This is a genomic window from Marilutibacter spongiae, from assembly GCF_014145325.1.
Lineage (GTDB): Bacteria > Pseudomonadota > Gammaproteobacteria > Xanthomonadales > Xanthomonadaceae > Marilutibacter > Marilutibacter spongiae.
In genome coordinates, this window is the sequence record NZ_JACHTF010000021.1 from 1 (window position 1) to 56,617 (window position 56,617).

Below are 56,617 nucleotides of genomic sequence, written 5' to 3' on the forward strand. Positions count from 1 at the left end.
GATTGGTTGATTGGTTGATTGGTTGATTGGTTGATTGGTTGATTGGTTGATTGGTTGATTGGTTGATTGGTTGATTGGTTGATTGGTTGATTGGTTGATTGGTTGATTGGTTGATTGGTTGATTGGTGATTGGTTGATTGGTTGATTGGTGATTGGTTGATTGGTTGATTGGTGATTGGTGATTGGTGATTGGTGATTGGTGATTGGTGATTGGTGATTGGTTGATTGGTGATTGGTGATTGGCCGATTGCCGGTTGCCAACATCGCCTCCAAGCCCCTACCCGCCCGTAGCCCGGGTAAGCGCACCGCGCGCACCCGGGACCACGCCACCCGCCAGACCGTCATCCCAGCGAACGCTGGGATCCAGCCTTCGGCTTTTGTCCGGTGCGCACGGCAACACACCGCCCCTCACACACGGTGCAATGCGCTTCGCTTATTGCACCCAACAGGTCCGACCGCCTGATCGTATGATGGGTAGCGCGAAGCAAAACCCATCACCGGCCGGAAGCGTCATGGATCCAGTTGCCGGCAGACCCGTAGTAGGGCGCAATAACCAACGGGCATTGCGCCGAATGAAGTCCAAGCGCAATGCGCATGGTCGCCCGAGCCCTGCCGCCTACGTAGACCGCGCACGCGCCTGGCGCACGCCGGGAAAGTCACCCCCAACAAGCCGCCATCTCCCCAGCCGTCATCCCAGCGAACGCTGGGATCCAGCCTTCGGCTTTTTTCTCCATCTCCCCACGACGACCCGACCCGCCATTTGACCGCCGCCCGCCCCCCCGTGCGAGGATGCCGGTTCGATCATTCCGGCCCCGGCCCGCACGACATGGACGACCCGAACGCCAGCCCCGATTTCATCGAAGTCTTCCCCGACGCCCTGTCCGCCGAGCAATGCGCCGCCGTCGTGGCGCGCTTCCAGGACAGCGGCGCCGACGGCCCGGGCCTGGTCGGCGGCGGGCACCGCCCGGAGCTCAAGGACAGCCGCGATATCACCCTGGCCGGCAAGCCTGAATGGCAGGACGTCGAAGGCCTGCTCAACACCGCCGTGTTCAAGGGCCTGATGGCCTACCTGCGCCGCCATCCCTACACCCTGATCGCCCCATTGATGCTCGAGGTCGGCGGCGAGGACGGCGCCCGCCATCGCCTGACCGCCGAACGCCTGCGCGCGATGCCGGACGAAGGCCTCGCCGGCGTGGTGCAGACCGTCATGCGCCCCGGTGCGATCAACCTGCAGCGCTACACCGGCGGCCGCGGCGGCTACCCCTACTGGCATTGCGAACTCTTCCCCCGCGACGCCCGCGGCGAGACCCTGCATCGCCACCTGCTGTGGACGATCTACCTCAACGACGGCTTCGAGGAAGGCGAGACCGAGTTCCTGCACCAGCAGCGCAAGATCGCCCCGCGCACCGGCAGCCTCCTGATCGCCCCGGCCGCCTTCACCCACACCCACCGCGGCAACCGCCCCCTGGGCGGCGACAAGTTCATCGCCACCAGCTGGGTCCTGTTCCAGCGCGCCGAAACCCTCTACGGCGGCGGCGCCGGCCGTACCGACTGACGCCACCCCGGACCGGGACCACGCCTGTTCGCGAAGCACGAACCCGGATGCGCTGCGCTTATCCGGGCTACACAACGGCCGTCGCCCCACGTAGCCCGGATAATGCCAACGGCCGCATCCGGGGCCCTCATCGCTTCCCGTGAGCGCCTGACCGGCCAAGCGTGCCCGCCCAATCCGGCGGAAGCCACCCCTTCGCGACATATCGATGAAAGGTCGAATGCGGCCAATCCGAAACCCGCGCGACCAGGCCATGCTTCAACGGATTCACGTGCACGTAGTCCACATGCGCCTGCAGGTCGTCCCCGTCACGAATGCAATGCTCCCAGAAGCGCGCCTGCCAGGGCGACCGCCCGAGCGGACATACCCGGCGCGTAAATCCACTCTTGATCCCCTGCCAGAGCCGTGAGTAGTCGCCCGCGCCATCCCGCATGGCAATTACCGCATGCATGTGATCGGGAAGGACCACGGCCGCGACGATGTCGTGCGGTACCCGTACTTTCGCGGCGCGCCACGCCTCGCGAAGCAGGTCCACATGGCGCACCAGCGCATCGCCGCGCCGATCACGAAGATTCACAGTGAAGAAGAACGTCCCGTCAGGGACGCGACTGCGTCGATACCGCACCATCCATGGCGCTCCGATTCCCGCAAGCACCCATCGTACCGGGACGCCGTCGGCACGAGAAACACGAACCCGGATGCGCTGCGCTTATCCGGGCTACACACCGACCTTCGCCCCATTCCGTAGCCCGGATAAGGCCAACGGCCGCATCCGGGAGGACCTCACGGGGGACCATCTGGCACAGGAACCTGCACTTGGACATCCGAGATTCCAGCGCATGGTCGCTGAGGCCCTTAACAGACCGGTTACCTGTCGGCCTCGTGGACGACCGAGAACGGCAGGTGAGGAGACTTAATTACCTCCGTCCCCTTTGATCCGCTGAAGCCTACAGCAGACCGGTTACCTGCCGAGCTCGTGGACGGCCAAGAGCAGGAGGTGAGGATATTTAACTGCCTGTGTCCCCTTTGACTTCAATCGACTGAATGGCAGTGAAAAAATCATTGCAATGAAAATCAACAAGCCGAAGTCCTTCCACCTTGGCTCTCTTGGCTAACACTTCCCGCAGAAATCGTCTTTGAATTTTTTCCGCATCTATTGATTCGTCATCATTTGCAGCCAACGAGACATTCAATACAAGCATTCTTTTCACTTGTTCATGCTCGCCATACACCTCTATGGAAACCTCTTCGTGGAACTCGACCTCCTCATCGCGGATCGAGTCCATCGAGCTGATGACCTCAACGCCCAACACAACTTCCTCAACGCCTTTCCCGAAATCCCGACCTTCAATACTGGCTTTCAAACGATCCTCAAGATCCACGAGAATCGGAACAACCCATTCCAGTCCTCTTGAAACGCTTATACCTAATCCGATCCTCATGAGTCACCTGTCAACGGACAACAAAGGGGACGGAGTAATTAAGCGACAAATCTTACCTCCCAGTGCGCTCCACTCCCAAAGACGTCAAGGGGTTGACCCTGCAGTCTTGAACCTTCCGAACACGAGCCCCTCCTGACATGCCTCGACGCGCTCGGCTGGAACTGCTCGCCATACCGATGCGCATCACCCAGCGTGGCGTGAATCGCTGCGCGATCTTCATCGACGACGAGGATCGCCACCACTTCCGCAGGCTACTACGGGACGCAGCCCAGGCGCACCACGTTGCCGTGCATGCCTTCGTCCTGATGGACAACCACGTCCACCTGCTGCTGACGGGAGCACGGGCAGGCGATGTCTCTCTTGTCATGCGACGGGTCGGGCAGTCGTACGTGCAGGCGTTCAATGCCAGGCACGGTCGCAGTGGCACGCTTTGGCAAGGACGCTTCAAGTCCTGTCTCGTCGACAGCGATCGTTACCTGTTGACGGTCATCCGCTACATCGAGCTCAATCCCGTCCGCGCGGCGATGGTCGAGTCACCCGACGCCTACCGCTGGTCCAGCGTGCACACGCATCTGGGACGAGCCCGGGATCCGCTGATCACGTTGCCTGCGAGCTATCAGGCCCTGGCCGACACCCCGGAAGGCCGCGCCTCCGCCTACCGGGTGTGGTTGCAGGAAGGCATTGATCCCGACGACCTTGCGTCGATCCGACAACATCTGGCACAGGAACGTGCACTTGGATATCCGAGATTCCAGCGCATGGTCGCTGAAGCTCTTAACAGACCAGTTACCTGCCGGCCTCGTGGACGACCAACTACAGGACGTGAGGAGACTTAATTACCTCCGTCCCCTTTGATCGATTCGACAACATCTGGCACAGGAACGCGCACTTGGATATCCGAGATTCCAGCGCATGGTCGCTGAAGCTCTTAACAGACCAGTTACCTGTCGGCCTCGTGGACGACCAAGAACAGGACGTGAGGAGTCTTAACTACCTCCGTCCCCTTTGATCGGGATACCTCAGCTTCCGCTCCCTTTGATCGGCCCCGCTTAATCGACTACGAGTTCAACCTGGTCCATTCGTGAGAAAAATCGTTGAACTCAATATGCAGTTCGCCGTCGTGATCTAGAACTATGTGGTGCTTATAGACACTGGGTCGGACAATTGAAAATTCATGAAGGAGAACGTCTGCATGGCCATTTCCTTCCAAGCTTGGCTCATTGAAGTGAAAGCTTGCAACACCTCCATAGCTTAGAGTTGTTTTTCCTTCAAAGAGCTGATCGATAAGGCATATTTCTATGGATGTCTTCCCGTCAGAAAATTTGCCATCATACTTTTTAGACACGAGAAACGACAGGATTCTCGCATCGTGCAACGTCCTATTTCCACTAAGGCTATAGCTTTCAGTAGCGCCCGCGAAAGCTCTCAAGGAAGGCGGCATTCCATGCGCAACTTCCTTGAGGTAGTCGAAATAGTCAGAGAAGTTCCAAGAAACTCCATCGTGATAGATACGTTCCAACTTAGTCACATTTCCTCGCAACCGGGATAGTCTGGATTGGCGGCGCATATTCTCTCAGGACTTGGCGTAGTCATTTCTATGAGAGGGCCAAACGGGCAACAAAGGGGACGAACGGGCAACAAAGGGGACGGAGGTAATTAAGCGAGAAGTCCTACCCCCCGGCGCGCTCCAATCCTAAAGACGTCAACGGATTGATCCGGCAGTCTTGGGCCTTCTGAACACGAGCCCCTCCTGACATGCCCCGACGCGCTCGGCTGGAACTGCCCGGCATACCGATGCACATCACCCAGCGTGGCGTGAATCGCTGCGCGATCTTCGTCGACGACGAGGATCGCCACCACTTCCGCAGGCTACTACGGGACGCAGCCCAGGCGCAGCAGGTGGCCGTGCATGCGTTCGTCCTGATGGACAATCATGTCCACCTGCTGCTGACAGGAAAACGTGCAGGCGATGTCTCCCTCGTCATGAGGCACGTCGGGCAGTCGTACGTGCAGGCGTTCAATGCCAGGCACGGTCGCAGCGGCACGCTTTGGCAAGGACGTTTCAAATCCTGCCTCGTCGATAGCGATCGTTACCTGTTGACGGTCAGCCGATACATCGAGCTCAATCCCGTCCGCGCGGCGATGGTCGAGTCACCCGACGCCTACCTCTGGTCCCGTGTGCCCACGCACCTGGGACGAACCAAGGATCCACTGATCACGCTGCATGCGAGCTATCGGGCCCTGGCCGACACCCCGGAAGGTCGCGCCTCCGCCTACCGGGCGTGGTTGCAGGAGGGTGTTGATCCAGACGACCTTGCGTCGATCCGACAACATCTGGCACAGGAACGTGCGCTTGGAGATCCGAGATTCCAGCGCATGGTCGCTGAAGCCCTTAACAGACCGGTTACCTGTCGGCCTCGTGGACGACCAAGAACAGGACGTGAGGAGACTTAATTAGCTCCGTCCCCTTTGATCAGGTGGGCAGGTCAAGGCGACTGCATCAGCCCGGACCCGGGAGGATCTTTTTCGTACTTCTTGACCACGGCGGCGAAATGGTGACCCCATTGATGGGATCAGTCCCCTTTGACTTTTCGCCTTTCATCTTGGTTTAGCATCAGGGACCGAAGTCTTCGATCCGCCTGATATGCCTGGACGCATCGATCGAGCGATCCGGTATCCCGGTCAAAACAAACGTCCCAGAAACGTAGATCGGTACGGCTCTGCCATCGACATTCCCGCTTGCCAGGAACCGTTCGATAGAGCCAATCTGCGGATCGTCCTCTATCACAATTGATGCAACATCTTCACCACTTTCCACAGATCCTTTGGAGGGAAAGAGTACGACCCTGCCCCTCCCGCCCGGCTGCGCCCAAGCCAGAACCCTTATCCGCTTTCCATCATAACGCTCAGGGTGGGCAAGCAGCTGCACGTAGGTAACCGCGCACAGATGCGCACCCGGCACGTTCCCAACTTCTCTGCAATCATACTGACCTTCCTGCTCCCTTGACGCTTCACCCTTGTGTTCGTCGTTGGGAACCTGTGTGCAACCGACAGCCACGAGTAATACGGGTACGAAAGCAAACAAGCTTTTCATGGCAACTCCGATACGTAGTCAGAGGCGTAGAAGGTTCCTTCGGGATTGGCCCTTATATCTCCATGCATAGCGGGGAAATTGAACCCTGAGACCCGACCATCTGGAGTCGCCACATAGATCGGAACACCGGTCCTTCTCGCGTTGTACGCGTCGCTCTCGTATGTCCCGGACATCTCACTGCTCCAGCTTCGATTGCTGTATCTACCGGCAATACCTGAAATCGAAGAAACCACGGGGTGGGTGTGGATTGTAGCAACGCGATAACCCGGTCCACTGTAGCTTCCCACGAACAAAGGGGACGGAGGTAATTAAGCGAGAAGTCCTACCTCCCGGCGCGCTCCAATCCTAAAGACGTCAAGGGATTGACCCGTCAGTCTTGGGCCTTCTGAACACGAGTCGCCCTGACATGCCCCGACGCGCTCGGCTGGAACTGCCCGGCATACCGATGCACATCACCCAGCGTGGCGTGAATCGCTGCGCGATCTTCATCGACGACGAGGATCGCCACCACTTCCGCAGGCTACTACGGGACGCAGCCCAGGCGCACCACGTTGCCGTGCATGCCTTCGTCCTGATGGACAACCACGTCCACCTGCTGCTGACGGGAGCACGGGCAGGCGATGTCTCTCTTGTCATGCGACGGGTCGGGCAGTCGTACGTGCAGGCGTTCAATGCCAGGCACGGTCGCAGTGGCACGCTTTGGCAAGGACGCTTCAAGTCCTGTCTCGTCGACAGCGATCGTTACCTGTTGACGGTCATCCGCTACATCGAGCTCAATCCCGTCCGCGCGGCGATGGTCGAGTCACCCGACGCCTACCGCTGGTCCAGCGTGCACACGCATCTGGGACGAGCCCGGGATCCGCTGATCACGCTGCATGCGAGCTATCGGGCCCTGGCCGACACCCGGGAAGGCCGCGCCTCCGCCTACCGGGTGTGGTTGCAGGAGGGTGTTGATCCAGACGACCTTGCGTCGATCCGACAACATCTGGCACAGGAACGCGCACTTGGATATCCGAGATTCCAGCGCATGGTCGCTGAAGCTCTTAACAGACCAGTTACCTGCCGGCCTCGTGGACGACCAACTACAGGACGTGAGGAGACTTAATTACCTCCGTCCCCTTTGACCGACCGGTCCCCTTTGACCGACCGGACACCCCGAAAGGTCGAGCCTCCGCCTACCAAGCGTGGTTGCAGGAAGGCATTGATCCCGACGACCTTGCGTCGATCCGACAACATCTGGCACAGGAACGTGCACTTGGACATCCGAGATTCCAGCGCATGGTCGCTGAAGCCCTTAACAGACCGGTCACCTGTCGGCCTCGTGGCCACCCTAGAACGGCAGGTGAGGAGACTTAATTACCTCCGTCCCCTTTGATCGCGCACCGGCAGCCTCCTGATCGCCCCGGCCGCCTTCACCCACACCCACCGCGGCAACCGCCCCTTGGGCGGCGACAAGTTCATCGCCACCAGCTGGGTCCTGTTCCAGCGCGCCGAAACCCTCTACGGCGGCGGCGCCGGCCGCACCGACTGAGCTTCCGTAGCCCGGATAAGGCCAACGGCCGCATCTGGGGCCGCGTCTGCTCACGAAACACCAACCTCGGATGCGCTGCGCTTATCCGGGCTACGCAGGCTGATCACGCTGCGTGCGAGCTATCAGGACGTGGCCGACACCCCGGAAGCTCGCGCCTGCGCCTACCAAGCGTGGTTGCAGGAAGGCATTGATCCCGACGACATTGCGTCGATCCGACAACACCTGGCACAGGAACGTGCACTTGGGCATCCGAGATTCCAGTCTATGAAACCCTCAACAGACCGGTTACCTGTCGGCCTCGAGGACGCCCGAGAACGGAAGGTATGGAGACTTAATCACCTCCGTCCCCTTTGATCTTAAAGTCCTTGCTCCAAAATGGCGCGCTCCCATTCCGTATTTAACCCTTGAAACACAATTGATGAACGGTCGTTGCGCGCTACTTGCGATGAAAAGTCCCTTATCCATTGATTGCTCGGGATTACACGCTCTAGGACGGATAGCACTTCCGATGGGGAGAAAAGATTGCTTGAATAATAAATGAATGCTTTCGCCTTCAATACTTCTCGATCTCCCTCCGAAACCTGATCCGCAAGATCAATCAGCCTTATCGCCTCGTCATCATCTCCAAGATTGAAATTTCGAATTGCAACGCTCGCAAGAAACTGTCCATCTGCCCAGTCAATGCTGTCACCGACTGCGTAAAGATGCTCCAGTGGTTCCGAGCGAGAACCTGGACCCTTCCACTTGAGCAAACTGATCATTTCACCCTTGCTGTACATTTGTCTTCATGGCTTTGGAGTGGTTATGTTTCTCGGTGATGATTTGCCGAACTGCCCCTCTACGACGCTACCCACCTTCACCCTGCCTTCCTTATAGCCGAAAGCACGAAATTCATATTGTCGGCCTCCGACAATAATTTTCTCCTGCATGCCCTGGCCAAGCCCCAATCCTCTTTCAGAAATTCTCGCGCTAATGGCCTCCTTCAGGGCTTTGGACTCCGCTTGAGCGAATCTACGTAAACCATGCTCGCCAAACTCAAGAACGACCTGCTTACCTGCCATTCTAAATGCAAACAAGCTAGTTCCGAGTTTAACCCCTAAGCCTGAACCTCCTCCCACAAACGTAAACAGGAAAGATACAAATTCCCCATTACTCATATCAGGAGGTGGCGCATACCCCCAGCACCCCATTGATGAAGTGCAATTGGCAGGAAGACCAGATGCACCACTCTGAGAAGAGCCGCTTTCAGTTCTAGTATCATTTGGAACTATAGCACTATCGTTTAAGTTCGAAACATGATACCTAACCGATCTTCTATCATCTGATTTATCTTCAATATCCTCCTTTTCCTCTACCTCAGACTCCTCTCGTCCATCTGGGTCCGTATATCTGTATGGATTGTTCCCGGCATATTTATACCGGTTAAACATTATCCCCGCATCCGCGCTCACCGGATCCACACTCAAAAACCGCCCGACCACCGGATCATAATAGCGCTGCTGCATATACGTCAGCCCGGTCGCCGCGTCCATCACGTGCCCGGTGTGGCCGGGGCCGTCGTTGGCGGGGCCGCTGATCTGTTCGCCGTAGGGGGCGTAGAAATCGCGCTCGATGACGTTGCGGTTGGCGTCGGTGACCGCCACCGGGCTACCGAGGCCGTCGGTGTGCTGGTAGAGGTTGCGGATGGTGTCGTCCAAGACGTTGCGCTCGCGGATGGCCACCAGGCTGCTTCCCAGGTAGACGTACCATTGCTGGACGTCCTTGCGCATGTCATTGGTGAAGGCGAGCTTGCCGTCCTGGCCGTAGAAGCTGTACTTGGAGCCGCCGGTGAAGTCGCGCACGCGCCGGCCCAGGCCGTCGTAGACGTAGCTGGTGCTGCCATGGGCGCGCAGGCGGTTGCCGTAGTCGAAGTCGAGCGCGCTGCCGTTTCGATTGTCGACGTTGCCCTGCGCGTCATAGCCGAGCCCAACGACGGTGGCGCCGGCGCCATTGCGCATGTTGGTCAGCCGGTTGTTCGTGTCGTAGGTATAACTGACCGCGCCGGCGTCTTTGGTCCAGCCGGTGAGCAGGTTGTCCAGGGCGTTGTAGCTGAAGCTGGCGCTACCGTTGCCGCCCAGCATGGGGGCGTCGTGGACCTGGACGAGCCGGTTGAGGCCGTCGTACTGCATGCTGCGGTTGCCCTGCGCCCCCGGCAGGCCATCGCTGATGGCCATGAGGTTGGCATTGGCATCGTAGTCGTAGCTGTCGTCGTGGACGGCCGTGCTGCCATAGGCATCGCGGCTGCGTTCGGCCAGGCCCCGGGCGTTCTGGGTCAGGGTATGGACGATACCGTTCCCATAGGTGAACTGTTTGAGCGCCCCATTGGGGAAGTAGCGGACGTTGGTGGCGTAGGTGCCCGCTTGCGTGGGTTGACCGAGCGCATTCGGGGCGTAGGCGACGTTCCAGTTGCCCGGCATGGTTTCGCTGGCGAGATGACCGTTGCCGTCGTACGCGGAGGTCAACGTCCAATCGACACTGTTCCATTGCATGCGCTCGCTGGTCAGCAAGCGGCGCTTGTTGTAGGCGTACGTCGTGGTGACGACATTGCCGCCACCGTTGTCGACCATGATGCTTGCCGGAAGCCCATCCGGTGTGTAGGTATGGGTGGTGTTGCCGCGGCTGTCGGGGAAGCTCATGGCGGTGACGCGGTTGCGCAGGTCGTAAGCGCGGTCGACGCGGCGTGCGGCCACCGACGACGCGGTGAGGCAGCCGGCGCCCGAGGGCGTGAAGCCCATAACGGACCAGGCAACGTTGCCGGCCGCGTCGTATCCCATGGCGCTGGTGCCCGACTCGGGTTCGTCCACCCGGCACAGTTGCTGGTAGCCGTTATAGGTGTAGTCGCGGTTGACCGCCAGCGAGCCACCCGTGGCACTGCTGCTGTTGCTGCGCCGCAGCCGCGTCGTCTTGCCGAAGACATCCCGGGTGATGTGGGTGTAGGCGGACTCGGGGTGCCAGATGGTGGTGGGCGTGTCGTAGCTTGGGGTGTCGAAGGACTGGAACCAGGTGCGTGTCTGCTCGTCGCGGGGGTCGGTGACAAGGGTGTAGGGGCCGTTAGCGCCGGCTAGGTACGTGGTGGTGGTCGACAGTTCGCCCAATTCGGAATCCTGCAGCACCTCGCGCACTCGCCCCAACACGTCGTAGGTGGTGATGACCCCCTCGGTGAAGGTGCCGACATTGCTCCAGGTGGCGAGCGGGTACGAGGCGAACACCTCGCGGCCTTCATGGTCGTACTGCTTGACCGTTCCGGTGCGCGTCGCAACCACATCGGTGTTGTCGAACTGCTGGGTCAGGACCGGGCGCCACAGCGCATCGAAGTAGGTATAGCTGCGGAAGTTCCCCTGGGACACGATCTGACGCCAGTGCCCGGCGGGGATGCCCCATTCGGAAGCGGCCACCTGATCGAAGGTCTGGGTGATGGGGGCCCACGCGGTTGTGTCGCCGGTGGGGAACGTCGTCTTGGTGACGCGCCCCATCTCGTCGTATTCGTAGCTGGTCGTGAAGCCGTTGGCATCGGTGATCGAGCTGACCGTGCCGTCGTTGGCGACCACCGCACTCTGGCTGGTGCCGTCGGCATAGGCGATCGATTGCGGGATGCCGCGCTTCCAGCTGCCGACGCTGGTGGTATGGCCTGCGCCGTCCTTGACATAGGCGACGGTGCCATCGGCGCTGTTGTAGCCGATCTCCAATGCCAGGCGTCCGAAGCCATACTTCTTCCGCGGGACGTGCTTCCAGCCGTATTCGGTCCGGGTCATCTCCAGGGGATAGGCGAACGCCGGATCCAGTATCGGCGTCGAGGCCACCAGTTCGACTTTCTCGACCTGGCCGAGCACCCAGCCCGCCGTGTCGTCATGGTAGGTGATCCCCTCGGTGCGGCTGTAGTCGGCGGCCAGGCCCACGGCCGGCAGCAGCACGATTCCGGCGATGGTGCCCTTCAGTACGTCCTTGCGCAGCTTCATTCGCCTTCTCCTTCGGCCGGCACGGGCTCCAGGCCGCTACCCGGCAACTCGACGCGGAAAGGCTCGGGGCAAGGTTGTCCGCCGCAGTTCCCCCCGCCCCCGCCACCGACGACCTGTACGCGCCGGGTCGCCGAGTACGGGCCGCAGCCGCCGACGTTGCACGCGCGCACGCGATAGTCGTACGCCCCGTCGAAACCCTGGTTCTGGATCCGCGAAAGCGCACTGCCCGAATAGATGTTCGACCAGCTGCCGCCACCGCCCAGGTCGAGCTGGTAGCTCGTCGCCGTGTCGACCGCACTCCAGGAGACGGTGTAGTTCTGGTTGGTGTTGGCGCTCACCGGTGCCGTCAGGCTGGGTGCGGTACTCGGTGGGAACGTGACGAGCGTCGTGCGGATGGCCGAGTAGCCGCTGCAGCCACTCGAATTGCAGGCACGCGCGCGATAATCGTAGCTGCCGTTGGTCAGGCCCGACACCGACTTGCTGGTCGCTGCGCCCGCATGGATCTGGGACCAGCTGCTCCCGTCCTTGCGTTGCTCGAGGTGATACTCGGTGGCGGTCGCGACGCTCGACCAGGTGAGGGTGTACGCCCCGTTGTTGTCCGCGCTGGGCGTCGTGACCGCCGGCGCGCTCGCGGGTGCGAGCAGGACCACGGTCGAGTCGGTCGCCGAATAGACACCACAGCCGCCGGCGTTGCAGGCACGGGCGCGATAGTCGTAAGTGCCGTTGCCCAGGCCCGAGACGGCCTTGCTGGTACCGCTGCCGCTGTAGACCTGGGTCCAGCTTCCGCCGTCCTTGCGTTGTTCGAGGCGGTACTCGGTGGTCGAGGCCACCGACGTCCAGGCGATGGTGAAGGCCCCGTCCGTGTCGCTGGACGGTGCGCTCACGGTCGGCGCGCTTGCGGGGGAATGCGTGACGACGGTGGTGTCGATCGTGGAGTACGCGGAGCAACCGCCCGCGTTGCAGGCGCGTGCACGGTATCCGTAGCTGCCATCGGCAAGCCCGGAGACCGTCTTGCTGGTCGCCGTGCCGGCGTGGACCTGGGCCCAGGCGCCGCTGTCCTTGCGTTGCTCCAGCCGGTACTCGGTGGCCGACGTAACGCTGGTCCAGCTGACGGTGAATCCGCCGTCGCCATCCGTCGCCGGCGCGGTGACGACCGGCGCCGAGGCGGGCGGGAATGTCACCACCGTGGTGTCGATGCCGGAGTACGCGCTGCATCCGGCGACATTGCAGGCACGGGCGCGATAGTCGTAGTTGCCGTCCGTCAGGCCAGAGAGCGCCTTGCTGGTAGCGGTGCCACTGTAGACCTCGCTCCAGCTGCCGCCGTTCTTGCGTTGATGGAGCTGATAGTCCGTGGTGGCGGCGACGCTGCCCCAGCTGACGGTGTAAGCGCCGTTGTTGTCCGTGGCTGGCGCGGTTACGGTCGGGGCCGATGCCGGAGGCAGCGCGACCACGGTCGTTTCGGTACCGCTGTATGCGGTGCAACCGGCGGTATTGCAGGCGCGGATGCGGTAGTCGTACGTACCGGCTGCCTGGCCGCTTGCGTTCCAGCTCAGCGCGGAAGTGTCCTGGACGGTCGCCCAGCTACCGCCGTTGATGCGTCGCTCGAGCGGGTACCGCGTGGCGTCCTGCGAGCTTGTCCAGCTGAGCGCATAGGTGCCGGAATAGCTGCTGGCGGGTGCGCTCAGCGCGGGGAACACGCTGGGCGGATCGCTATGGAAGCCGCCGGTGCCGGTGCTGCCCTTGCGAACCCGGATGGGCCTGGCGAACGCGTCGAATGCCTCGACCTCGTTCACGAAGAGGGCGCCGTCCTGCACGATCTCGCGCAGGCGCTGCGGGCGGACACTTTCGCTGGTGAACCCGTTGCCGCGTTCCTGCGGGCTGTGGCCGATGGGGGTGACGAAAGGCTGGCCGGTCGGGTCCAGGACGTATGCGAGGCGCTCGGTATAGAGGGGTGTGGAACTGGTGCCACGCTGCGTGCGCAGGAGCTTGCCCTCGTTGTAGCGATAGCTGTTGCCGAAGGTGTAGCGCGTCCAGCTGCCGTCTGGCGCGGTGACCGTGGTGACTGCGGAACCCGCGCAGCTGTCGTCGGTACACACCGGCGCTCCGCAGCCGTTGACGTTGTCCTGGCAGACCGGCTTGCCCGCGCCGCTGGGATGCAGGAACCAGGACACCGCGCTTTCATAACCGTAGTTCCACGTGTCAACAGGCACGCCCGGACCGCTGACCTGCTTGGTCGTCAGCGTGAAAGCATCCCAGTTGATCGGGTAGTAGGCGAAGTCGTCGTTGGGATTGTTGCCTGGCGTGGTGTAGCCACGACAAACCGCCGGCACATTGGATCGGCCGTGACCTTTGATCATGACAGTGAAAGTGCCGACAGCCCCTGCAGGATGCGTGATCGTTCCGCTGACCGGCATGTTGTCGATCAGGTCGCCGGCAAAAAAACAGCTCCGACTCGGCTCGTCGGGCAGCTTGTTGGGGTTGTAAAGCATCTCCAGGTTCGAGAACGCAGCGAAGGAAATGGACCACTTGCTCCCATCGGGCTGATTGACGCGGATCAGCGTTGCCCTTCCGTCCGCCGGATAGCTGTAGTCGTAGGTCCAGGTGTGCATTCCATCGCTAACGGCGTTCACGTGGCCATGGGCGTCGTAGCCCAGGGTGACAACGCGTCCGTCATTGGACTTCACTTCCGTCAGCGCAGCGGGATTGCCCTTGCTGTTGGTGTAGGTGTAAGTGACCCAATTGCCGAAGCGGTCCTCGACGCGCGTCGCATAGAGGACGTTCTTGCGTCGTCCAAGCGTCAGGGTGCCGCCGGAGGGCTTGGGTTTCTCGATCGGTGGTTCGCTGTACTGCGCCATCCAGTCGAACCAGTATTTGGTGCCGTCGGCTGTGATTGCGAGGAAGCCCTGTCCGCTGCCATCCGGGTTCTTGATCGAGGACAGGCAACTGAAATGCGTACGACTGGCCGTGGTCCACGGATACGGCCCACCCGTGCCGGGCTTGGGCACGCCCGCGAGCGTACTCAGCATCTCGCCGCCGCCGGGCATCTCGGCCTGGAGGCCGTTCCAGTACTCGTCGGTGCCGAATATCACGTTGGACTGGACGACGTCGGGCGGTCGAGCCACCGTGCAGCGGTTGTCGTGCCAGGTGCCGATGAAGGTGCCGCTGATGCGCGGGACGTCGAGGTCCCAGTCGGCAAAGGGCAGGTCGCGCAGCCAGTAGCCCTTGCGGTCGGTGACCGTATAGCTGCGACCGACCGCCACCGCCAGCCCACTGTTGCCCGGGATGCTGACGTCCGTCGCGGAGAACGACAGGCTGCCGGTGTACAAATCGACGGCATCGCCGAACAGGTCCGGGCCCATCGAGGCAAGCGACGAGCGCTTGTTGATCAGCTTGTCGTATTCCTCCCAGGGCAACTTGCCCTCGTCCTGGGCGAATGCCGGCAGTGCAAGCCCCCAAGCCAGCAGCAAGGCCAGCAGCGTGAATCCCTTCATCGATTTCCCCTGAATCCCGGAACGTCCACCCAGTCGGGTGGAGCGAAGCGCGTACGACACGCGAGGGAAGCTAGATACCGGAATTCACGGGGAACACAAGCCGATGCCGGAGCGCTTGCCGCGACTCCCGGTAGCAGCCTTTGTCGATGCTGCCTTTGTTTTCAGCAGTATAAGAAAAAGCTGCTACCGGAATTGGCCAATAGCAGCTAGTAACGGTGGCTTAGCTACCAATGGTAGCAATGGCGGATCCATGGGCGAGAGGAACACGAACCCGGATGCGCTTCGCTTATCCGGGCTACGCGCTGGTGGAAGACGCCTTCAGGCGCTGCGCGCCTGGTTCAAAACCAGCCAGTAGAGGCCGACCTGCTTGACCGCCCAGACGAACTGTTCGAAGTCGACGGGTTTCTGGATGTAGCTGTTGGCGCCGAGGGAATAGCAGCCTTCGATGTCCATCGGTTCGGCGCTGGTGGTCATCACCACGACGGGAATGGTGCGGGTGTGGGGATCCTCGCGGATGGCCTGCAGCACTTCGCGGCCGTCGACCTTGGGCAGGTTGAGGTCGAGCAGGATGATCGAGGGGAGGTCGCGCGGGTCGCGGCCTTCGTGGGCCTCGCGGGCGAACAGGTAGTCCAGGGCTTCGGCGCCGTCGCCGACGACGACGAGGCGGTTGGCGATCTTGGCCTCGTCGAAGGCGAGGCGGGTGAGTTCGACGTCGTCCGGGTTGTCTTCGACCAGCAGTATCACTTTATCCATGGCATGGCTCCCCCTTCAGGATGGACCGGCCGGCAGCTCTATGGACAGCGTGGTGCCGTGACCGGGTCGGGATTCGGCCTGCAGGCGCCCGCCGTGGCGCATGGCCACGCGCTGGGCGATCGTCAGGCCGAGCCCGTGTCCGCCCCCATCGTCCTGGCTGTGCAGGCGCTGGAACGGTTCGAACAGTTTATGCACGTATCGCATGTCGAAGCCCGTGCCGTTGTCACGGACGTACAGCTTCAGCACGCCCTCGCGGGGCTCGCCGCCGAACTCGATGCGGGCCGCCTCGCAGCCGCGGGTGAACTTCCAGGCATTGCCCAGCAGCTCGTCGAGCAGGACCTTGAGCAGGCGCTCGTCTCCCTGCACGGTGAGACCGGACTGGATGTCGACGCTCACCTCGCGTCCGGGCTCGGCATCCAGCAGTTCGGCGTGGACCCAGTCCGCCAGCAGGCTCAGGTCGACGGGTTGCGGGTTGAGCTCGGCGCGGGTGGCGCGCGACAGGCGGCCCAGCGCGGCGAGCAGCTCGGACATGCGGCGCGCGGAGGCGCTGATGCGCTGCAGGTAGTCCTGGGCATCGGCGTCGATGTCCTCGCCCAGCGCCTGGCCCAGGCGCTCTGAGAAGCTGAGGATCGAGCGCAGCGGCGCGCGCAGGTCGTGGGCGACGGCGTCGGCGAACAGCTGCAACTGGTGGTTGGAGGCTTCGAGCTCGGCGCTGCGGTGCACGGCGCTGGCCTGCATTTCGTTCTCGTGCGCGAGCTGTGCGCCGATGTCGCGGATCTGCACGAGGATGCAGATCGGCTCGCCGCCGGCACCACGCAGCATGGCGATGTTGACCTGGGCCCAGAGCACGGAGCCGTCGCGGCGCAGGTAACGCTTGCGGGCTTCGAGCAGCAGGCCGGGCTCGTCGGTGATGCGCCGGATCAGGTCGCGGCTGGACTCGATGTCCTCGGGGTGGGTGACCTCGCGGGCCGAGCGACCAAGCAGCGCCCCCGCCTCGTAACCGAGCATGGTGCACAGCGCCGGATTGACTTCCTTCCAGTGGCCCTCGATGTCGCAGATCGCCATGCCGATACCCGACGCGGCCATCACCAGGCGGAGTGCATCATCGCCTGGCAGGCGCGAAAGCGTTGCGATTGGAGACATCAGGACCACTCGTGTTGCGATGGCTTTAGTGTAACGAGCGCCGTCGTGATGGGACGGTGCAGGCAATCGCCCCGGTATGCCTCACAATGCGCCCCATGGATGTCACCGCGCCCGCCTTCCTGCAGACTTTGCTGACCCAGGTGTCCTGGCACCAGGTGGCGTTCCTGCTGATCCTGGCCGGCACCCTGTACCTGTTCGTCAGCGAGCGCCTGCGGGTGGACGTCACCGCGATGCTGAGCCTGCTGGCCCTCGTGCTGACCGGCATCCTCGATGCGAAGCAGGCCTTGTCGGGCTTCGCCAGCGAGCCGGCGATCATCGTCGCGGCGGTGTTCATCATCTCCGGCGGCCTGGCGGCGACCGGCATCACCGAGCGCATCGGCCAGTGGATCGGCCGGATCGGCGGCCATGGCGAAACCCGCGCGATCTCCGTGGTCATGCCGGTGGTGGCGGCGCTGTCGTCTTTCACGCACCACGTGATGGTCACGGCGATGATGCTGCCGATCCTGAGCCGGTTCGCGCGGCAGCGGAAGCTGTCGGTCTCGCGCCTGCTGATGCCGATGTCCTTCGCCGCTTCGCTGGGCACCACGCTGACCCTGGTCAGCGCGCCGGCCTTCCTGCTGGCCAACAACCTGATCCAGCGCACCGGCGCGGAAAGCCTGGGCATCTTCTCGATCACGCCCATCGGCATCGCGCTGGTGCTGATCGGCCTGGTCTACATGCTGCTGACCCACTGGCTGCTGCCCAAGCGCGGCGGCGACAGCGGCGACGACGAATACCTGCGGCTGGACCGCTACCGCACCGAGCTGCTGGTGGTGGAAGGCTCGCGCTGGAGCACGCGGCCCCTGTCGGAACTGCGCCGGGCCCTGGGCGACAAGTTCGGCCTCGTCGGCTGGATGCGCGACGGCAAGTTGCGCAAGGACCTCAGCGAGAGCAGCCCGATGATCAGCGGCGACGTACTGCTGGTGGAGGCGTCGGCCGATACCCTGGCCTCCCTGCACGACGATCCCGGCCTGGACCTCAATGCGGTTGCGCGTTTTGGCGACACCGTGACCGGCGACGGCGACGCCCAGCTGGTGCAGGCGGTGGTCGCGCCCGGCTCGGAGTTCATCGGCCACTCGATCCGCGAACTCGACTTCTCGCGCCGCTTCCACGCGGTGATCGCCGGCCTGTGGCGGCGCGACGCCACGATCGCCCCGCGCATCGCCGACGCGCGCCTGCGCGAAGGCGACCTGCTGGTGCTGTGGGGGAAGCCGGCGCGGTTCGCCGAGCTGGCCGCGCACCACGGCTTCCTGATGCTGGTCCCCTTCGCCGGCGAGGCCAAGCGCCGCGTGCGGGCGCCCATCGCCCTGATGGTAATGGGCGCGACCATCCTCGCCGCGGCGACGGAGTGGCTGCCGGTGCCGTTGGCCTTCCTGCTCGGTGCGGTGGCCATGGTCGCCACCCGCTGCGTGGACATCGAGCAGGCGTACCGCGAGGTCGACGTGCGCATCTTCGTGATGATCGCCGGCGTCATTCCGCTGGGCATCGCGATGGAGCAGACGGGCACCGCCGCCCTCCTCGCCCAGGGCCTGCTGCAGGTGGTCGCGACGTGGTCGCCGCTGATGATCCTGCTGGTGATGTTCTCCGCCGCGGGCCTGCTGTCGCAGATCCTGTCGGATGCGGCGACCACGGTGCTGCTGGGGCCGATCGCGATCTCGCTCGCGCAGTCCCTGGGCCTGCCGCCCACGCCGTTCGTGGTCTGCACCGCGCTGGGCGCCGTGGTCACCTTCCTGTTGCCGATCGGCCACCACGGCAACCTGCTGATCCTGGGTCCCGGCCAGTACCGCTTCAGCGACTTCATCCGCATCGGCCTGCCGCTGTCGATCCTGCTGGCCATCACCAGCGCATGGATCGCCCGCTGGCTGTGGCTGGGCGGCCCGCTCATGCCGGGGGGCTTCGGCGGGATCTGAGGGTGGGAATGGGGAATTGGGAGTGGGGAATGGGGAATGGGGAATGGGGAATCGGTACATTCGCCGCCATCCCGGTCATCCCTGAGGTCCAGCCCTGGCCTTGACCCGATTCACGCGTCCCCGAGGTAACGCAGACCGGCGCGACACCGCACCCACTGACGCCACCCCCTGCCCATCATCCCAGCGAACGCTGGGATCCAGCCTTTGGCTTTTTCATCGATCCAATGCATCGCGCACCGCACCGCACCGCACCGCAAGGAGAGTGCAATGCGCTTGGCTGATTGCACCCTACGGGAGCTACGGCGCGAGTCGCCTTTGCGCTTGCCTCGAGTTCCCACGCCCCTCGTAGGATGGGTAGCGCGAAGCAAAACCCATCGCGCGTCGCGCGTGCAGCTTCGCGACGGTGGGTTTCGCCTTCGGCTCTACCCACCCTACGTGTAGCGCTCATTCGCGCCGACAAGGGCTGCCGCGAGGTGCGATGCCGTCCGTCGCCCCGTGCGCGCATGTCCACAAGGGCCCCTCAAGGGGGGACCGCCTCGACGTGCGTCCTGACGAAGGGACCTGATCGTGCGGCCGACGCGCACCGGGCGCCGACGGGTTTCAGAACAGCTCGCCCTGGGGGGTCACCGGTCGCGGCGGGACGAAGTGGCTGCAGTCCAGTGGCGGCAAACGGGCATAGCCCAGCCGGCGGTACGCCTTGGCGAAGCGCTGGGCGATGAGTTCGGCGAAGGGGCCCTCGCCGCGCAGGCGGGTGCCGAAGCGGCTGTCGTAGTCCTTGCCGCCGCGCATCTGCTGGACGAGGCTCATCACGTGCGCAGCGCGCTCGGGGTAGTGGAGCTCGAGCCATTCGCGCCAGACCTGCTTGAGCTCGTGGGGCAGCCGCAGCAGTACATGGCCGGCCGCGGCGGCGCCGGCCTCGCGGGCCGCTTCCAGGATCGCCTCGAGTTCGGCATCGGTGATCATGGGGATGACCGGGGCCACGAGCACCCCGACCGGCACGCCCGCCTCCGTCAGCCGGCGGATGGCCTTCAGGCGGCTGTGGGGCGCCGAGGCGCGCGGCTCCATGCGCGCGGCCAGGCGGTTGTCGAGGGTGGTGACCGAGACGTAGACCGTGACCAGTTGCTTGCCGGCCAGTTCGGACAGCAGGTCGATGTCGCGCAGGATCGAGGCGCTCTTGGTGACGAAGCTGACCGGATGCCCGCAGTCGGCCAGCACCTGAAGGCAATCGCGGGTGATGCCGTAGCGGCGTTCGCTGGGCTGGTAGGCGTCGGTGTTGATGCCCAGGGCGATCGGCGCGCAGCGATAGCCCGGGCGCGACAGCTCATGGCGCAGGCGCTCGGCGGCATTGGTCTTGGCGAACAGGCGGGTCTCGAAGTCCAGGCCCGGCGAGAGGTCCAGGTAGGCGTGCGAGGGCCGTGCGAAGCAGTAGACGCAGCCGTGCTCGCAGCCGCGATAGGGATTGACCGACTGGCTGAACCCGATGTCGGGCGAGTCGTTGCGGCTGATGATGCTGCGTGCGCGCTCTTCCTGCACGCGAGTGGCCGGATTGGGCTGGTCGGCCAGGACCTCGCCCAGCGAGCCCCAGCCGTCGTCCTCGGGCTCGGCCGTGGTCACCGCGAAGCGGCCGCTCACGTACGAGCCCGCTCCGCGCCCCTTCACGCGGCGTGGATCCGGCGACAGCGCTTTCCGGGCATCATCCATGCCTCAAGCCTACGCCGGTCGCGTCGCAGCCGCCGCGACGACCGTCCGTGCCACCGTCCAACGGAGTCCCTCCCGTCCATGCCGTCATTCGCCTCGATCGGGTCGTTGCTGTTCGACCCCGACAACCTGCGCCTTTACCTGATCGCCGGATGGGCGATCTACCTGGTCTGGATCGGCGGCTGGATCATCCTGCAGAAGCGCGAGCCGGTGGCGACCCTGAGCTGGTTGATCAGCCTGGCCGCCCTGCCCTACCTGGGCTTCCTGGTCTATTACTTCTTCGGGCCGCAGAGGATCCGCCGCAAGTCCATGGCGCGTCGGCAGACCCGCGCCAGCCTGCCCAGCCCACCGGCGGGCCTGACCCCCGATCCGGACGCCATCGAACTGGCGCGCCTCGGCCAGTCGATCACCGGCCTGCCGCCGACCACCGCCTCGAAAGTCGAGCTGCTGATCGATGGCGGGGCCAAGTACGCGTCCCTGCTCGAGGCCGTGGCGCAGGCGCGCGAGCACATCCACCTGGAGTACTACATCTTCCAGCCCGACCACATCGGCACGGCCCTGCGCGATGCCCTGATCGAGCGAGCGCGGGCGGGCGTCAAGGTGCGCCTGCTGATCGACGCCGTCGGCTCGGGCAAGTGCCGGCACGCATTCATCGCGCCGCTGCTGGCCGCGGGCGCGGAAATGGCCTGGTTCCACCCGATGAAGCTGCGCTTCTTCTGGAAACGCCCCTGGTTGAACCTGCGCAGCCATCGCAAGATCGTCGTGATCGACAGCCGGGTCGCCTTCACCGGTGGCATCAACATCACCGACGAGGAAGACGAACGCCGGCGCGAGGACGCCTACCGCGACCTGCACGTGCGCCTGGAAGGCAACGTGGTGCTGGAACTGCAACTGGTCTTCATCGAGGACTGGGCATACGCGACCGGCGAGCCGCCCCTGAGCCTCAGCCACCCGAACCGGGTCGTCGGCGCCGTGCCCGCGCAGGTGATCCCCTCGGGACCGGACTCGCCCTGGGAGGCGATCCATCGCCTCAACGTCTCCGCGATCCAGGACGCGCGCAAGCGGGTATGGCTGGTCACGCCCTATTTCGTGCCCGGCGAGGCCGCGCGCATGGCGCTGACCTCGGCGGCCCTGGGCGGGCTGGATGTCCGCCTGCTGGTGCCCAAGCGGAGCGACAGCCTCCTGGTCACCTATGCCGCCCGCTCCTACTTCGACGAGCTGTTGCAGGCCGGTGTCAGGATCTACGAGTACGGTCCGCGGATGCTGCATACCAAGGCCCTGCTGTGCGACGAGGACCTGGTGCTGCTGGGCAGTGCGAACTTCGACAATCGCAGCTTCCGCTTGAACTTCGAGGTCTCGGTGCTGTTCAGGGACGAGGCCCTGTGCGGGCAGATGGCGGCGCTGATCGAGGGCGAGTGCGCGACGGCCGTGCCGGTGCAGGCCGAACGCAACCGCGCGCTCTGGCGCGTGCGCCTGCCCGAAGCCCTGGCGCGGCTGGTCTCACCGCTGCTCTAGGCCGGCCGGGCGCCGACGGATGGCCATCGCGGTGGGGACGATCGGGCTTGAGGCGCGCGCCGTCGCGGTTACACTCTTTGCACCTCTCTACTGCATGGATTGCCGCCATGATGCCCTGGCTGTTCCTGCTGCTCGCGCTGGCTTCGCTGGCCGCGGCGTTCAAGTCTTCGTCTCCGGCCCTGGTGGCGGTCTGGCTGCTGGTGTCCCTGGTGCTGTTCGTCGCCTGGGTGATGGGATTGCTGTCCCAGCGCGTGGGCAACAGCAGCCGCGATATCAGCCACGTCCTCGATCCGGAGGAGATGCGACGCCTGCGCGAGCAGGCGGAGGCCCGCAAGAACGCCCTGGGCAACCCCGAAGGACCGCGTTGAACGCGGTCAGGCTCGCCTTGACGGCATGACCCTCCTCAGCGTCAACGTCAACAAGATCGCCGTCCTGCGCAATTCCCGCGGCGGCGCGGTACCGGACGTGGTGCAGGCCGCACGTACCTGCCTGGATGCCGGCGCGCACGGCATCACGGTGCATCCGCGACCGGACGCGCGCCATATCCGCGCCGATGATGTCCGCGCACTTTCCACGCTGGCGCGCGAGCGCGACGTCGAGTTCAACCTCGAGGGCAATCCCTTCGCCACGCCCCGGGCGGGCTATCCGGGGTTCATCGCGCTCTGCCGGGAGGTGCGTCCCGCGCAGGCGACCCTGGTGCCCGACGGCGATGGCCAGCTCACCTCCGACCACGGCTTCGACTTCGTCCGCGATGGCGATGCCCTGCGTCCCCTGGTGGCCGAGCTGAAAGCGCTGGGTTGCCGTGTCAGCCTGTTCGCCGATGCCCATGCCGACGCCGGTGACTGCAGCATCGCGCGGGCGGCCGACTGCGGCGCCGACCGGGTCGAACTCTATACCGGGCCCTACGCCAAAGCCCACGGTACAGGCGGCTCCGAGGCGATGCTGGCGCGCTTTGCCGGCGCCGCGCGACGGGCGCAGGCCGCCGGTCTCGCGGTCAACGCCGGCCACGACCTCGACCAGGCGAACCTGGGCGCCTTCCTCGCCGCCGTTCCCAACGTGTTGGAGGTCTCCATCGGGCACGCCCTGGTCAGCGAAGCGCTCTATGCGGGCCTGGAAGCGACGGTGCAGGCCTACCGAAGGATCGTGGACGGCGTGCCTCGCGGCTGACGGCCGGCCGTCGGGACCGGCGGTGTCACAGCTGGGAGATCCACCGTCGAATGATGGCCGTCAGCGGCGCTCGGCCCCCGTCGAGGGCGTCGAGGTCGGGCAGCGTGACGATCGCTCGGTCCGGTCCCCGCCAGGCCAGCAGGCCGGCGGGGTCATCGATGGCGCCCTTCGGCATCTGCCGCTTCTTCGCCCCCATGTGCAGGACCAGCTGGACTGCGGTCGGCGAGCGCAGGTGCATCGTGGCGAAATGATCGCGGGTGTGGAAGCTCGGTGCGTTCCATTTGATCGCCTCGCCGATGGCGCCGTCGGCGTCGAGCACGAGCGCGCGCAGGGCCAGCACCACCGGTTTGCGCGGATGGTCGAGGTGCTCCAGGAACACCTCGACCGCCGGGTCGGCGGCGCGCGACGGCGACAAGGCCCCTACCCGTCCGGCCGGCGACGGCGGCGAAGCCGGGTGGGCCGCTTCGCCGCCCGGTCGTCAGTTGCCATGGGCGATCTGGCGGACCCCGCTGTCCTCGGCGGCCGCCAGCGCGTTGGCGAATGACTGGTAGTCGGCATCGTCGCTGGCGCTGACCATCAGGACGCGCTCGGGGTCGGTCGCGGCGCTTTGCACCAGTGCGCTGCCCAGGGTCCCCAGGTCGTGGACGACGCCATCGAGCCGGTAGCGGCCGTCGGCCTGCGCCACCAGCTGCATCGGCCGCGTGTCCGGTGCGACCGCTTCCTTGCTGGGTTGCGGGAGCTTCGCGTCCAGGCTGCGACTGACGACCGGTGAGATGACCATGAAGATGATCAGCAGGACCAGCATCACGTCGATGAGGGGCGTGATGTTGATCTGCGAGAGCGCGGCGTCGCCGCGGGCGGATTCGGAGAACACGGAAGACTGGGAGACGGCCATGTACACCTCCTGCGTCGGGCGAGCTGCCCGTCTTCGACACTACGCCTGTCCGGGGGGATCGCGCAATTGGCAGTGCGGCCTCGTGCCCGCTGGCCGGGAGTGAAGGCGCGGGCGTCGCATGTAGCGCCAGCGCGGCGGATGGCGGGCTGCGCCCTGGGGGCCCGCCCCGCCCTCGCTTCGCCAGCCGCCCTCGCCATGGGGCCCAGGGGTGCGATGACCGCGACGCGTCCATAAAAAACGCCGCCCCGGAGGGCGGCGTCCAATTTTGCTACACGACGGTAAACGTTTCTTGCTACACGACGGTAAACGTGGGTCGGATGCGGCGTGGCTCAGTTGGCCTCGACGAACCCGATTTTCTGCATGTCCGCATTCTTGGCCGCGGTCAGGACCTTGGCCAGCACGCCGTAGGCGGCGTCGCCACTGGCGTCGAGCTCCAGCAGCGGCTGGTTGCTCGGGTCCTTGGCGACTTCGGCGGTCATGCGCTGCTGCAGCTGGCCGACCGGCATCGGCGAGTCGTTCCAGTAGACCGTGCCGGAGGCATCGATCCGCAGCTTGATCGGCGCTGGCGGATCGTTGACCTGCGGCGGCGGGTTGGTGCTCCGCTGCGGCAGGGCGATGTCGACCGGGTAACTGGCAATGGGTGCCGTCACCATGAAGATGATCAGCAGCACCAGCATCACGTCCACCAGGGGCGTGACGTTGATGTCGGCCATTGCACCACTACCACCCGTTGTAAATGCCATCGGTGGCCTCCGTTAATTGCTGCTGCGATCGCGGACGGTCACGAAGCCGACCTTGCGCATGCCCTGGGCCTGCGCGGTCTTCACGACTTCGTTGACGATCCGGTACTTGGTGGTCTTGTCGCCACGCACGTTGACCTGCGGCTGGGGCGTCTTCTGGGCCTCGACCGAGAAGCGGCTCTCGAGCATCTCCTTGGTGACGGGTTCGTCGTTCCAGAACAACGAACCGTCATCCTGCACCGCCACCGTGATCGGCGGCGTCGGGAGCGGCTCCTGCTTCTTGTCCAGATTGGCCTCGGGCAGGTCCACCTTCACTTTGTGCGTCATCAGAGGCGCGGTGATCATGAAGATGATGAGCAGCACCAGCATCACGTCCACCAGGGGTGTGACGTTGATGTCGGCCATTGCGCCGCCGCTACCGCCAGAACTGAAAGCCATGTTCGAACTCCAAAATCGCGTGTGTGACGACGGGGCCTGTTAGCGCTTGCCAGTCACGTCGCCGACGCGCGAACCGGTGGCGAAGAAGTCGTGCAGGTCGTGCGCGAAGGTGTCGAACTTGGCGTTCGTCACGCGGTTGGCCCGGGTGAAGAAGTTGAACGCGAGCACGGCCGGGATGGCGACGAACAGACCGATCGCGGTCATGATCAGCGCTTCACCCACCGGACCGGCGACCGCGTCGATCGACGCGTTGCCGCTCATGCCGATGCGGATCAGGGCATGGTAGATGCCCCACACCGTACCCAGCAGGCCCACGAACGGGGCGGTGGCGCCGACCGAAGCGAGCACGGTCAGGCCGGACTCCAGGCGCGAGCTTTCGCGGGTCACGCCTTGGCGCAGGGCGCGGTCGACGAACTCGGAACGGTTGAGCGACTCGACCAGGCGCGAACCTTCGTGGCGCTGGTGGTGCGAGGCCGCCTGGGCGGCGTCGAGCGCGATCTTGGAGAACGGCTCGCTCCTGGGCTGCTCTTCCATGTAGCGGATGGCGTCCTGGGCGTTCGGGGTTTCCCAGAACGTGCCGATAACGCGGTCCGAGGTGGAGCGCAGGCGGAGGTTGCGGACGAAGTTGAAGATCATCCAGTAAATGGACATGGCCGACATCGTCACCAGGGTGATGAACACGATCCAGGCGACCAGATCGAAGTTCTGGACCATGTGGCCAAAGCTCATCTGCTGGAGGGCTTCGGCGTTGGAGCCTCCGGCAGTGGCAGCGGTGGTGGTTTCCTGCAGCATGACGCTTACCTTTGAATGTCGTGGAAGGAAAAAGCTTGTACTAGATGAAGTGAAGCTGGAAAGAGTGGAACGACTGGTACCTGACTACTTGCTCCACCGGCCCGATCAGCGCGGCGGGACAAAATCGACCGGGACCCGCACCTTGCTGGCGACGGCGACGCCGTTGCGCTGCTCCGGGTTGAAACGCCACTTGCGTGCGGCTTCCATTGCGGCGCGGTCCAGGTTGCGGTTGCGGCTCGACTTCTCGACCGAGACGTCCAGCACGTTGCCGTTGGCGTCGATGCTGATGACCAGCACCACCGTGCCACCCACGCCCTGACGCGCCTCGGTGGGCGGGTAACGGGGCGGGTTCAGGCGGCGCGACGACGGGTCGACGCTGGAGCCGATGTTGGTGGCCGGCGGCGGCGGCGACGGCGGGGCCGGCGGCGGCGCCTGGACATCAACCGGGCTCGGATCGTCGAACACGACCGGCGGCTCTTCCGGCGGCGGCGGCACCGGGGTCGGCTGCGGCGGCGCCAGTTTCGGCGGCGGCTTCAGCTCCTTCGGCGGCTCCGGCGGCGGCGGCGGCGGCGGTGGCGGCGGCGGTGGCGGTTTGATCAGGTTGACGAGGGTGACCTCTTCCTTCTCCTGCTTTGCCGGAGGCGGGGTCATCGGGGCGAGCAGCAGCAGCAGGGCTGCGGCGTGCACCGTGATCGCCATGGTGATACCGGCAATGCGGGCCCAGTTGAGGCCTTCGTCGCGATCGTCGTTATGAACGTGGTTTTCGAGGTCTTGCGTCATGCGCCGTCAGCTCGGGAAGTGATTCCGCAACGTCTGACGCCGCGGGCGTTTAAGCGAGTCCGGGCGGTTGCTTTCGCGTTGCCCGAACCTCCTAGGTTATACCAAATCGGACCCGAAGATTCCAAGTGGCAGCCCATCATTTTGTCGTATTGCATGCCCACCCTACAAGGCCGTGATCTTCTTGGCGTCCTCGGGATTCTTGACTCCCTTGGCAAGCGCCTGGCGTGCGGCCTCCTTGGCTTCGGGGATGCGGTCTTCCTGCCAGTAGATCCTGGCCAGGTTCAGGTAGGTCTCGCCGTCGTCGTCCAGCGGGGCGGCCTTGGCGTAGGCGGCGATGGCCGGGGCGATCTGCTCGGAGAAGTACAGCGACTGGGCGAGGGCCAGGTTGTTCTGGAAGTCGTCCTGCAGGATGCCCTTGGACAGGCCTTCCTGGATCACCTTGGCGGCGTCGGCCTCGTGCCCGTCCATGTTGAGGTAGACCGAGTACAGCTGGCGGTACTCGCGGTCCTCGGTGAGCTGGCCGGACGCGCGCAGCTTCTCCAGCACTTCGGCGGCCTTGTCCAACTGCTCGCCCTGCTGGTAGGTCGCGGCGAGGTTCATCTGCGCCCGCTTGTCGCCGGGGTTCCTGGAGGCGATCGACTCGGCCAGGGCGTTGGCCTCGGCGGTCTGTCCGGTCTCGAAGTAGGTCGCCATCAGCATCTGCTGCCAGTCGTTGCGCGGCTCGGGGCTGGCGTCGATGGCCTGCTTGAGGACGGTGGCCGCCTCCGGGTAGCGCTCCATGCGGTACAGCGCGTTGCCCTTGACGACCAGGTGCTCGGGCTTGGTGCTCTTGGTCTCGGCGAAGAAGCGGTCGATGGTCGACAGGGCGGCGTCGTATTGCTCTTCCTGCAGCTGCAGCTGGGCCATCATCAGCATCGCGCCGTAATGGGCGTTGTTGTCCAGGCCGTTGTAGTCCAGCGCCTTCTGCAGGTCGGCGATCGCGCCCACCGAGTCGTCCTCGTCGTAGAGGGTCTGCGCGGCGATCTGCGCGGCGAAGGACTTGTCGTACTCATTGGCCTTGTCGCTGGCCATGATCTCCTCGGCGATCGTGCGCGCTTCGGCGCCGTTGTCGTCGTCGTAGGCGTCCATCATCTTCTTCAGCCGCGGCGTCATCTTCGAGGAGGCCTTGGTCTTGGGTGCCTCGCGGGTCGCGTCCGGGTACTGGTCGGCGCTCTCGCTGGCCTTCTCGCTGCCCGACTGGGCATGGCGCTCGCGCCGGGCTTCGGCGCGGTCGTGGGCGGTCTGCGCGTTCGCCTGGGAGACACCGCCGAACACGAGCACGGCGCCGATGGCGGCCGAGAGCAGGGTGAGGTGACGGGGGGCGGATGGGTTCATCGGATTACCTTCTCTGTGTCGGTGCAGCGAATGTGGAATCGACGGGTGGGCGCCCGAACCACGCGGGTTGCTTGGCGGCGGGGCGGTCACGCTACCAGAAACGTACGACAGGGTGATACGGGGTTGCCTTCCTCGTGGATTTGGTCGTCTCGGGCAGGGCGCACACTTTTCCCTCCATACCTATCCGCATTGAGGCGTACTGCCGCTGGCCCGCGCCTGCTGGTACGTCGGCGTGAGGCCATCGGCCCGCCGCTCCAGCTCCTGGATCCGGGTACCGGGGCTGGGATGGGTGGACAGCCACTCGGGGGGCTGGTTTCCGCCGGCCGACATCATGTGTTGCCACAGGTCCACGGCCTGGTGCGGGTCGTAGCCGGCCCTGGCCATCAGCTGCTGGCCGACCACGTCGGCCTCGCTTTCCTGCGTGCGGTTGTTGGGCAGCAACAGGCCCGCCTGGACCGCGGCGCCGCCGAACTGGCTGGTCGCGCTGGCGGCGTTCTGGCCGTAGGCCGAGCCGACGATCGCGCCGACGATGCCCAGACCCGCCTGCGCGCCCACCTGCCGGGTGACGCGCTCGTCATGGTGGTGGGCGATGACATGCCCGATCTCGTGGGCGACCACGGTGGCCAACTGGTCCTGGTTCAGGGCGACCTTGAAGATGCCGGTGTTGACGCCGATCTTGCGGCCCGGGAGGGCGAAGGCGTTGGGCGACTCGTCGACGAACAAGGCCACTTCCCATCCTGCCTGCTGGGCGGCGGGCAGTTGCCGCGTGAGACTGTCGACGACGCAGCGGACGTATCGGGTCTGGTTGCTGTTCGTGCTGATCTTGCCGGTTTTCTTCGCTTGCTCGAACGCCTGGATACCCATCTGCTGCAGTTGCTCCTGCGACATGGCGCCGACCACCTGGGTGCGCCCGGTGGGCGAGGTGGTGGTGGCGCACGCGGCGACCAGGACGGTGCTGGCGGCGGCCAGCAGGCCCAGTCGCAGGCGGGTGGTGGCAGGGCGGCGGGCGATGGTCGCCCTCTGGCTGGATGCGTCGAACATGCGGTCTCCCCGTCGATGGAAGGGTTGTTGTAGCCGAAGCTGGATTAACAAGGTGTAATCCCACCCTCGTGCAGGGCGCGTGGTGACGGGCTCAGGCGTAGCCCAGCACCAGCAGCAGGCAGGCGATCGCGTTGTTGAGGGCATGGGCGCCGATCGCGGCCCACAGACTGCCGGTGCGTCGATAGACCCAGGCGAACGCGGCGCCCATGAACCCATACGTCATCCAGAGCTGGACGGTTGCAGGCCAGCTGTTGGCGCTCAAGCCGGGCAGCTCGTGGATGAGCGCGAACGCGGCGCTGCTGAGGACCATGCCCAGCCATGGCCGACCGGCGCGCCACAGGCGCCCGAACAGCACGCGCCGGAACAGCAGTTCTTCGTACGCCGGGGCCAGGAGGGCGGCGAAAACGTACATGAACAGCGGGCTCTGCTCGAAGGCCCCCTGGATGATGGCCTGGTTGCTGGGCACCGGTTCACTGCCCAGATGCCTGCCCAGCCAGGCGATGGCCGTGCTCGCCGCGAGGGTGGCCAGGCCCACCAGCACCATCCAGCCCCAGGTCGAGGGGCGCGACAGGACCTGGCGCGAGCGTCGCCGTTCGTCGGGGGTGGCGCGGCCGCGCAGGGCGTAGACGACCAGGGCGGTGCCGCCGGTGGCGAGCAGGGTGACCCAGATCATGACCAGGCCATCGGGCTGGGCGAGCGATTGCACCAGGCCGTCCGGATCGAGCGCCTCGCCGCGCGACAGAGCAGTGGCCGCCGCGATCACCGCCGCCGCGATCGAGAACAGCGTGCTGAGCGCGACCAGCAGGCCGATCGCCATGCCCAGGTCGATGAAGAAGCCGGGCAGGGCCGCCACCGGCCGTGGCGGCGCCGTTGCGAGCGGCGCCAGCGGCGGCGGGAGCGCGGCGCCCTGCGCGCCTTCCTGGACGGACACGGGAGCGGCTCAGACGTCGAGGTTGGCGACCTTGAGCGCGTTGTCCTCGATGAATTCGCGGCGCGGTTCCACCACGTCGCCCATCAGGGTGCTGAAGATCTGGTCGGCGGCGACCGCGTCCTCGATGCGTACGCGCAGCAGGCGACGGGTCTCCGGGTTGACCGTCGTTTCCCACAGCTGCTCGGGATTCATTTCACCCAGGCCCTTGAAGCGCTGGATCTGGCGTCCCTTCTTGGCCTCGTCCAGCAGCCAGGCCTGGGCCTGGGCGAAGCTGTCGATCGGCTGCGCGCGGTTGCCGCGGATGATCTGCGCACCGTCGCGGACCAGGCCGTGCAGCTGGTCGGCCGCTTCGCGCAGGGCGCGCAGTTCGCCGCCTTCGAAGGCGGCCAGCGGCAACAGCTGGACCTGGGTCTGGCCCATGTGGGTGCGCTCGATCCTCAGGCCGGCCGGCTGCAGGTCGTTGGCCGGCTGGAAGGCCAGCGCGTACCGCGGCTGGCCCAGGCCGCTGCGGTTGAGGCGGGCGGCGAGGGCGTCGAGTTCGTGCTGCTCGTCGGTGTTGTCCTGCAGCCGCGCCGCATCGAGCGGGGTGAAGTCGATCAGCGCCTCCAGCACCCGGGGATCGAAGCGGTGCTGGTTGCGCGCGATCACCTCGCGCGCGGAGGCGTAGGCCAGCAGCAGCGCCTCGAGCGCGGCGCCGGTGATCGGCGGCTCGCCCTCGGCGGGCACCAGGCTGGCGTTCTCGACGGCGTGGCTGGCCAGGTAGGCGTCCAGCGCCGCGTCGTCCTTGAGGTAGAGCTCGGTCTTGCCCTGCTTGATCTTGTACAACGGCGGCAGGCCGATGTAGATGTGGCCGCGCTCGATCAGCTCCGGCATCTGCCGGTAGAAGAACGTCAGCAGCAGGGTGCGGATGTGGCTGCCGTCGACGTCGGCGTCGGTCATCAGGATGATGCGGTGGTAGCGCAGCTTGTCGGGGTTGTACTCGTCCTTGCCGATGCCGGTGCCCAGCGCGGTGATCAGGGTGCCGACCTCGGCCGATCCGAGCATGCGGTCGAAACGGGCGCGCTCGACGTTGAGGATCTTGCCCTTGAGCGGCAGGATGGCCTGGGTCTTGCGGTTGCGACCCTGCTTGGCCGAGCCGCCGGCGGAGTCGCCCTCGACGATGAACAGCTCCGACAGCGCGGGGTCCTTCTCCTGGCAGTCGGCGAGCTTGCCGGGCAGGCCGGCGATGTCCAGCGCGCCCTTGCGGCGGGTCAGGTCGCGGGCCTTGCGCGCCGCCTCGCGGGCACGCGCGGCGTCGACCACCTTCTCGCAGATGGCGCGGGCCTCGTTGGGGTTTTCTTCGAGGAACTCCTGCAAACGTGCGCCGAACGTGCTCTCAACTACCGGCTTTACGTCAGAGCTGACCAGTTTTTCCTTGGTCTGGCTCGAAAAGCTCGGATCGGGCACCTTCACCGACAGCACGGCGATCATGCCTTCGCGCATGTCGTCGCCGGACAAGCTGATCTTGGCCTGCTTGGCGATGCCGTTCTGCTCGATGTAATTCGACAGGGTGCGGGTCAGCGCGGCGCGGAAGCCGGCGAGGTGGGTGCCGCCGTCCTTCTGCGGGATGTTGTTGGTGAAGCAGAACATCGTTTCCTGGTAGGCGTCGGTCCACTGGATGGCGACGTCCACGGTGATGTCGTTGGCTTCACCCGATACCGAGATCACGTTCGGGTGCAGGGGGGTCTTCAGCTGCGCCAGGTGCTCGACGAAGGAGCGGATGCCGCCCTCGTACTGGAACACGTCGCGCTTGCCCTCGCCCCGTTCGTCGACCAGGGTGATCTTGACGCCCGAATTGAGGAACGACAGTTCGCGCAGGCGCTTGGCCAGGATGTCGTAGTGGAATTCGGTGTCGGTGAAGATGCTGGCCGCCGGCTTGAAGCGGAGCAGGGTCCCGCGCTTCTGCGTGGGCTCGAGCACCTGCAGCGGGGCCAGCGGTTCGCCCATGGCGTATTCCTGGCGGTGGTGGTGACCGTCTCGCCATACTTCCAGCCACAGGTGCTCGGACAGTGCGTTGACCACCGACACACCAACGCCGTGCAGGCCACCGGAGACCTTGTAGCTGTTGTCGTCGAACTTGCCGCCGGCGTGCAGGACCGTGAGGATCACCTCCGCCGCGGAGACGCCTTCTTCCTTGTGCACGTCGACCGGCATGCCTCGACCGTTGTCGAGTACCGACACCGAGCCGTCCTCGTGAATGGTCACGACGATGTCATTGGCGTGGCCGGCCAAGGCCTCGTCGACCGAGTTGTCCACCACTTCGAACACCATGTGGTGCAGGCCGGTACCGTCGTGGACGTCGCCGATATACATGCCCGGGCGCTTGCGCACGGCTTCCAGACCCCGCAGCACCGTGATCTTGCTGGAGTCGTAGGCCTGGACAGTGGGGGCTTCGGCGGCGGAGGTCGGGTCCTGCGTGGACTCGGGCGAGGGATCGTGCTCGATTTGGGTCATTGCGGCAGCGGGCTCCGGCGACACGCTCGCGGGAGCGCGACGCGTCTGGACACATTAGCTATAAGCGACCCGTGAGTATAGCAGTCGGGCCCGGTCGACCGGGGAGGGCTTCAGGGGCGCGGCAGGGGCGCACCATCGCGTACACGCCCGTGTTCCACGTGGAACATGCTCACATCGAGATCGAGGTCCACCATGCCGACCGGGGGCTCGGTGCCGGTGATGAAGACCTGCGCAGCACTCTCCGCCAGCCATTCCAGTACGCGCCCCTGGTGGGCACGGTCGAGCTCCGATCCAAGGTCATCGAGCGCGATCACCGGCCAGGCACCCCGTGCGTGGGCATGATGCGCGGCCTGGCCGAGGATGGCGGCGAGCGCCGTCAGCTTGGCTTGGCCGCGCGACAGGGCTTCGCGACCCGGCAGGCCCGGGAACTGGATCCGCCAATCGCCCCTGTGGGGGCCGACGGAGGTGTAGCCGGCCTGCAGGTCGCGCTCTCGCGCCAGGAGGAGGGCGTCCTCAAGAGGCATCGCATCGCGCCGCCAACCGGGCTGGTACTCCAGGTCGATCCGCCCCAACCCCGGGGCGATTCGGTCCAAGAGGGGCGCCATGGTGTCCTGCAAGGCTTCCAGGTACAGCTGCCGGCGACGGCTCAGGGGTTCGCCCGCCTCGGCGAGCTCCCGCTCCCACGCCTCCAGCCCATCCCGGATCCGCCCGCTCTTGAGCAGTGCGTTTCGCTGCTTCAGCGCCCGGGCATAACGTCGCCACAGGGGCATGAACTCGTGTTCCACGTGGAACAGGCCCCAATCCAGGTAACGCCGTCGGTTCTCCGCGCTTCCGGTCACCAGTGCGTGGCTGCCCGGCTCGAAACTCACGACGGCGAGCGCTGCGCACAGGTCGCCCAGCTGTGCGACATGTTCCCCATCCAGGCGCCCGGTCCAGTCCTGTCCGCTATGCCGCAAGCCAGCCTTGCGTACGCGGACGGAAGCAGGATCGCCCGACGACACCCGCTCGCGCCATTCGACGAACACCTCGAGGTCAGTCGCCCCATCCTTGAGCAGGCCGTCGCGAACGCGGCCCCGGAAGCTCCGGCCATACGCCATCAAGTGCATTGCTTCGAGCAGGGAGGTCTTGCCCGCGCCGTTCTCGCCGGTGATCAGGTTCAATCCGGAGTGGGGCGCCAGGCTGACCTCGTCGAAACGGCGAAAGCGGCGGAGGTCGAGGCGAGTGATCTGCATTGTAGATAGCTTAAGGCCTGGCCCCGTCCAGCAGGAGGGCAGGGTTTGAGGAGGGGCGAAAGTAGTGGCCCGACTACAAGAGGGTGAGACGATGCGGCCCCAAAACACGCCCGCGGGTTGGGAATTGCATCTGCAGCGGGGCGCAGGGGCGGGGCCATGCAGCGGCATGGCGCCTCATATGGATCCAAAGGAAATGGGCCGGTTCCGCTTACGGGTAAAAAAACACCCGGCCGGGGCCGGGTGCTCGATGTTCCACGTGGAACGTACCTGGGAATCGCCCCTTCAGAGCCTCAAGGGCATGACCACGTGGCGGCTGCGTTCGTTACCGGCCTCACGAACCAGCGCCGAGGAGTTCGCATCGCGCAGTGCCAGGATGACCTGCTCGTCGCGCAACGCGGTCAGGGCGTCCAGCAGGTAGTTCACGTTGAAGCCCACGGCAAGGTCGTCGACCTTGGTGTCGGCCTCGACTTCCTCCTGCGCCTCTTCCTGCTCGGGGTTGTGCGCGCTGATCTTCAGTTGCCCGGGGGATACCTCGATGCGGACGCCGCGGTACTTCTCGTTGGACAGGATCGCCGCACGCTGCAGGGAGGCACGCAGCACCTCGCGATCGATCCGCACTTCGCGGTCGGCACCAATCGGGATGACGGCTTCGTAGTCCGGGAAGCGACCGTCGATCAATTTGCTGGTGAACGTGACATCGTCGCGCTTGATGCGGATGTGGCCGCGGCCCATTTCGATCTCGACCTCGCGATCGCCCCCTTCCAGCAGGCGTTGCAGCTCGGTCACGCCCTTGCGCGGCACGATGATCTGGCGCTTGGTGCCGTTGCCGCCTTCCAGGGGCGCTTCGCACAAGGCCAGTCGATGACCGTCGGTCGCGACGCAGCGCAGGCTGCCGTCGCGCAGGTCGAACAGCAGGCCATTGAGGTAGTAGCGGACATCCTGCTGGGCCATCGCGAACGCGGTGCGCTCGATAAGCTCCTTCAAGGACGCCTCCGGTACGCGGACGCGCTCGGTGGCTTCCACCTCATCGATCGCCGGGAAGTCGTTGGCCGGCAGGCTCGCGAGGGTGAAGCGCGAACGACCGGCCGATACCGTGATCTTCTCTGCGCTCTGGCTGATGGTGACCTTGCTGCCGTCGGGAAGCGCCCGGACGATGTCGAACAGCTTGCGCGCGGGGATGGTGGTTTCACCGTCCTCGGCGTCGTCGACCGCGATCCGCGACACCATCTCGACTTCCAGGTCGGTACCCGTCAGCGAAAGCTGCCCGTCCTGCACCTGGACGAGCAGGTTGGCCAGGACCGGCAGGGTCTGGCGTCGTTCGACCACGTTGACGACTTGCGCCAACGGCTTAAGAAACACTTCGCGTTGCAGGCTGAAACGCATGCTCAACCGCTCCCCTATGCCCAAGACAAAAGATTGGATAAATCAAAAGCATGGTGGTGGTGGTGTCGGCGAAAAACCGGGAAAACCCACTTAACCATATGTTTTAAAAGCAAAAATCCTGAAGCTGAACCCTTGTAGAACCCGCCCTGGATCACTGGGTAACTTGTGGACAAGTTTTCGGCCTTCGCGGCGAACCTGGCTTATCCACAACTTGTACCGCCACCATCCAGAATGTTTCGTGTTCCCTGTTCAGGTTCCATGTTGCAGCCGGCCCGGCGCCATCTCGCGTCGCCGTGGCCGGTTCCTTGCAGGGCATCCGGCGCGACCATGCCGTGCCGACGCCCGTGGACCGGTTCGAAGCTACTCGCTCAACTTGCGGATGAGCTTGTCCCAATCCTCTCGCATCTTGCCGTCGGTCTCCATCAGGGTGCGGATCTGCCGGCAGGCATGCAGCACCGTGGTGTGGTCGCGGCCGGCGAACGCATCGCCGATTTCCGGCAGGCTGTGTTCGGTCAGCTCCTTGGTCAGCGCCATCGCCATCTGCCGCGGCCGGGCGAGCGAACGGGTCCGTCGTTTCGACAACAAATCCTTGATTTGAAGGCCATAGTAGTCTGCCACGGTCTTCTGGATGTTGGGGATGCCGATGGCCTGCTGCTGGGCCCGCAGGAGGTCGCGCAGTGTCTCCTGGGCGAACTCGACGGTGACCGCCCGGCCGGTGAAGTTGGCGCGTGCAGTCAGGGTGTTCAGGGCGCCCTCGAGGTCGCGTACGTTCGAGCGCATCTTCTTGGCCAGCAGGAAGGCGACGTCCTCGGGGATGCGGGCACCGCGCTCGGCCGCCTTGGACAGCACGATCTGCGCGCGCGTCTCGAAGTCGGGCGGCTCGATCGCCACCGACAGGCCCCAGGCCAGGCGCGACTTGAGGCGCGGCTCCAGGCCTTCGACCTCGCGCGGATAGCGGTCGCAGGTCAGGATGATCTGCTGCTTGCCGTCGAACAGCGCGTTGAAGGTATGGAAGAACTCTTCCTGCGTGCGGTCCTTGCCGGCGAAGAACTGGATGTCGTCGATGAGCAGGGCGTCGACCTGCTGGAACTGGCGCTTGAACGCATCCATGGTCTTGTCCTGCAGCGACTTCATCATCGCGCTGAAGAACTGCTCGCTGCGCAGGTACATGACCCGCGTCGCCGGATTGTTCGCGCGCATGGCATTGCCCGCGGCGAACATCAGGTGGGTCTTGCCCAAGCCGGTGCCGCCATACAGCAGCAGCGGGTTGTGGGCGCGGTCGCCGGGCTTGAGCGAGGCTTGCCAGGCCGCGGCGCGACCGAGCTGGTTGCTGCGGCCCTCGACGAAATTGTCGAAGGTGTAATGGTTGTCGAGGTGGCCATTGAACGGCGCGACCGGCGCGACCGGCGCGGGCGCCGGGACCGTTGCGCGAACGCCACCCGCCGGCGTCGCGGCGGGCGTCGCGCGCGGCAGCGCGCCGACCTCCAGGCTGACCTCGCTGCTGCCGGCAAAGTGGCCCAGCAGTTCACGGATTCGGTCCAGGTAACGGGCGCGCACGTGCTCGACCACGAATGCATTCGGGGCGTACAGCACCGTCACGTCGTCGCGGCGGACCGACTGCAGGGGTTTGAGCCAGGTCTGCACGTCCTCGGGAGCGAGTTCGGTTTCGAGGCGTTCGAGGCAACGGGGCCAGGCGTCCATAGGGATGGGCAAGTGTTCCAGAGTGATGCGTTGACGCGACATCCGCCGACGCGCGCGCTCGCCGCGCGGCGCGACACGATGGGGACGGGGCCGGCCAGACTATCACCGCCCCGGGGACCGGAACAGCGCGCCGTGCCCGCGCCGACGTGCGGCGACCGCCCATGTGCGGGCGTCTGTTCGCCACCGCCCGGAATGAACGGGCTTGCCCCGGTGCGTTGACCTGAACCTCGCGCCAAGCTAGACTTCGCGGTTCTATTCCGTATCCAACGCAGAGCCGCACCCATGGCCACCAAGCGCACCTACCAGCCCAGCAATCTCAAGCGCAAGCGCGACCACGGTTTCCGTGCGCGCATGGCCACCGCCGACGGCCGCAAGATCCTTGCCCGCCGCCGTGCGAAGGGCCGCAAGCGCCTCTGCGCCTGAGTCTGATCCGCGGCCGCCACGGATGACTTCGTCCGTCGGCCGTCGTCTGCAATGACAGACTACCGCTTCCCGCGCACCGCGCGGGTACGCGCGCGAAACGACTTCGATCGCATCTTCAAGCACGGCCGGCGCGTGGCGCTGCCCGTGCTCGCATTGCACTTCAGCCTTGACGATCCCGCGTCCGCGACGGCCTCCGCCGCGGACGCCGCCGCGTGTCCGGGTGGCGCCCGCCTCGGCCTGGCCGTCTCGCGCAAGGTCGATCCGCGCGCGGTCGGGCGCAACCGCATCAAGCGCGCCTTCCGCGACACCTTCCGGCGGATCCGCCATTGCCTGCCTGCCGGCGATTACGTCCTGGTGGCGCGGCCGGGCGCCTCGCGGCAGAGCGGCGAAGCCCTGCGCGCGGCCTTCCTGCAGTTGTTGCAGCGGGCCGGAGCGTTGCCGCGTGGGGACGTGGGCGGCACAATGCGCGCCGAAGCCGTGGCGACCCCCACCGCTCCGCCGGCGCCCGCCCCGCGGGCCCGCGACGACGAACCGCCTCCCGCCTGAGCTTGTACGCGGCCTGCAACGGCCACATACAAGAGTGTCGGCCCGCCGCTTCCTCCCTTCATTCCAGTCCACGAGTCCCCATGAACCAGACCCGCGTTTTCCTGATCATTGCCTGGCTGATGGTGGCAACCCTGCTGTGGATGGAATGGAACAAGGAGCAGGCGCCCGAGACGTCGACCCCTGCGGCCGCCACTGTCTCGGGTGCGTCCGTTCCCGGCAGCACGGCCCAGGTGCCAGGCGCCGGCACCGCCAGCCAGGTGCCCAGTGCCACGGCGACCGCCCCGGAACCGCAGGCCGTGCAGGCCGGCGACGGCCCGGTGGTCACGGTGGTCACCGACGTCGTCCGCGTGGAGATGACCGGTGGCGAGATGCGCGAGGTCGACCTGCTGGGTTACGGCCAGACCGCCGATGACGACAGCCCGCCGGTCCGTCTGTTCACGCGCGACCCGGCGCACTATTTCATCGCCCGCAGCGGTTGGAGCAGCGAGCAGGCCGCGCCCGGTGCCGCGGGGGGGTTCCAGCTTGAAGGCGATGTCCGGGATTTCCGCCTGGCGCCCGGCCAGGACCAGGTGGTGGTGCCCTTCGTCTGGACCGGCCCGGATGGCGTGAGCATCCGCCGCAGCTACACCTTCAGGCGCGGCGACTACGCGATCGGCGTGCGCGACGAGGTCGTCAACCAGGGTAGCGGGCCCTGGCAGGGCTACGTCTACCGCCAGCTCGACCGCGTCCCGGCGATCGTCAAGAAGAGCGGCCCGATGAGCGCGGAGGGCTACAGCTTCCAGGGCGCGGTCTGGTACGACGGCGAATACGACCGTCGCAAGTACGACGACTTCGTCGAGGACGGCCCGCTCGACCGCACCGTCACCGGTGGTTGGGTCGCGATGCTGCAGCACCACTTCTTCGCCGCCTGGATCCCGCAGGCCGACCAGGCCTCCCTGTTCGTGCTCGACTCGGGCGATGGCCGCTACGGCATCGAGAGCCGCGGGCCCTCGTTCAACGTCGCCGCCGGCGGCACCGCCGTCACCGACGCGCGCCTGTGGGTCGGCCCGAAGCTGGTGGAAGGCATCAAGGCCCAGGGCGTGAAGGGCCTGGACCGCGCCGTCGACTACAGCCGCTTCGACATCTTCGCCGCGCTCGCCAACGGGCTGTTCTGGTTGCTGGAGAAGATCCACAACCTCGTGGGCAACTGGGGCTGGGCGATCATCGGCCTGGTGCTGATCATCAAGCTGGCGATGTTCCCGCTCTCGAGCGCGCAGTACAAGTCGATGGCGCGCATGCGCAAGTTCCAGCCGCGCATCCAGCAGCTCAAGGAGCGCTACGGCGACGATCGCCAGAAGTTCCAGCAGGCGATGATGGAGCTGTACAAGAAGGAGAAGATCAACCCCGTTGGCGGCTGCCTGCCGATGCTGGTGCAGATGCCGATCTTCCTGGCGCTGTACTGGACGTTGCTGGAGTCGGTCGAGCTGCGCCACGCACCGTGGATCCTGTGGATTCAGGACCTCACCGCGCGCGATCCGTTCTTCGTGCTGCCCATCATCAACGCAGCGGTCATGTGGGCCACGCAGAAGCTGACGCCGGCAACCGGCATGGATCCGATGCAGCAGAAGATGATGCAGTTCATGCCGCTGGTGTTCGGCGTGATGTTCGCCTTCTTCCCGGCGGGCCTGGTGCTGTACTGGGTCACCAACGGTTCGCTGGGCCTGCTGCAGCAGTGGTGGATGACCAAGAAGTACGCGGACGCGCCCGCCAAGGGCTGACGACACGCAGCATGCGGTAACGACCGGAACGGCGGGCAGCGATGCCCGCCGTTCTGCCTTGGAGGTCGACGGTCCGGACCAGGGCGAACCGCCGCCCGCGCCATGCGACCATATCGCCCATGAGCGACCCCGCCCGCGACACCATCGCCGCCATCGCCACCGGTCCCGCCGCGGGGGGCGTCGGGATCGTGCGGCTCTCCGGCCCCCGGGCCCGCCTCATCGCGCAGTCGATCTGCCACCGCGAACTCGACGCGCGCCACGCCCACCACGTGCGCTTCCGCGACGTCGACGATGTCGTGCTCGACGACGGCATCGCCCTGTATTTCCGCGCGCCCGCCAGCTATACCGGCGAAGACGTGGTCGAGCTCCAGGCCCACGGCAGCCCGGCCGTACTGCAGGCCCTGGTCGCGACCTGCGTGGCCCTGGGCGCACGACGCGCCCGACCGGGCGAGTTCAGCGAACGCGCCTTCCTGGAAGGCCGCCTGGACCTGGCCCAGGCCGAGGCTGTCGCCGACCTGATCGCCGCTGCCGACCTGATGGCCGCGCGCGCGGCGCGGCGGGCGCTCGACGGCGACTTCTCCCGCCGCGTGGACGCCCTTGGCGACGCCCTGGTCGCGTTGCGCGTGCATGTCGAGGCGGCGATCGACTTCGCCGACGAGCCCATCGACACCCTGGGCGGCGAAGCGCTGCGGCAAGGGATGGCGACGCTGGCCACCAACCTGGGCGAGCTGTTGCAGGCGGCCGAACGCGGCCGCCGCCTGCGCGACGGCCTGCACGCCGTCCTGGTCGGCCCGCCCAACGCCGGCAAGAGCTCCCTGCTCAACGTGCTGGCCGGCAGCGAGCGGGCCATCGTCACCGAGATCGCCGGCACTACCCGCGACCTGCTCCAGGAAACCATTCGGGTCGATGGCCTGGAGCTGACCCTGGTGGATACCGCCGGCCTGCACGAGGGCGGGGACGCGATCGAGCGCGAGGGCATGCGCCGCGCCGGCGGGGAACTGGCGCGGGCGGACCTCGCACTGGTCGTGCTGGACGCGCGCGACCCCGAAGGGGGCCGTCGCGCCGTGGCCGAGGCGATCCAGGGCGTGCCGCAGGTCCTGTGGATCCACAACAAGTGCGACCTGTTGCCCGTGGCGCCCGCTCCCGCCGCCGGCGATGCAACCGGAGTACTCCACGTTTCGGCGCGAACCGGCGTGGGCATCGACGGCCTGCATGAACGCCTGCGGGCGCTCGCCGGTGCGCGGGTGGGCGAGGGCGATGCCGGCGGTGCGTTCACTGCGCGCGCGCGCCATGTCGAGGCGCTCGGCCAGGCCCTGGCCGAACTGGACGATGCCCGCCGGCACCTGGCCGACGAAGCCCTGGAGCTCAGCGCCGAAGCCCTGCGCCAGGCCCATGACCGCCTGGGCGAGATCACCGGCCGGATGCACCCCGATACCCTGCTGGGCCACATCTTCTCGAGCTTCTGCATCGGCAAGTAGGACATGCGTGCCTGTTCACGTCCCGGCTCGCTAGCAGGAAACGCGTGGCTGCGACCGGGCTTCTGTCCAAAATGTGACGTTCATCAATATTTCCTTGACAACTCGGCGTCCGAGAGGCGATTTAATGATGCGTGTTCGCACGAGCGAATTTCAGGGGAGAGTTTTACCAATGACACACCGAACATCTGATCGGTCGCGGGCCGCTGTTGCCGCCCGGACCGTGCTGCTGCTGGCCCTCGGGCTGGGAATCGCCGCCTGCGGCAAGGACGAACCGGCAGCGCCGGCCGCTGGCACCGACGCCACCGCCGAAGCCCCGGCCGAGACCGCCCCGGCGGTGACGCCGGAGAACGCGGTGTCGAGCAAGGTGTCCGCACTGGGCACCGACGAGCTCCGCGAGGCCGCCCGCAAGGCCTATGCCGAGAACCGCCTCTACGCACCGGCCGAAGACAATGCGGTCGAGTACTACCTGGCCCTGCGCGAGAAGGCACCCGGCGACGCCGCCGTGTCCAGCGCGCTGACCGACCTGCTGCCGATGACGGTGATCGCGATCGAGCAGAGCGTGCAGCGCGAGGACTTTGCCGAAGCGCAGCGCCTGGCCGCCCTGCTGGAGAAGGCCGACCCGCAGCATCCGGCCCTGGCGCGCCTGAAGACCAGCATCACCGCGCAGCAGACCGCGGCGGTGAAGCGTGCCGAACAGGAGAAGATCAGCGCCGAGGAACAGGCCAAGCGCCAGGAAGAGCTCGAACGCCAGCGCGCCGCCGACCAGCAGCGCCAGCAGGAAGAAGCCGCGCGCCAGCTCGCCGCCCAGCAGCAGGCGGCGCGCGAACAGGCCGCGCGCGAGGAAGCCGAGCGCAAGGCCGCCGAAGAGCGTGCCGCCGCCGCCGCGACCCAGGCCCCGGCCGCGAGCCGACCGGCGCCCGAACCGGCGCGTGCGACCGCCGCCGACCTGCGCCCGATCTCGACGCCGGCGCCGCGTTTCCCGGCCGCGGCGATGCGTTCGCGCACCAGCGGCGAAGTGCAGGTGGAGTTCACCGTGGGCACCGATGGTTCGGTGACCAGCGCCCGCGTGGTGCGCTCCGAGCCGGCCCGCGTGTTCGACCGCGAGGCTGTCGCGGCGGTCCGCGAGTGGCGCTTCCAGCCGATCGCCAACCCGGTGACGACCCGCCGCACGATCGGCTTCAACCCCGGCGGCTGAGGCCGGGCAAGGACGGTCCGCGCGCGGACCGTCCCGCACGCGGAAACGAAAAAGCCCGGCGCAAGCCGGGCTTTTTCATGGCCGGGGCAGGCGCCCCGGGGTTGTCGGGCCTCAGCCCGAGATCGCCAGCCGTTCCTGCTGGTAACGCCGCACCGCGGCGAACCACAGGAGGGCCGCCAGGCCCAGGCCCGCCGTGAGGTAGACCGCCCACACATCGGGTCCGATCCACTCGCCGCGGATCACCTTCAACAGCAGCTGGTTCTGCGCCAGGAAGGGCACCACGTACTGCCACAGCTGCGACTTGATCGGATTCACCATCAGCACGAAGGTCGGCACCATCGGCAGCAGCATCAGCCAGACGGTGTGGCTCTGCGCCTCCTTCATGCTCTTGGCCGAGGCCGCCAGGTAGGTCAGCAGCGAGGTGCCGATCAGCAGCATCGGGAGCAGGATGAACAGCATCTTGGCGATCGCCATGAAGCTCACGTCCACCATCTTCGCCACGCTCGGTGCGATCACCGCACTGCCCTTGAACGACAGCAGGGTCAGCAGCAGGGTCAAGAGGCCGAGCGCGCAGGCGGCCGCGATCTTGCCGCTGACGATCGCGCTGCGCGGCGAGGGCGTGGCCAGGAGCGGTTCCAGCGACTGGCGTTCGCGCTCGCCGGCGGTGGCATCGATGATCAGGTACGCACCGCCCAGGAACGAACTCAGGATCAGCAGGTACGGCAGCAGCACCGCGAGCATGCGGCTCTGCTTGGCCTGGGCGCTGGCCATGTCGCGATTGCCGATGGCGATGGGCTGCACCACCGCCGGATCGATGCCGCGCACCATCAGGCGCAGGGTGCCGACCTGGCGGCGATAGCCCTCCAATGCGGCGCGCACGCGTGCGACCGGGATCTCGGCGTTGCGCCGCGTGCTGTCCTGGATGATGTCGATCGACGCCGAGCGTCCGTTGGACCACGCCTCCGCGTAGTCCTCGCCGATCGCCAGCGCGACGTCCTCGTCCTGGCGGACGATCGCGGCGTTGACGTCGCCTTCCGCGGGCACCGCCTTGATGCTCTGGGTGGCGAGGAACTTGACCAGGTTGGGTGCGCGCTCGATGCCGCTGACCGGCAGTTCCAGGACGCCCTCGAGCTGGGTGCGCGCGCGCTGCTCGGCGAGGTGGTTCATGCCGAGGATCATCAGCGGATAGAGCAGGGGGGCAAGCAGCAGGGTCATCGCCAGGGTGCGGCGGTCGCGCGAGATGTCCAGCAGCTCCTTGCGCATCACCGCCACCAGGGTGGCGAAGAAACCGGTGGAACGATGGCGGGTTGCGTTCATGCGTGCAGGCCCTCCTCGGAACCGATGGCCTTGACGAAGGCGTCCTCGAGGTTGGACTCGGCGAAGCGCTCGCGCAGCTCGTCCGCGGTGCCCGCGGCGACCACCCGGCCCTTGGCGATGATCACGATGCGGTCACACAAGGCGGCCACCTCCTGCATGATGTGGCTGGAGAAGATCACGCAGCGGCCCTCGGCGCGCAGTTGGAACAGGAACTCGCGCATCGCGCGGGTGGTCATCACGTCCAGGCCGTTGGTGGGCTCGTCGAGGATCACGTTCTTCGGGTCGTGCACCAGGGCCCGCGCGATGGCGGTCTTGGTGCGCTGGCCCTGGCTGAAGCCGTCGGTCTGGCGGTCGAGGATGTCGTCCATGTCCAGTGCCCTGGACAGCACCGCGGTGCGCGCGGCCACGTCCGCGCCCGACAGGCCGTGGAGCTGGCCGAAATAGGCGATGTTCTCGCGCGCGGTCAGGCGCTTGTAGACGCCGCGTGCGTCCGGGAGCACGCCCAGTGCGCGTCGTACCGCGGTGGGGTCCTTCGAGGCGTCGGTGCCGTCGACGTGGATGCTGCCGGCATCGGGCTGCATCAAGGTGTAGAGCATGCGCAGGCTGGTGGTCTTGCCCGCGCCGTTGGGGCCCAGCAGGCCGGTGATCTGGCCGTCATGGGCCTGGAAACTGACGCCGTCGACCGCCTTGACCGTGCCGGTCCGGGTCTTGAACGCCTTGTGCAGGTCGTTTGCGATGATCATGGAATTCCCCTGGAATGTGGGAGAAGCCCGGCGCGCGCCTCCGCGGAGGCGCGGCGCTCAGGGTTCCCAGCCGTTGTAGGACGTGAAAGGCGGGACGTAGTCGAGGCTGTCCAGGCAACTGGCATCCAGCGCGCCCGGATCGGTCGACTCGATGAACTGCGCGATCAGCCGCGGCATGCAGCCCACGCCCATCACGCCATGCCCCTGGCCCTTGAGGGCGAAGTGGCGTGCGTTCGCCAGGCCCTTGGCGACCTCGTCGGCGTACTCGGGCGGCGTGACCGGGTCGAGCTCGCCGGACAGCAGGAGGGTCGGCAGGTCGCCGGAGTAGGGTTGGGTGAAATCCGCCGCGACGTCGCCGACGGGCCAGGCGTCGCAACCACTGAAGAACTGGCGGCCCTGCTCGGCGCCCATCAGCGTGCCCGCGTCGGCGGGGTCGGGCGTGTAGCGCGGCGCGTCCTCGGCGCAGACCACCGAACGCTGCATGCCCAGGTTCATCATCCCTTCCATCTGGCCCGACCACAGCTGGGCGATCGACATCAGCGGTTCGTACCGGCCGGCGTCGGCCTCGTCGACCACCAGGGGCAGCAGGGCACTCAGCTGGGGCACGTAGGACACGCCGTGCACGAGGCCGACGACGGTGTCGCCGGTGAGCGTGCCCTGGCGCGTCTCGAACGTGGTGGGGTGCCGGTAGTTGAGTTCGACCGGCGTCGCTTCAAGCCGCGCCTGCAGGGCCCGGATCCGCGCGACCAGGTCGTGCCCGAAACGGGATTCGCAGGCCGGCAACGCGGCGCATTGCGCGTCCTGCAAGCGCAGCGCGCGGTCGAGCATGCGCGCGAACTCGCCGCCGACCACCAGGCGGTTCGGCGCCACGCCGTCCAGCACCACGCTGCGGGTGTGCGCCGGATAGTGCATGGCGTATTGCTGGGCGACGCGGGTGCCGTAGGAACCCCCGATCAGGTTGACCTGTTCGATCTCCATCGCCTGGCGGACCGCATCGAGGTCGGCAATCGCATGCGCGGTGGTGTAGAAGCGCGTGTCGGCCCGACCCTCCAGCGAGCGCAGGCATTGCGCGAAGTAGGCTTCGGCCGCCTGCGGGTCGACGCTGTCGGCCGGGTCGATCTCGAGCGGCTTGCCGTCCGTGCCGCGGCAATCGAGCGGGTTCGACGCGCCGGTGCCGCGCTGGTCGACCAGCACGATGTCGCGTTGCTTGCGCACTTCCTTGAGTGCGTTGTCGACGACCGCCGCGACGTCCGTGGCGGCCTGGCCGGGACCGCCGGCGAGGAAGAAGACCGGATCCTCGGTGCCTCCGCTCTTGCCCTCGGCCGGCAGCCGGGCGATGTTGAGCCGGATGCGGCGCCCTTCGGGCGCGGCCGGGTTCTCGGCCACCTCGTAATGACCGCATTGCGCTTCCACGGTCGGTTGTCCGTGCTCACCGCCGAGCACGCAGGGCGCGAAATCGATGGCGCCGACGCGTTCGACGCTGGTGTCGGTTTCGACGCCCGCCGGCGGCGTCGGTTGGCAGGCGGTCGCCAGCCAGGCCGCCGCGAAGGCGGCGGGTATCAATCGGGTGCTGCGCATGGTGTCCCCATCTGTCCTTGGCCAATCGCCAACAGCATGACAGACGGAAGCCACGCGCAGAATGTGACCGATGGCATTGCCGGGCCGGAGCGACCCGCGTCGCGCGGTCTACTTGCTGCTGACGTACTTCTCGCGGCGAATCTGCCGGACCTCGAACCCGGTGTCCTTCAAGGCTTCGAAACAGGCATCGACCATGTTCGGGTTGCCGCACAGGTAGGCGATGTCCTGGCCCGCATCGGGCGAGACCTCGGCGAGGAACTGCTGCACGTAGCCTTCGCGCACGTCCTCGTGGGCATGCGGGCTGCCCGCGTCCGGCAGCTCGCGGGAGAAGCAGGGAATGAAGCGGAAATGCGCCGGGTGCCGCTCGGCGAAGGCGCGGAACTCGTCGCCGTAGAGCAGCTCGGCCGGATTGCGCGCGCCCAGCAGCAGGACCACGCGCACGCCGCGCTCGCGGATCGCCGCCTCGAGCTGCGGCAGCATCGACCGGTAGGGCGTCACGCCGGTGCCGGTGGCGATCAACAGATAACGCGCATTGGCATCGCCGGGCATCAGGCAGAAACGGCCGAACGGGCCGCTGGCGTCGATGCTGCCGCCCACGTCCAGGCCCTCGAACAGCGCCGTCGCGGCACCGCCCGGCACGTAGGACACCGCGATCTCGACCGCCTCGCCCGGTCCCATCGCGTGGTCGTGGATGGTGGCCAGCGAATAGCTGCGCTTGGTCGCGGTGCCGTCGGCGTAACTGAAGTGCACCTGGATGAACTGGCCGGGGATGAAGTCCAGCGGCTCGCCGTCGTCGCGCACGAAGGTGTAGTGGCCCACGGCCGGGGCCAGCATGCGGCGTGAAACGAGCTTGAGCGGGAAGTGCTGGATGGCCACGTTGCGGAGGATCCTGTCGTCGAAGGGTGGAGCGGCGCGCGTCCGGGCGGCGTGAATTCGGGCCCTCGCGCGCTGGAACGGTGTCCCGGGTGGAACACAGTGGCCCGGGCCGGGGATGGCGGGACGCCTATAATAACGGCTTGCGCCCGGCCAGCCCGGGTGCCGCTCCCCCGCCAAGGTCCACGCAATGATCCAACAGCCCGTCGTTCCTTCCGCCGCCCCGGTCCCGGCGCCGCCCGCCCTGTCCGTGCGCGACCTGCGCAAGACCTACGACAACCGGGTCCAGGCCCTGAAGGGGGTCTCGCTGGACGTCGCCCAGGGCGATTTCTTCGCCCTGCTCGGCCCCAACGGCGCCGGCAAGAGCACCCTGATCGGCATCGTCAGCTCGCTGGTCAACCTGAGCGAGGGCGAGGTGCGTATCTTCGGCACCGACCTGGCGCGCGACCGCAGCACGGCGATGCGCCTGATCGGCCTGGTGCCGCAGGAGCTGAACTTCAACATGTTCGAGAAGCCGCTCGACATCCTGGTCAACTACGCCGGCTTCTACGGCATCCCGCGCGAAGAGGCGCTGGTGCGTGCCGAACAGGAGCTGCGACGCGCCCAGCTCTGGGACAAGGCGCGGATGATGAGCCGCACCCTGTCGGGCGGCATGAAGCGCCGGCTGATGATCGCCCGCGCCATGATGACGCGCCCGCGCCTGCTGATCCTCGACGAGCCCACGGCCGGCGTCGACATCGAGATCCGCCGCGGCATGTGGCATACGCTGCGCGAGATCAACGCCGCGGGCACGACGATCATCCTCACCACGCATTACCTGGAAGAAGCCGAGAGCCTGTGCCGGAACCTGGCGATCATCGACCGCGGCAGCATCGTCGCCTCCGGGCCGATGAAGGCGCTGCTGGCGCGGCTGGACGTGGAGGGCTTCCTGTTCGACATCGACGGCCGCCTGCCCGACGTGCTGCCGGCGATCGAGGGCATGCAGATCACCGCCGCCGACGACCACACCCTCGACGTGGAGATGCCGCGTTCGATGGACCTCAACCGCGTGTTCGCCGTACTGGGCGAGGCCGGCATCCGGGTGCGTTCGATGCGCACCAAGTCCAACCGGCTCGAGGAACTGTTCGTACGCATGACCGGCGACAATGCCGACAGCGCCGCGGGCAGCACCACCCAGGTGGCGCCGGAACCGGCGGCATGAATGCCCGGTCCCACGACACCCGCAAGCCCGACACGCAGGAACCCGCGATGACCCCCACCCGCACCGATCCCGCCACCGGTTTCGAAGCCACCACGCCCGCGCGCCGCAACCTCGTCGCGCTCGGCACGATCGTCCGCCGCGAGATCGCGCGCATCGTGCGCATCTGGGGCCAGACCCTGGTGCCGCCGGCGATCACGATGACGCTCTATTTCCTGATCTTCGGCGGCCTGATCGGTTCGCGCATCGGGACCATGGACGGCATCACCTACATGGACTTCATCGTGCCCGGCCTGGTGATGATGAGCATCATCCAGAACAGCTACGGCAACATCTCCTCGAGCTTCTTCGGCGCCAAGTTCGGCCGCCATGTCGAGGAACTGCTGGTGAGCCCGATGCCCAACTGGGTGATCCTCGCCGGTTACGTCGCCGGCGCCCTCGCGCGTGGACTGGCCGTCGGCGCGATCGTGCTGTGCATCGCGATGCTGTTCACCACCGTGCGAGTGCCGCACCCGCTGGTGACGCTCAGCACCGTCGTCCTGGGCGCCACCATCTTCGCCCTGGCCGGCTTCATCAACGCCGTCTACGCCAAGAAGTTCGACGACGTGGCGATCGTCCCGACCTTCATCCTCACACCGTTGACCTACCTGGGCGGCGTGTTCTACTCGGTCAAGCTGCTGCCGGGCTGGGCCGAGACCATGACCCATGCCAACCCCATCTTCTACATGGTCAATGCCTTCCGCTACGGCCTGCTGGGTGTCAGCGACGTGCCGCTCTGGGTCGCCTATGCGTTGATGGTCGGCTTTGTGGTGGTGCTCGCCGCGATTGCCCTGACCCTGTTGAAAAAGGGCGTCGGCCTGCGCAGCTGAAGCTCCGGCGCGCGACGCAGTCGCGGGTCAATCCGTGCCCGGTGTCGCGAAAGCAGGCAAAGGGCGGCATCGAACCGATACAGGGCATTCGCGCCGTCTCGCGCGTCTGATATCGTCGGCCCGCGCTGATGCGCCAGGCGTCCATGATGGAGTCGCAGCCAGGTGAAGGAACACGTCGCGTTCGCCGTCCCGATCCCCGCCGCGCCTCCATGCATGTCCGCCGTCCCGGGCCAGCCCCATGCGAGGCAGCGATGCCGCGCGTGCAGGGCGGGCCGACCTGTCCCGATCCCCGCACGGAGTCCCCCATGCACAATTCCAAGCCGCGCCTGATCCTTGCCAGCCTCGCTGCCGCCCTGTTCGCCCTGCCCGCGCTGGCTCAGCAGGGCCCCGCCGACCTCGGCGAACAGATGTCGCGCATGTCCGGGGCCCTGCACGCGACCGCGCGTGCCTGCGGCGAATCCAGCGACGCCGAACTGGCGTCGATGAAGCAGCAGCAGAAGGCCAACCACGCGAACTTCGGCATGGACGCGAGCTCGTTCGATCGTGGTTTCGACGCCGGCGAGCGCGAGGCGGAAGCGAAGTGGGGCGCCCTCACTGCGTCCCAGCGCGCGAAGAAGTGCACCGAAGTCAAGCAGCAGATGGAGATGCTCGGCCAGCAGCTTGGCGGCGCCGGCTGACCCGCCTCGCGCCCGGCGATCACGCCGCCGGGCGCCTTCCCGCCCCTCCACCCAATGCAGGCGACCCGCGCGACGGGTCGGCAATGTTTCCGACGCCACGTCCCCTGTCGTGGCCCGATACGCGCAACGCAGGGCCCCTTGGCCCGGTGCGACGGGTGATCGTGCGCGGACAGACAAAAAAGTGCTTAGCCCATCACAAATCCACTGTGCGAACCATGGGGTTTCGCCTTGCCATACGCACAAGTCTTGAACTCGTCATGACTGGAGGGTACTGTTCAGTCGCCCTTCAACGTCACATTGCGTCCACATCCGTCGTGACGTGACCTGATGGGGCTGGATTAGCCGTAGACATCCACTCAGGCCTTGGCCCCGGCGAGTCTCGGGTCAGGGATTTCGATCTTGTGAGAAGGAGAGGTTACTCATGGAACTCAAGCAGCGTCGTTTTGGTAAGCTCCAGCGCGGTCAGGGCATGACCGAGTACATCATCATCGTCGCGTTGATCGCGATCGCCTCGATCACCGTCGTGAGCTTCTTCGGCGGCACCGTTCGTAACCAGATGTCGGGCATGGCCACCGAGCTTTCGGGCCAGAAGGCCACCGACGAAATCAAGGCGGCCCAGAATGCCGCGGACGCCGCGTCCGGCGATGCCCAGACCGAGAAGAACATGGGCTCGTACGAGAACACCGTCAGCAAGTAAGCGGTATCCAACCGCGGTGGTATCCCTCCCAGGTCCAACGGAAGCGCTTGTGGTCGTTAGCCCGGCTGCAGGCGCGCTCCGCTGTCGCCACGCTCCGGCCTAGCCGGCGTGGCGCGGCACCCGCGTAGCGGGTTGCCGGCACCTGAGTGGGTACCGCCCCCTTGATCGGGAGCGAGAGGCGATGACAGCCATGGAAAGTCGATCGATTCGCATGCAGGCCGGTCCCCGTGGGACGGGCGGCCAGGGCCAGCGTGGCCAGGCCATGGTGCTGTTCCTGGTGCTGGCGGGCATCCTGTGCCTCGGCGCCATCCTGATGTTCAATACCGGGCAGGCGGTCAACAAGAAGGTGCGCTTGACCAACACCGCGGACGCGGCGGCCTACAGCGTGGCCGTCCAGCAGGCGCGTGCGATGAATTTCGCCGCCTACATGAACCGCGGGCGCGTGGCCAATGAGGTCGCCATCGCGCAAATGGTCAGCCTGTGGTCGTGGCTGAACATGTACCACACGCATACGGTCGCGGGTTACAACCTGATGACCTACCTGAGCCTCGTGCCGTACGTGAACATCGTCGCCAGACCGCTGGCCCAGGTATACAAGGTCGCCGAGCAGATCATGGCCAAGGCGCGCACCGTATACCGGCCGATCGCTTCCCAGGTGATCTCCGGCAATGGCGGCGCGCTGCCGCTGTCGCTGGACGACTGGAACCTCGTACTCGCCGAGGCCGCCGACGCCATGCTCACCATTGGCGCCGGCGTGGACGGCTACATGATCGCGCGCGATGTCGTGCAGAAGAACGATCCGACCGCCGAGATCGCGCCGGCGGGGGTCCTGCTGCTGGGTAACCAGCTGCGCAAGGCCGCCACCACCAGCGGCCTGCTCGAACGCCACAAGGCGAACCGCCGCAATCCGGGGATGGATCGCTTCCGCAACGTCGTGATGGCCTCGCGCGACCGTTTCAGCGCCGATCGCAACGACTCCTTCGGACCGGACCTGGGCATCGTCGAGATCAAGTTCCGCGAACGCGGCGGCACCGACATGGTCGAGTACAACCGCTGGTCCGCCGTCGATACGCTCGACTTCTCGGTCAAGGTCGACCTGTTCGTCTTCGAGTTCGACTTGAACGTGCCGCTCGGCTTCGGTGGTGCGCAAGCGGTGAAGAGTGGCCAGCCGAAGTTCTTCCCGGGCATCCGCAGCGGCGGCCGCAACCAGCGCGGCAATGGCTGGTACTCCGAATACCATCCCGGCAACCGCACCTACGCCCAGTACAACGGTGCGACCCACAGCACCGCACGCAGGCTCGCCGAACGCTACCCCTCGGTGAACGTGCCCGGCTACGTGCCCTTCTTCACGCCCATGCGTCCCAGTGGCGGCCCGAACAAGAAGCGCGACGCCTACTTCACCGGATACAACGGCCTGCGCGACTACTACGAGGTCAAGGGCGAATACGCACAGACGCCCGAGGGCGACAAGGCCGGGCCCGTATTCACCGTGCTGGTGCAGAGCAAGCGCCAGGACGCGCGCACCAGCGAGGACATCAACGGCATCGGAGGTCCGGTCGGCGGCCAGCTGGAGATGAAGAACGCCATGAACAACGACCAGATGACCGCCATCGCCTCGGCGCAGACCTACTTCAACCGGCCGCCGGCCAACGCGCTCTTCAAGCGCATGGTGCCGCGTTCCTGGAACGGCGACGCGCGGGCGGTCAACGAACTTGAAATGGGCAGCCTGTTCAGCCCCTACTGGCAGGCCAAGCTGGTGGAGACGCCCAAGGCCGATTACATCGCCGCGGGCCTGGGCTCGCTCGTTTCCGGATGACTACGGTACTCAACAAAGGCAGCAGCGTGACGGCACAGAGGCAATCCCGACACCGACGTTCGACGATCCAATCCTGCATGGCCGTGGCCATGCTGGGGATGGCCGCGTGTTCGCAGGATGCGAACGGGGGCGGTGCCGGAGCGGGCGACGAGGCGACCGCGTCGATCCCCGATTCGCCACCGATTTACCTGGACCGCACCGTCGAGGTCCTCGACGCGCAGGGACGCAACCCATTGCAGGCCGGCTACCGCATGCGCCTGGACGACTGCCGCAAGGCCGGCGTCGCGACGCAGCCTTTGGGCGAGGATGAAGTGACGAAGCTGGGCACCGAGCGCTGGCGTTACTGGAAGAGCGGCGGGCGGATCGCGTTGCGGGTCGAGCATTGGGAAGAGGGCAATCCCGACGAGGGGATGGGCGCCGCACCCGCGTCGATGTGCGCTTTCGCGCTCAAGCTGTCGGGCAGCCACGATTACCACGACGCCTCGCGCAGCGTCAGCGTCGACCTGGAAACCGGCGAGCGCTACGAAGATCCCCCCGTCGAAAGCCTGTTCGCCGGCGAAGTGTCCGGGGACACGGGCGACGCGTCCACGAAATGGGCCGGTTGGCCGCGCCCGGCCGAGTCGACCGTCGCGGGGCAACCGTGCCGGCAGTGGACATCGCCCGACGGCGATCGCCTGTGCCTCTGGTCCGGCGGCGGCAAGTGGGGCTTCAGCGACGACAACCCCGGCGTGTTCGACGAGGAGACCGGCCGGTCCTTGTCGCAACTGGTCCTGAGCGCGCAGCAGGCGCCCGGGCAACGCTCGCTGCGACTGGTGACGAACGCATTCACCGTCGGCGAGTCATTCGACGAAAAGGAGATGCTGCCCTAGGGGTGCCCCGGGGCGAGCATCGCGACACGGAACGAGGAGCGGAGGGATTCGATGAACAGATCCATCGACAGGAACGTAGGCGGAAGGGGCGTCGGTCCGCGCCTGCAGCGTGGCCAGGCGCTCGCCGAGCTCGCCATCCTTGCCGTACTGCTGGTGCCCTTGTTCCTGCTGATCCCCATGCTGGGCAAGTACGCGCACACCCGCCAGGTGGCCCAGCAGGCCGCGCGTGCGGCGGTCTGGGAAGCCACCGTCGTCGACGGCTACGACTGGAACGGCACGCTCAAGAACACCGCCTGGCGCAACAAGCAACGGCAATTGTTGATCGATCGCCACTTCGCGATGGGCGATACGCGCATCGCCTCCCAGGCCGCACAGGCGCAGGACACGGCCGCCGTGGACGCCCCGATGATGGGAACGTTCTCCGGCAAGCCCCTGCTGACCCGGGGCGACTTCGTCCTGGCGCCGTACACCAATGGCAGCGCGGGCGCGATCTCGAAACTGCTGGAGGGGCCGGGCTCGCTGCTCGAGAAGCTGCCGGGCGAGTTCCCGCCCAACAAGCATGGCCTGGTCACCGCGAAGGTGGAGGTGCGCCCGCGCAACCTCGAGACCCGCCAGGGGACCGCGGCCACCTTCCTCAAGCCTTTCGATGCCATCGACCTGGTCATGACCAGCGAGCAGGCCCTGCTGGCCGACACCTGGGGTGCCTCGGGCAACGGCCATCTCGATGCGGGCTCGGCCTTCCGCAACAACCGTCGTGTCCGCGACCAGGTGCGCACCCTCGTGCCCTCCGCATACCTGGGCGATTCGATAGGCGAGGTCCTCGAGAAACTCGAGCCGATGGAGAAGGTACCGCTGATCGGCGTGCCGTTCCGGATCCGCCCCGGCTACATCGAGCCGGACATCGTGCCGCGCGACCGCCTGAAGCCGTACCGGCCCTGAGTCGCGCCCGATGCCCATTCTCCGACCCGCACTCGCGTTCGCCGCCTTCCCGCTCCTGGCGTTGCTTCCCTGGCAGGCCCAGGCCTGGCCCGACGTGCCCCTGCCCGAGGGCAGCAAGGGCCAGATGGTCAGCGAGCACATGAAATACAACGGCCTGGACATGCAGTCCAGCCGCTTCGCGAGCACCGAAGCGGTCGAGGACGTCATCGCGTTCTACCGGGCGAAGTGGCCGGAGCGAACCGTGGTCGACCAGGCCGAGGGCAAGACCCTGATCGGGCACATGGAGGGCGAGCACTACGTCACCATCGAGATCGAGTCCGATGGCGCCGGCAGCCGCGGCACCATCGGCATCCTCAAGTCGCCCGCCGAGGGCCAGACGCCCAACCTGGGGGAGGGCTTCTACCGGCCGGCCGGGACCGACGTGGTGAGCGACATCATCTATCTCGACACACCGGGCAAGACGCGCACCCTGGTGCTGCAGAACCGAATGTCGCCGTACGTCAACCAGCAGAGCTACAACCAGCGCATGCGCGCGGAGGGCTGGAAGAGCGTGGGGTCGGCGCCCTGCCGTCCGAGCTCGCTGGAGTGCGTCGCCCGTTTCGAGGGGGCGGGCGGCAAGAAGATGTCGATGACGATGAGCCGGGGCGAGGGGGCGGTGACGTCGACCGTCGTCACGATCGAATGAAGGGGAGGGGAGACGCCATGCCGCCAATCGCAGTCCGTCGCAGGCCGGTGGTCCCGGCGACGCCCATGCGGGTCCGGGGGAGCGCGGTCATCGAGTACAGCATCATCACGTTTTTCGTCGTGGTGGTGCTGATCGCGAACCCGAACGTGGTGTCGCAGCTGATGCAGGCCATGAAGGACGTCTACGAGGCCTTCAGCTACGCACTTTCAATGACATATCCAACACCGGATTGATAACGAGGCGAGGGGAGCACGTGGCACTACCGAGATTGAACAAGAACGTCCTGTTCCTGGGCGGGGCGATACTGCTTGGCCTGATGGCGGCGCTGTTGAGCATCAGCTACATCCGCGAGAAGGTGGCCGAAGCCACCGCCGCAGCCAAGGTCGATGTCGTCGAGACCCAGGTGGTGGTGTCGGCCCGGGACCTCGCCATCGGCGACACGGTCGCGGAGGGCGACCTCGTCACGCGCAGCGTGCCGGTCGACTTCGTGCCCGCCGACGCGGTCACCAGCGCCAACTACATGGACTACGTCAACCGCATGGTGCGGGCGCCGATCAAGCGCGGCACGCCGCTCAGCGCCAGCGCCCTGGTGCCGCTGTACGACAAGTTCTCCCACGTGATCGTCCCGGGCAAGGTGGCCTACACCCTGTCGGTGAACGAGAACAACTCGATCTCGGGGATGATCGAGCCGGGCGACGCCGTCGACATCCTGCTCACCTACGACGCCGACAAGGGCGTGGACACCTCCAGCCCCACGCAGAAGCGTGGCGAGCGGGTGGTGCCGTTGCTGGAGAGCATCACCGTCCTCGCCACGGGTTCGCGCGTGGGCGAGGTCATTCCCGGCGAGGAGAACCTCGCGTTCTCGAGCGTCACCCTCGAGCTCGACCCCTCGCAGGCCGAGCAGCTCACCATCGGCCAGGGCGCGGGCGAGATCCGCGTCCTGCTGAGGAACTTCGAGGACAAGACGCCGTTCGGCCTGACCGGGCTCACCGAGAAATCGCTGATGAGCCTGTTCGGCAGCCAGGCTGGCGATGATGTCGAGTACATCATCGGCGGCAACTGATCACTTTCCGGGATTTGATTTCAATGCACAGGGATTCGTTCAAGCAGTTCTTCGCCACCCTCCTGCTCCTGCTGGCCGGCACCTCCGCGGCGTGGGGGCAGACGGTCAACCTGCCCAATGAGTTGAACCTCTATGGCGGGCAGGTCATCGTCTACAACAGCAGCCGTCCGCTGGAGCGCGTGGCGGTCGGCAATGGCGACCTGATCGAGGTCACCACCATCGAGAAGCGCCAGCTGGTCGTCATCGCGGGTGCGGGCCAGACCGGCTACACCACGCTGCACGTCTGGTACGAGGACGGCGGTCAGCGTGCGATCGTCGTCCACGTCAATGCGGCCAACGCCCTGAGCAACAGCGCGCGCGTCCAGCAGATGCTGGCGCTCGAGCCGGGCTCGAAGGCACGCGTGGTCGACATCGACGGCAGCGTCGTCGTCACCGGCGAGCTCACCTCCGAGGAAGCCGCGCGCGTGGAGGAAATCAAGAAGGTTTATCCGAACCTGGTCAACCTCAGCACCGCCGACAACGTCGGCATGAAGCCGATGGTCCTGATGGACGTGCGCATCATGGAGTTCAAGCGCAACTCGCTGCGCAACCTCGGCATCCGCTGGGACAGCGTCATCGACGGACCCTCCGGCGGCGCGATCAAGGACTTCTCCAGCTCCTTCTTCCGCATCCTCCCCGACGGCAGCCGCTTCGAGGACATCGCCGACCAGCTGCCGGCGCGGATCAATCCGATGGCGACGTACTTCGGCATCGCCACCTCGATC

Annotated in this window: 51 protein-coding genes and 1 pseudogene (1 of these 52 cut by a window edge); 25 read left to right on the forward strand and 27 right to left on the reverse strand. The window is 66.1% G+C overall.

Annotated elements, in window-relative coordinates; genetic code table 11:
• Positions 1–261: hypothetical protein (locus H4F98_RS16950; protein ID WP_425487612.1), on the reverse strand; the 261-nt coding region annotated here is incomplete at its 3' end.
• 565 nt (positions 262–826) lie between these two features.
• Between H4F98_RS16950 and H4F98_RS15320 the strand changes: the two genes are divergently transcribed.
• Entirely contained in the window at positions 827–1,555 is a 729-nt protein-coding gene (locus tag H4F98_RS15320; RefSeq protein ID WP_141519793.1) for a 2OG-Fe(II) oxygenase, read from the forward strand.
• Between the two features lie 127 nt (positions 1,556–1,682).
• Here the strand turns inward: H4F98_RS15320 and H4F98_RS15325 are convergent, their stop codons facing one another.
• Entirely contained in the window at positions 1,683–2,180 is a 498-nt protein-coding gene (locus tag H4F98_RS15325; RefSeq protein ID WP_182688707.1) for an REP-associated tyrosine transposase, read from the reverse strand.
• Between the two features lie 379 nt (positions 2,181–2,559).
• Complete coding sequence (locus tag H4F98_RS15330) at positions 2,560–2,994, reverse strand: hypothetical protein (RefSeq protein ID WP_182688708.1); 435 nt, start codon at positions 2,992–2,994, stop codon at positions 2,560–2,562.
• Positions 2,995–3,131: 137 nt separating this feature from the next.
• Here H4F98_RS15330 and H4F98_RS15335 point away from each other — a divergent pair, with 137 nt between their 5' ends.
• Both H4F98_RS15335 and H4F98_RS15340 read left to right on the forward strand, forming a co-directional pair.
• On the forward strand, positions 3,132–3,830 hold the full coding sequence (locus tag H4F98_RS15335) for a transposase (RefSeq protein WP_182688709.1): 699 nt from the start codon (positions 3,132–3,134) through the stop codon (positions 3,828–3,830).
• A gap of 919 nt (positions 3,831–4,749) precedes the next feature.
• Entirely contained in the window at positions 4,750–5,448 is a 699-nt protein-coding gene (locus tag H4F98_RS15340; RefSeq protein WP_182688710.1) for a transposase, read from the forward strand.
• A gap of 160 nt (positions 5,449–5,608) precedes the next feature.
• Here H4F98_RS15340 and H4F98_RS15345 read toward each other — a convergent pair whose 3' ends face one another.
• The gene (locus H4F98_RS15345) at positions 5,609–6,088 is read right to left on the reverse strand and encodes a hypothetical protein (RefSeq protein WP_182688711.1); all 480 of its coding nucleotides are present in this window, start codon (positions 6,086–6,088) and stop codon (positions 5,609–5,611) included.
• Positions 6,089–6,494: 406 nt separating this feature from the next.
• Between H4F98_RS15345 and H4F98_RS15350 the strand changes: the two genes are divergently transcribed.
• Together H4F98_RS15350 and H4F98_RS15355 are read left to right on the forward strand one after the other, a co-directional pair.
• Positions 6,495–7,193 carry an REP-associated tyrosine transposase gene (locus H4F98_RS15350; protein ID WP_182688712.1) on the forward strand — a complete coding sequence of 233 codons (699 nt, stop codon included), beginning with the start codon at positions 6,495–6,497 and terminating at the stop codon, positions 7,191–7,193.
• 273 nt (positions 7,194–7,466) lie between these two features.
• Positions 7,467–7,619 (forward strand): annotated as a pseudogene (locus H4F98_RS15355) (2OG-Fe(II) oxygenase); the annotation flags it as partial.
• A 356-nt stretch (positions 7,620–7,975) separates the two neighbouring features.
• Here H4F98_RS15355 and H4F98_RS15360 read toward each other — a convergent pair.
• The 5 genes from H4F98_RS15360 to H4F98_RS15380 all read right to left on the reverse strand — a co-directional run bounded on the left by H4F98_RS15360 (position 7,976) and on the right by H4F98_RS15380 (position 17,001).
• Complete coding sequence (locus H4F98_RS15360) at positions 7,976–8,398, reverse strand: hypothetical protein (RefSeq protein WP_182688713.1); 423 nt, start codon at positions 8,396–8,398, stop codon at positions 7,976–7,978.
• A gap of 6 nt (positions 8,399–8,404) precedes the next feature.
• Positions 8,405–11,614, reverse strand: coding sequence for an RHS repeat domain-containing protein (locus H4F98_RS15365; RefSeq protein WP_182688714.1), 3,210 nt, complete (start codon positions 11,612–11,614; stop codon positions 8,405–8,407).
• Entirely contained in the window at positions 11,611–15,105 is a 3,495-nt protein-coding gene (locus H4F98_RS15370) for a fibronectin type III domain-containing protein (RefSeq protein WP_182688715.1), read from the reverse strand. Before H4F98_RS15370 ends, H4F98_RS15365 begins: the two co-directional genes overlap by 4 nt.
• A gap of 318 nt (positions 15,106–15,423) precedes the next feature.
• Positions 15,424–15,858 carry a response regulator gene (locus tag H4F98_RS15375; protein WP_182688716.1) on the reverse strand — a complete coding sequence of 145 codons (435 nt, stop codon included), beginning with the start codon at positions 15,856–15,858 and terminating at the stop codon, positions 15,424–15,426.
• 15 nt (positions 15,859–15,873) lie between these two features.
• Entirely contained in the window at positions 15,874–17,001 is a 1,128-nt protein-coding gene (locus H4F98_RS15380) for an ATP-binding protein (RefSeq protein WP_182688717.1), read from the reverse strand.
• A 95-nt stretch (positions 17,002–17,096) separates the two neighbouring features.
• Here H4F98_RS15380 and H4F98_RS15385 point away from each other — a divergent pair, with 95 nt between their 5' ends.
• The gene (locus H4F98_RS15385) at positions 17,097–18,950 is read left to right on the forward strand and encodes an SLC13 family permease (RefSeq protein ID WP_220479250.1); all 1,854 of its coding nucleotides are present in this window, start codon (positions 17,097–17,099) and stop codon (positions 18,948–18,950) included.
• Between the two features lie 600 nt (positions 18,951–19,550).
• On the opposite strand, the gene H4F98_RS15390 is transcribed toward H4F98_RS15385, so the two are convergent.
• Positions 19,551–20,651: a PA0069 family radical SAM protein gene (locus tag H4F98_RS15390; RefSeq protein ID WP_182688718.1), complete on the reverse strand. Its 1,101-nt coding sequence runs from the start codon at positions 20,649–20,651 to the stop codon at positions 19,551–19,553.
• Between the two features lie 78 nt (positions 20,652–20,729).
• Here H4F98_RS15390 and cls point away from each other — a divergent pair, with 78 nt between their 5' ends.
• The 3 genes from cls (at position 20,730) to H4F98_RS15405 (ending at position 23,330) form a co-directional block, all read left to right on the forward strand.
• Entirely contained in the window at positions 20,730–22,163 is a 1,434-nt protein-coding gene (gene cls, locus H4F98_RS15395) for a cardiolipin synthase (protein WP_182688719.1), read from the forward strand.
• Positions 22,164–22,270: 107 nt separating this feature from the next.
• Positions 22,271–22,531 carry a hypothetical protein gene (locus H4F98_RS15400; RefSeq protein ID WP_246373287.1) on the forward strand — a complete coding sequence of 87 codons (261 nt, stop codon included), beginning with the start codon at positions 22,271–22,273 and terminating at the stop codon, positions 22,529–22,531.
• A gap of 25 nt (positions 22,532–22,556) precedes the next feature.
• Positions 22,557–23,330 carry a pyridoxine 5'-phosphate synthase gene (locus H4F98_RS15405; protein ID WP_182688720.1) on the forward strand — a complete coding sequence of 258 codons (774 nt, stop codon included), beginning with the start codon at positions 22,557–22,559 and terminating at the stop codon, positions 23,328–23,330.
• A gap of 25 nt (positions 23,331–23,355) precedes the next feature.
• Here H4F98_RS15405 and H4F98_RS15410 read toward each other — a convergent pair whose 3' ends face one another.
• The 13 genes from H4F98_RS15410 to dnaA all read right to left on the reverse strand — a co-directional run bounded on the left by H4F98_RS15410 (position 23,356) and on the right by dnaA (position 37,130).
• A complete protein-coding gene (locus tag H4F98_RS15410; RefSeq protein WP_182688721.1) occupies positions 23,356–23,745 on the reverse strand; it encodes a DUF1801 domain-containing protein in 390 nt (129 codons plus the stop codon).
• 63 nt (positions 23,746–23,808) lie between these two features.
• Positions 23,809–24,225 (reverse strand): ExbD/TolR family protein, encoded by a 417-nt coding sequence (locus H4F98_RS15415; RefSeq protein WP_182688722.1) that lies wholly within the window; start codon positions 24,223–24,225, stop codon positions 23,809–23,811.
• Positions 24,226–24,554: 329 nt separating this feature from the next.
• The gene (locus tag H4F98_RS15420; protein WP_182688723.1) at positions 24,555–24,968 is read right to left on the reverse strand and encodes an ExbD/TolR family protein; all 414 of its coding nucleotides are present in this window, start codon (positions 24,966–24,968) and stop codon (positions 24,555–24,557) included.
• 12 nt (positions 24,969–24,980) lie between these two features.
• Entirely contained in the window at positions 24,981–25,403 is a 423-nt protein-coding gene (locus tag H4F98_RS15425) for an ExbD/TolR family protein (RefSeq protein ID WP_182688724.1), read from the reverse strand.
• A gap of 39 nt (positions 25,404–25,442) precedes the next feature.
• Entirely contained in the window at positions 25,443–26,195 is a 753-nt protein-coding gene (locus H4F98_RS15430) for a MotA/TolQ/ExbB proton channel family protein (RefSeq protein WP_182688725.1), read from the reverse strand.
• A gap of 105 nt (positions 26,196–26,300) precedes the next feature.
• The gene (locus H4F98_RS15435) at positions 26,301–26,975 is read right to left on the reverse strand and encodes an energy transducer TonB (protein WP_182688726.1); all 675 of its coding nucleotides are present in this window, start codon (positions 26,973–26,975) and stop codon (positions 26,301–26,303) included.
• A 162-nt stretch (positions 26,976–27,137) separates the two neighbouring features.
• Positions 27,138–28,349, reverse strand: a complete 1,212-nt coding sequence (locus H4F98_RS15440; RefSeq protein WP_182688727.1) for a tetratricopeptide repeat protein — start codon at positions 28,347–28,349, stop codon at positions 27,138–27,140.
• A gap of 180 nt (positions 28,350–28,529) precedes the next feature.
• A complete protein-coding gene (locus H4F98_RS15445) occupies positions 28,530–29,333 on the reverse strand; it encodes a M48 family metallopeptidase (protein ID WP_246373294.1) in 804 nt (267 codons plus the stop codon).
• A 148-nt stretch (positions 29,334–29,481) separates the two neighbouring features.
• The gene (locus H4F98_RS15450; protein ID WP_343064779.1) at positions 29,482–30,321 is read right to left on the reverse strand and encodes a CPBP family intramembrane glutamic endopeptidase; all 840 of its coding nucleotides are present in this window, start codon (positions 30,319–30,321) and stop codon (positions 29,482–29,484) included.
• A 9-nt stretch (positions 30,322–30,330) separates the two neighbouring features.
• Positions 30,331–32,814: a DNA topoisomerase (ATP-hydrolyzing) subunit B gene (gene gyrB / locus H4F98_RS15455; RefSeq protein WP_182688729.1), complete on the reverse strand. Its 2,484-nt coding sequence runs from the start codon at positions 32,812–32,814 to the stop codon at positions 30,331–30,333.
• Positions 32,815–32,924: 110 nt separating this feature from the next.
• The gene (recF, locus tag H4F98_RS15460; RefSeq protein ID WP_182688730.1) at positions 32,925–34,046 is read right to left on the reverse strand and encodes a DNA replication/repair protein RecF; all 1,122 of its coding nucleotides are present in this window, start codon (positions 34,044–34,046) and stop codon (positions 32,925–32,927) included.
• A 282-nt stretch (positions 34,047–34,328) separates the two neighbouring features.
• A complete protein-coding gene (gene dnaN, locus H4F98_RS15465; RefSeq protein WP_182688731.1) occupies positions 34,329–35,429 on the reverse strand; it encodes a DNA polymerase III subunit beta in 1,101 nt (366 codons plus the stop codon).
• A gap of 360 nt (positions 35,430–35,789) precedes the next feature.
• Positions 35,790–37,130, reverse strand: a complete 1,341-nt coding sequence (gene dnaA / locus H4F98_RS15470) for a chromosomal replication initiator protein DnaA (protein ID WP_182688732.1) — start codon at positions 37,128–37,130, stop codon at positions 35,790–35,792.
• Positions 37,131–37,412: 282 nt separating this feature from the next.
• Here dnaA and rpmH point away from each other — a divergent pair, with 282 nt between their 5' ends.
• From rpmH to H4F98_RS15495, 5 genes are all read left to right on the forward strand, one after another.
• On the forward strand, positions 37,413–37,553 hold the full coding sequence (rpmH, locus tag H4F98_RS15475; RefSeq protein ID WP_031374044.1) for a 50S ribosomal protein L34: 141 nt from the start codon (positions 37,413–37,415) through the stop codon (positions 37,551–37,553).
• A 51-nt stretch (positions 37,554–37,604) separates the two neighbouring features.
• The gene (gene rnpA, locus H4F98_RS15480) at positions 37,605–38,099 is read left to right on the forward strand and encodes a ribonuclease P protein component (protein WP_182688733.1); all 495 of its coding nucleotides are present in this window, start codon (positions 37,605–37,607) and stop codon (positions 38,097–38,099) included.
• 80 nt (positions 38,100–38,179) lie between these two features.
• Entirely contained in the window at positions 38,180–39,856 is a 1,677-nt protein-coding gene (gene yidC / locus H4F98_RS15485; protein ID WP_182688734.1) for a membrane protein insertase YidC, read from the forward strand.
• 119 nt (positions 39,857–39,975) lie between these two features.
• Positions 39,976–41,334, forward strand: a complete 1,359-nt coding sequence (gene mnmE, locus H4F98_RS15490) for a tRNA uridine-5-carboxymethylaminomethyl(34) synthesis GTPase MnmE (RefSeq protein ID WP_182688735.1) — start codon at positions 39,976–39,978, stop codon at positions 41,332–41,334.
• Positions 41,335–41,503: 169 nt separating this feature from the next.
• Entirely contained in the window at positions 41,504–42,529 is a 1,026-nt protein-coding gene (locus H4F98_RS15495) for an energy transducer TonB (RefSeq protein ID WP_182688736.1), read from the forward strand.
• Positions 42,530–42,640: 111 nt separating this feature from the next.
• Here H4F98_RS15495 and H4F98_RS15500 read toward each other — a convergent pair whose 3' ends face one another.
• The 4 genes from H4F98_RS15500 to H4F98_RS15515 form a co-directional block, all read right to left on the reverse strand.
• Positions 42,641–43,846 (reverse strand): ABC transporter permease, encoded by a 1,206-nt coding sequence (locus H4F98_RS15500; RefSeq protein ID WP_246373290.1) that lies wholly within the window; start codon positions 43,844–43,846, stop codon positions 42,641–42,643.
• Entirely contained in the window at positions 43,843–44,589 is a 747-nt protein-coding gene (locus tag H4F98_RS15505) for an ABC transporter ATP-binding protein (RefSeq protein ID WP_182688737.1), read from the reverse strand. Before H4F98_RS15505 ends, H4F98_RS15500 begins: the two co-directional genes overlap by 4 nt.
• 57 nt (positions 44,590–44,646) lie before the next feature.
• Positions 44,647–46,167 carry an alpha/beta hydrolase gene (locus H4F98_RS15510; RefSeq protein ID WP_182688738.1) on the reverse strand — a complete coding sequence of 507 codons (1,521 nt, stop codon included), beginning with the start codon at positions 46,165–46,167 and terminating at the stop codon, positions 44,647–44,649.
• Between the two features lie 108 nt (positions 46,168–46,275).
• Positions 46,276–47,043: an FAD-binding oxidoreductase gene (locus tag H4F98_RS15515; RefSeq protein WP_182688739.1), complete on the reverse strand. Its 768-nt coding sequence runs from the start codon at positions 47,041–47,043 to the stop codon at positions 46,276–46,278.
• A gap of 187 nt (positions 47,044–47,230) precedes the next feature.
• Between H4F98_RS15515 and H4F98_RS15520 the strand changes: the two genes are divergently transcribed.
• From H4F98_RS15520 to H4F98_RS15570, 11 genes are all read left to right on the forward strand, one after another.
• The gene (locus tag H4F98_RS15520; protein ID WP_182688740.1) at positions 47,231–48,241 is read left to right on the forward strand and encodes an ABC transporter ATP-binding protein; all 1,011 of its coding nucleotides are present in this window, start codon (positions 47,231–47,233) and stop codon (positions 48,239–48,241) included.
• Positions 48,242–48,288: 47 nt separating this feature from the next.
• Positions 48,289–49,107 (forward strand): ABC transporter permease, encoded by an 819-nt coding sequence (locus tag H4F98_RS15525; RefSeq protein ID WP_182688757.1) that lies wholly within the window; start codon positions 48,289–48,291, stop codon positions 49,105–49,107.
• Positions 49,108–49,412: 305 nt separating this feature from the next.
• On the forward strand, positions 49,413–49,784 hold the full coding sequence (locus H4F98_RS15530) for a hypothetical protein (RefSeq protein WP_182688741.1): 372 nt from the start codon (positions 49,413–49,415) through the stop codon (positions 49,782–49,784).
• Positions 49,785–50,205: 421 nt separating this feature from the next.
• Positions 50,206–50,481, forward strand: coding sequence for a pilus assembly protein (locus H4F98_RS15535; RefSeq protein WP_182688742.1), 276 nt, complete (start codon positions 50,206–50,208; stop codon positions 50,479–50,481).
• Positions 50,482–50,692: 211 nt separating this feature from the next.
• A complete protein-coding gene (locus H4F98_RS15540) occupies positions 50,693–52,297 on the forward strand; it encodes a pilus assembly protein TadG-related protein (protein WP_182688743.1) in 1,605 nt (534 codons plus the stop codon).
• A 77-nt stretch (positions 52,298–52,374) separates the two neighbouring features.
• A complete protein-coding gene (locus H4F98_RS15545; protein WP_182688744.1) occupies positions 52,375–53,166 on the forward strand; it encodes a hypothetical protein in 792 nt (263 codons plus the stop codon).
• Between the two features lie 51 nt (positions 53,167–53,217).
• Positions 53,218–54,105 (forward strand): TadE/TadG family type IV pilus assembly protein, encoded by an 888-nt coding sequence (locus H4F98_RS15550; RefSeq protein ID WP_182688745.1) that lies wholly within the window; start codon positions 53,218–53,220, stop codon positions 54,103–54,105.
• A 10-nt stretch (positions 54,106–54,115) separates the two neighbouring features.
• Positions 54,116–54,790: a hypothetical protein gene (locus H4F98_RS15555; RefSeq protein ID WP_182688746.1), complete on the forward strand. Its 675-nt coding sequence runs from the start codon at positions 54,116–54,118 to the stop codon at positions 54,788–54,790.
• Positions 54,791–54,807: 17 nt separating this feature from the next.
• On the forward strand, positions 54,808–55,023 hold the full coding sequence (locus tag H4F98_RS15560; protein WP_182688747.1) for a hypothetical protein: 216 nt from the start codon (positions 54,808–54,810) through the stop codon (positions 55,021–55,023).
• Between the two features lie 35 nt (positions 55,024–55,058).
• Positions 55,059–55,853, forward strand: a complete 795-nt coding sequence (gene cpaB, locus H4F98_RS15565; protein ID WP_246373292.1) for a Flp pilus assembly protein CpaB — start codon at positions 55,059–55,061, stop codon at positions 55,851–55,853.
• A 23-nt stretch (positions 55,854–55,876) separates the two neighbouring features.
• Positions 55,877–56,617, forward strand: partial view of a type II and III secretion system protein family protein gene (locus H4F98_RS15570; RefSeq protein WP_182688748.1) — the 5' portion only. 582 nt of this gene lie beyond the right edge of the window; the window shows 741 of its 1,323 coding nt (coding positions 1–741); it begins with the start codon at positions 55,877–55,879; its stop codon lies off the right edge, out of view.

What these genes read in the sequence shown, in the direction of transcription:
- H4F98_RS15320 (WP_141519793.1), top strand. Translation starts at nt 827, where the DNA reads ATGGACGACCCGAACGCCAGCCCCGATTTCATCGAAGTCTTCCCCGAC.
- H4F98_RS15325 (WP_182688707.1), bottom strand. Translation starts at nt 2,180, where the DNA reads ATGGTGCGGTATCGACGCAGTCGCGTCCCTGACGGGACGTTCTTCTTC.
- H4F98_RS15330 (WP_182688708.1), bottom strand. Translation starts at nt 2,994, where the DNA reads ATGAGGATCGGATTAGGTATAAGCGTTTCAAGAGGACTGGAATGGGTT.
- H4F98_RS15335 (WP_182688709.1), top strand. Translation starts at nt 3,132, where the DNA reads ATGCCTCGACGCGCTCGGCTGGAACTGCTCGCCATACCGATGCGCATC.
- H4F98_RS15340 (WP_182688710.1), top strand. Translation starts at nt 4,750, where the DNA reads ATGCCCCGACGCGCTCGGCTGGAACTGCCCGGCATACCGATGCACATC.
- H4F98_RS15345 (WP_182688711.1), bottom strand. Translation starts at nt 6,088, where the DNA reads ATGAAAAGCTTGTTTGCTTTCGTACCCGTATTACTCGTGGCTGTCGGT.
- H4F98_RS15350 (WP_182688712.1), top strand. Translation starts at nt 6,495, where the DNA reads ATGCCCCGACGCGCTCGGCTGGAACTGCCCGGCATACCGATGCACATC.
- H4F98_RS15360 (WP_182688713.1), bottom strand. Translation starts at nt 8,398, where the DNA reads ATGTACAGCAAGGGTGAAATGATCAGTTTGCTCAAGTGGAAGGGTCCA.
- H4F98_RS15365 (WP_182688714.1), bottom strand. Translation starts at nt 11,614, where the DNA reads ATGAAGCTGCGCAAGGACGTACTGAAGGGCACCATCGCCGGAATCGTG.
- H4F98_RS15370 (WP_182688715.1), bottom strand. Translation starts at nt 15,105, where the DNA reads ATGAAGGGATTCACGCTGCTGGCCTTGCTGCTGGCTTGGGGGCTTGCA.
- H4F98_RS15375 (WP_182688716.1), bottom strand. Translation starts at nt 15,858, where the DNA reads ATGGATAAAGTGATACTGCTGGTCGAAGACAACCCGGACGACGTCGAA.
- H4F98_RS15380 (WP_182688717.1), bottom strand. Translation starts at nt 17,001, where the DNA reads ATGTCTCCAATCGCAACGCTTTCGCGCCTGCCAGGCGATGATGCACTC.
- H4F98_RS15385 (WP_220479250.1), top strand. Translation starts at nt 17,097, where the DNA reads ATGGATGTCACCGCGCCCGCCTTCCTGCAGACTTTGCTGACCCAGGTG.
- H4F98_RS15390 (WP_182688718.1), bottom strand. Translation starts at nt 20,651, where the DNA reads ATGGATGATGCCCGGAAAGCGCTGTCGCCGGATCCACGCCGCGTGAAG.
- cls (WP_182688719.1), top strand. Translation starts at nt 20,730, where the DNA reads ATGCCGTCATTCGCCTCGATCGGGTCGTTGCTGTTCGACCCCGACAAC.
- H4F98_RS15400 (WP_246373287.1), top strand. Translation starts at nt 22,271, where the DNA reads ATGATGCCCTGGCTGTTCCTGCTGCTCGCGCTGGCTTCGCTGGCCGCG.
- H4F98_RS15405 (WP_182688720.1), top strand. Translation starts at nt 22,557, where the DNA reads ATGACCCTCCTCAGCGTCAACGTCAACAAGATCGCCGTCCTGCGCAAT.
- H4F98_RS15415 (WP_182688722.1), bottom strand. Translation starts at nt 24,225, where the DNA reads ATGGCCGTCTCCCAGTCTTCCGTGTTCTCCGAATCCGCCCGCGGCGAC.
- H4F98_RS15420 (WP_182688723.1), bottom strand. Translation starts at nt 24,968, where the DNA reads ATGGCATTTACAACGGGTGGTAGTGGTGCAATGGCCGACATCAACGTC.
- H4F98_RS15425 (WP_182688724.1), bottom strand. Translation starts at nt 25,403, where the DNA reads ATGGCTTTCAGTTCTGGCGGTAGCGGCGGCGCAATGGCCGACATCAAC.
- H4F98_RS15430 (WP_182688725.1), bottom strand. Translation starts at nt 26,195, where the DNA reads ATGCTGCAGGAAACCACCACCGCTGCCACTGCCGGAGGCTCCAACGCC.
- H4F98_RS15435 (WP_182688726.1), bottom strand. Translation starts at nt 26,975, where the DNA reads ATGACGCAAGACCTCGAAAACCACGTTCATAACGACGATCGCGACGAA.
- H4F98_RS15440 (WP_182688727.1), bottom strand. Translation starts at nt 28,349, where the DNA reads ATGAACCCATCCGCCCCCCGTCACCTCACCCTGCTCTCGGCCGCCATC.
- gyrB (WP_182688729.1), bottom strand. Translation starts at nt 32,814, where the DNA reads ATGACCCAAATCGAGCACGATCCCTCGCCCGAGTCCACGCAGGACCCG.
- recF (WP_182688730.1), bottom strand. Translation starts at nt 34,046, where the DNA reads ATGCAGATCACTCGCCTCGACCTCCGCCGCTTTCGCCGTTTCGACGAG.
- dnaN (WP_182688731.1), bottom strand. Translation starts at nt 35,429, where the DNA reads ATGCGTTTCAGCCTGCAACGCGAAGTGTTTCTTAAGCCGTTGGCGCAA.
- dnaA (WP_182688732.1), bottom strand. Translation starts at nt 37,130, where the DNA reads ATGGACGCCTGGCCCCGTTGCCTCGAACGCCTCGAAACCGAACTCGCT.
- rpmH (WP_031374044.1), top strand. Translation starts at nt 37,413, where the DNA reads ATGGCCACCAAGCGCACCTACCAGCCCAGCAATCTCAAGCGCAAGCGC.
- rnpA (WP_182688733.1), top strand. Translation starts at nt 37,605, where the DNA reads ATGACAGACTACCGCTTCCCGCGCACCGCGCGGGTACGCGCGCGAAAC.
- yidC (WP_182688734.1), top strand. Translation starts at nt 38,180, where the DNA reads ATGAACCAGACCCGCGTTTTCCTGATCATTGCCTGGCTGATGGTGGCA.
- mnmE (WP_182688735.1), top strand. Translation starts at nt 39,976, where the DNA reads ATGAGCGACCCCGCCCGCGACACCATCGCCGCCATCGCCACCGGTCCC.
- H4F98_RS15495 (WP_182688736.1), top strand. Translation starts at nt 41,504, where the DNA reads ATGACACACCGAACATCTGATCGGTCGCGGGCCGCTGTTGCCGCCCGG.
- H4F98_RS15500 (WP_246373290.1), bottom strand. Translation starts at nt 43,846, where the DNA reads ATGAACGCAACCCGCCATCGTTCCACCGGTTTCTTCGCCACCCTGGTG.
- H4F98_RS15505 (WP_182688737.1), bottom strand. Translation starts at nt 44,589, where the DNA reads ATGATCATCGCAAACGACCTGCACAAGGCGTTCAAGACCCGGACCGGC.
- H4F98_RS15510 (WP_182688738.1), bottom strand. Translation starts at nt 46,167, where the DNA reads ATGCGCAGCACCCGATTGATACCCGCCGCCTTCGCGGCGGCCTGGCTG.
- H4F98_RS15520 (WP_182688740.1), top strand. Translation starts at nt 47,231, where the DNA reads ATGATCCAACAGCCCGTCGTTCCTTCCGCCGCCCCGGTCCCGGCGCCG.
- H4F98_RS15525 (WP_182688757.1), top strand. Translation starts at nt 48,289, where the DNA reads ATGACCCCCACCCGCACCGATCCCGCCACCGGTTTCGAAGCCACCACG.
- H4F98_RS15530 (WP_182688741.1), top strand. Translation starts at nt 49,413, where the DNA reads ATGCACAATTCCAAGCCGCGCCTGATCCTTGCCAGCCTCGCTGCCGCC.
- H4F98_RS15535 (WP_182688742.1), top strand. Translation starts at nt 50,206, where the DNA reads ATGGAACTCAAGCAGCGTCGTTTTGGTAAGCTCCAGCGCGGTCAGGGC.
- H4F98_RS15540 (WP_182688743.1), top strand. Translation starts at nt 50,693, where the DNA reads ATGCAGGCCGGTCCCCGTGGGACGGGCGGCCAGGGCCAGCGTGGCCAG.
- H4F98_RS15545 (WP_182688744.1), top strand. Translation starts at nt 52,375, where the DNA reads ATGGCCGTGGCCATGCTGGGGATGGCCGCGTGTTCGCAGGATGCGAAC.
- H4F98_RS15550 (WP_182688745.1), top strand. Translation starts at nt 53,218, where the DNA reads ATGAACAGATCCATCGACAGGAACGTAGGCGGAAGGGGCGTCGGTCCG.
- H4F98_RS15555 (WP_182688746.1), top strand. Translation starts at nt 54,116, where the DNA reads ATGCCCATTCTCCGACCCGCACTCGCGTTCGCCGCCTTCCCGCTCCTG.
- H4F98_RS15560 (WP_182688747.1), top strand. Translation starts at nt 54,808, where the DNA reads ATGCCGCCAATCGCAGTCCGTCGCAGGCCGGTGGTCCCGGCGACGCCC.